Source organism: Lentzea sp. NPDC036949 (assembly GCF_055608075.1).
Map to the genome: position 1 here is coordinate 55,422 of NZ_JBVJRA010000003.1, position 56,395 is coordinate 111,816.

Sequence of the window (56,395 nt, forward strand, 5' to 3'; positions counted from 1 at the left end):
GGACGCCCTCGGTGAAGACCTCGAGGCCCTTGTGCGGCTCCTCGGCGATCTCCTCCACGAGCTCCAGCTCGCGGTGGGTGTCGAGGATGCCCGCGTACGGCCGCACGGCGTCGACCTCGACGCCCTCGACGGACTCGGCCGCGGTGATCAGCGTGTCCGGCAGGCGCCCCGACGGCAGCTCCACCACGAGGTCGTCGATCGCGAGACCGGAGCCGCGCTCCACGACGTCCACGCTGAGTATGTCCGCCCCGATCTCCCCCAGTGCCGTTGCGACCGCGCCGAGGGTGCCGGGACGGTCCGGGAGCTGGACCCGGATCAGGAACGACAAGGTGAACGCCTCCATAGCTCGTGCGCGGGACCCCGCGTCCCGCGCCGTTGCCGGTCGGTGATTCTCGCAGACGCATCCTCAACGCATGACCTGCTGTCCGCGTTGCGGAACGGTTAAGTTGAGCGGTCGCTCGGCAACCCGTTCGAAGACGCTGCTGACCAGCCCATAGACTCACGGGGTTCCCGATTCGAATCCCGACCCTACGGGGGTTGACAGGAGTGCCCAGCATCTCCCGCGACGAGGTCGCGCACCTGGCGAAGCTCGCCAGGCTGGCCGTCACCGACGAAGAGCTCGACCTCTTCGCAGGCCAGCTCGACGTGATCCTCCAGTCGGTGGCCACGGTGGGCGACATCGCCACGGCCGACATCCCGCCGACGTCGCACGCCGTTCCGCTGACCAACGTCTTCCGCGAGGACGTGGTCCGTCCGAGCCTCGGTCAGCAGCAGGCGCTTTCTGGCGCTCCTGACGCCGAGGACGGCCGGTTCCGCGTGCCCCGCATCCTGGGTGAGGAAGCATGACCAACGACCTGATCCACGCCACCGCGGCCGAGCTCGCCGCGAAGATCCACAGCGGCGAGGTCTCCTCGGTCGAGGTCACGCAGGCCCACCTGGACCGCATCGCCGAGACCGACGGGAAGGTCAACGCCTTCCTGCACGTCGACACCGAGGGCGCGCTCGCGCAGGCCCGCAAGGTCGACGAGGACGTCAAGGCGGGCAAGACCGTCTCGCCGCTCGCCGGTGTGCCGCTCGCGCTCAAGGACGTCATGACCACCGAGGGGATTCCGACCACGGTCGGCTCGAAGATCCTCGAAGGCTGGCTGCCGCCGTACGACGCGACGGTGACGCGCAAGCTCAAGGAAGCCGGCGTCGTCATCCTCGGCAAGACGAACATGGACGAGTTCGCCATGGGTTCGTCGACCGAGAACTCGGCGTACGGCCCCACGCACAACCCGTGGGACCTCGACCGCATCCCCGGTGGTTCCGGCGGTGGCTCCTCGGCGTCGCTCGCCGCGTTCCAGGCGCCGCTCGCGATCGGCACCGACACCGGTGGCTCGATCCGCCAGCCCGGCGCGGTCACCGGCACCGTGGGCGTGAAGCCGACCTACGGCGGCGTGTCCCGCTACGGCCTCGTCGCGTTCTCGTCGTCGCTGGACCAGGCCGGTCCGTGTGCGCGCACGGTGCTCGACGCCGCGCTGCTGCACGAGGTCATCGCCGGCTACGACCACATGGACTCCACGTCCATCAACGCGCCGGTGCCGCCGGTGGTCGCCGCGGCCCGCGAGGGCCTGTCCGGTGACCTGTCGGGCCTGCGCATCGGCGTCGTCACGCAGTTCAGCGGCGAGGGCTACCAGCAGGGCGTGCTGCGCAGCTTCGAGGCCGCCGTGTCGCAGCTCAAGGAGCTCGGCGCGGAGGTCTCGGACGTGTCGTGCCCGAGCTTCGACTACGCGCTGCCCGCCTACTACCTCATCGCGCCGAGCGAGTGCTCGTCGAACCTCGCCCGGTTCGACGCCATGCGCTACGGCCTGCGCGTCGGCGACGACGGCACGCGCAGCACCGAGGAGGTCATGTCGCTGACCCGCGAGGCCGGCTTCGGCCCCGAGGTCAAGCGCCGCATCATGATCGGCACGTACGCGCTGTCGTCGGGCTACTACGACGCCTACTACGGCTCGGCGCAGAAGGTCCGCACGCTGATCACGCAGGACTTCGCGAAGGCGTTCGAGAACTTCGACGTCCTGATCTCCCCGACCACGCCGACCACGGCGTTCAAGATCGGTGAGCGCGCGGACGACCCGATGGCCATGTACAAGGCCGACCTCTGCACCATCCCCGCGAACCTCGCGGGCACGCCGGCGATGAGCGTGCCGAGCGGTCTGTCCGATGAGGACGGTCTGCCGGTCGGTCTGCAGCTCATGGCGCCGGCGTTGCAGGACCACCGCATGTACCGCGTGGCCGCCGCGTACGAGCTGGCGCGCGGCGCGTTTGGAGGGCCGTCGCTGTGAACATCAAGAAGGCAAGGGGCCTGCTGGGTCTCGCCGGTGCCGTCGCGGGTGCGGTGGGAGCGTTCTCCGGCTTCCGCAACGCCCGTGCGAAGAACGACAAGCTGATGCTGGCCAACGCGGTCGCCAGCATCGTCGTGGCGGTCACCGGTGCGGCGCTCGCGGCACGCGCTCTGCGGAAGGACGAGCTGGCATGACCTCTCTCGTTGAGCTGATGGACTACGACGAGGTCGTCGAGAAGTACGACCCCGTCCTGGGCCTGGAAGTGCACGTCGAGCTGCACACCAACACGAAGATGTTCTGCGGCTGCGCCAACGTCTTCGGCGGCGAGCCGAACACCAACACCTGCCCGACGTGCCTCGGTCTGCCGGGCGCGCTGCCGGTGGTGAACGCCAAGGCGATCGAGTCGGCGATGCGCATCGGCCTCGCGCTGAACTGCGAGATCGCCGAGTGGTGCCGGTTCGCCCGGAAGAACTACTTCTACCCGGACATGCCGAAGAACTTCCAGACGTCGCAGTACGACGAGCCGATCGCCTTCAACGGCTGGCTCGACGTGACGCTCGACGACGGCGAGGTCATCCGCGTCGAGATCGAGCGCGCGCACATGGAGGAGGACACCGGCAAGTCGCTGCACGTCGGCGGCGCCACCGGTCGCATCCACGGCGCCGAGCACTCGCTGCTCGACTACAACCGCGCCGGCGTGCCGCTGATCGAGATCGTCACGAAGATGATCCCGGGCACCGGCCGCCGCGCCCCCGAGGTGGCCCGCGCGTACGTCACCGCGCTGCGCGACCTGCTCAAGGCGCTCGACGTGTCCGACGTCCGCATGGACCAGGGCTCGCTGCGCTGCGACGCGAACGTGTCCCTGTCGCCGAAGACCACCGGCGCGCTGGGCACCCGCACCGAGACCAAGAACGTCAACTCGCTGCGCAGCGTCGAGCGCGCCGTCCGCTTCGAGATGACGCGCCAGGCCGCGGTGCTCGCGTCCGGCGGTGAGGTGACCCAGGAGACCCGTCACTTCGACGAGTCCTCCGGCAGCACCTCGCCGGGCCGCAAGAAGGAGACGGCGGAGGACTACCGCTACTTCCCGGAGCCCGACCTGGTCCCGATCGCGCCGTCGCGCGAGTGGGTCGAGGAGCTCCGCGGCACCCTGCCGGAGCTGCCCTGGGAGCGCCGCGCGCGCATCCAGAAGGACTGGAACCTCACCGACGAGGTCCTCCGCGACCTGGTCAACGCCGGTGCGCTGGACCTCATCGAAGCCACCGTCGTCGCCGGCGCCAAGCCGGACGAGGCCCGCTCCTGGTGGGTGTCCTACCTCGCGCAGCAGGCCAACACCCGCGGCGTCGAGCTGTCCGGCCTGCCCATCACGCCCGCCGACGTGGCGCGCGTGATCGAGCTGGTCAACACGGGCGCGCTGACCAACAAGCTCGCCCGCGAGGCCGTCAACGGCGTGCTGGAGGGCGAAGGCTCCCCGGACGAGGTCGTCGAGAAGCGCGGCCTCAAGGTCGTCTCGGACGACTCGGCGCTGGAGAAGGCCGTCGACGAGGCCCTCGCGGCTCAGCCGGACGTGGCGCAGAAGATCCGCGACGGCAAGGTCCAGGCCGCCGGTGCGATCGTCGGCGCGGTCATGAAGGCCACCAAGGGCCAGGCCGACGCGGCACGCGTGCGCGAGATCATCATCGCCCGGTGCAGCTGAGGGTGTGACGCTGCGTTCAGAACGGCACGAGGGCGGCAGCGCTCGGTAGATACGCAATAGATGGACAGATCACAAAGGGTCACCTGTTCGTGCAGGTGACCCTTTGTGATCTTAGGCCGTCCGAGTGGCTGTTAGCTAAATGAGACGTATACCCGTAGCCGTGTGTGCCACTCTCTCCGTGCATCCATCTGGGGGGATGGAACGTAATAGTCCAAACGAGGGGGGAAACCTCATGACGACGCAGCGTGAAGGGTTCTTGGGCGACATCGTCGACAAGGTCAAGGACTTGCTCGACGGTTCGGACGAGCACAAGAACCCCACGAAGGTGGAAGACCCGCCGATGGTGCCGCAGTGCTGCGGCCCGCCGCCTCCGGGATGGCCCGTCATGGGTGGCCACAAGCTGGTGACCGAGGGCCCGGTGGAGCACGAGGCGAACTGCCCGAACCACCCGGACAACGCTCCGAAGGAAGAAGTGGCGAGCTAGTCACGCTCCGCGCTGTCCTTCAACCGGGCTCTGCGCCTGGTTGGAGGACAGCGCCATTCGGGCGAATGTGGTGTGATGATCACATGCCCGCTCGTGCCTTGGACACAGCGCGCGAGTTGTACATGCGGGGATGGGCGGAGCAGGCGAAGTTCCGGTTCCTGCCCGCCAGCCGACACCTCAAGCGTGCACTCGCGCACGCCGATCGCGCCCAGGACAGTCCGGAGCGGACGGACCTGCGCGCCCGCATCCTCTACAACCTCGGCCGGTGCCTCGGCGAGACGAGCGGCCTCGACACCGCCGTCGAGCTGTTCGACCAGGCCCGCCGCGAGATCGAACTGGTGGCCGACCCGTGGCTGCGCACCCTCCTCAAGGGGAACGCGGACTACAACCAGGGCATCCTGATCATGCGCCTGGGACAGCCGGAGCAGGCGGTCCAGTGGTACGAGCCGTTCATCGGCTTCGCCGAGAACGCCCTGCGGACCTCACCCGAGCGGATGACCGCGGAGTGGATGCACTGGCTCGCGACCAGTCTGACCAGCCGGGCGCTGGCGAACGCCGCCATCCGCCGGCGCGAGCTCGCCGTCGCCGACCTCGAACGGGTCGCCGTCCTCAGCCGTGAGCACAACCTGGACACGATCTACCCCTACACGGTGGTGGCACTGGCCAACACCTACAAGCAGAGCGGCGACCTGATCGAGGCGCTGCGGCGCTACGAGGAAGCCGAACGGATCTTCCGCGCGGCCGAACAGCCCTCGGTGCTCGCCGCTGTCCAGCTCCTGCACGCGGAAGCGATGCTGATGGTCGGGATGTCCGACGACGTCGGCCGGATGCTCGACGAGGCGTTGCCGGTGCTGCGCCAGGGAAAGGTCAGCCAGGACATCGCCGAGGTCGAGATGTACCGGGCGTCGGCGGCGTTGCTGGACGACCAGTTCGACCTCGCCCGCCGGATGGCCAAGGCGTCCATGCGCAAGCTGGAGAAGCGCGGCAGCACCTGGTCGATGATGGCCGCGCTGATCGAGCTGTGGGCGCACGCCATGCAGGTCAAGCGCGTGACGAACGCGTTGGTGCAGAAGGCGTTGTCGCTGTCGTCGCAGCTGGAGGCCAACCACCTGCTCGACGAGGCGTGGCTCGCGAAGGTGCTCGCCGTGCGGCTGGAGGTCCGCAGGGGCAGGCTCGCCGAGGGCGAGGAGCTGCTGCGGCAGCTGCCCCGGCCGAGGGCCGTCACACCGATCGACCACCGGATGCAGCGCCGGCTCGTGCTCGCCGAACTGGCGCTGGCCAAGGGCGACCGCCGGACCGCGTTGCTGCACGCGCGCAAGGGGCTCGACGAGCTCGGCCTGGTGCGTGACCAGCTGGGCGGGCTGGAGCTGGTGTCCGCCACCGCGGTCCACGGCCGTGAGCTGCGGGAGCTGGCGATCCGGCTCGCCCTGGAGAGCAACAACGCGCGCCAGGTGTTCCTGTGGATCGAACGCACCCGTGCGCAGACCTACCGCTACGAACCGCTGGAGCTCGTCGAGAACCCCGAGCTGGCCGACCGCATCGCCGAGGTGCGGGGGCTGGGCCGGGAGCTGATGCGCGCCGGTCTCGACGGGCGGCCGACCACCAGGCTGCGGGCGGAGATCGCGAAGGCGCAGCGGGAGGCGAACCGGCTCGGGTGGCACGCGCAGCGCTGGGGGCGCACGCGTCCGATGGCGACGGTCGGCGAGGTGTTCGCCGAGCTGGGCGAGCGGGCGATGGTCAGCTTCGTGGTGTCCAACGGTGAGATGGTCGCCGTTGTGCTCGTGGGCGGCCGGGTGCGGATGGTGCGCCTGGGGGTCGCCGAACCCGCCCTGGAAGGGGCGCAGAAGCTGCACTTCGACCTCAACGCGCTGGCGCCTGACCACCTGCCGCCATCGTTGGTGCAGGTCATCGGGGCGTCGGCGCGCAAGCAGGCGGATGCGCTGGACACGTTGCTGATCAAGCCGCTGGCCCACCTCATCGGTGAGCGCGAGCTGGTCATGGTGCCGACCGGGTCGCTCTACGCGGTGCCGTGGGGTGTGCTGCCGAGCCTGCACGGCAGACCGGTCACCACGGCACCGTCGGCCACGGCCTGGCTCGCCGCCACGCAGGCCGTCGAGCCGAGGTCCGACCGGGTGCTGCTGGTGCGGGGTCCGGGGTTGCAGTTCGCGGACGGCGAGCTGGATCGGCTGGGGGCGCAGCACGAGAAGGCGACCGTGCTCGCGGGGGACCGGGCGACCGCGGGGGAGGTGCTCGCGCACCTCGACGGCGCGGACCTGGTGCACGTCGCGGCGCACGGGGAGCACGAGAACGAGAACGCGTTGTTCTCCCGGCTGGAGCTGTTCGACGGGCCGTTGTTCGCGCACGAGCTGGGGCGGCTGCGCAGGCCGCCGGCGCAGGTGGTGCTGTCGGCGTGTTCGCTCGCGTTGAACCGGATCAGGCCCGGTGACGAGGCACTCGGGTTCGCCGGGGCGATGCTCGCGGGCGGCACCCGGACCGTGGTCGCGGCGGCCAGCAAGGTCGGGGACGAGGCGAGCGCGGCGGCGATGGCGGACTACCACCGGGCGCTGCTCGCCGGGGCGGCACCGGCCGTGGCGCTGGCGGAGGCGATGGCGAAGGATCCGTTCCGCCGGCCGTTCCTCTGCCTGGGGTCCGGCTAGGCCGATCGGGTGGTTGTCCCGGTCACGTGCTGTCGAACGCGCTGGTCAGCTGTGACTTGTACCCGGTTGGCGGCTGTGGTTGGTGAACTTTTCTCGCAGCTCCGGCGGGTTCTGTGCCACCCTTACCCCCTCGACCGAGGGGAACGGACCCGGTCGTCGCAGCCCCCCAGGGGGTGAGGCTGGGAGCCGGGGTCCGTGCCAACGGCCCGCCTGTCGGCTCTCGCCGATGCGCGGGCCGTTGTGTCACAAGGGCCACATGCGCCGGGACGCGGGAGAACAGCTTCCACCTCAACCGCGTGACCTGAGGAACAGGGGCGGCGCTCAGTCCTTCGTGCCGCCGGGCGGGCCCTGGCGCGTGATCAACGCGACCCGGTCGTCGGACGACACCGGCTGGCCACCGGCCTTGTTCACCGTGCCGACCAGTGCCGCGGAGTCGTTCAGCAGCTCCATCGGGCCGAGCAGGCCGTAGCCGTTCTCCTGCATGGCCGGCTCCGGCTTCCCGGTGATGGCTCCGGCGGCGTTCATCGGCAGGTTCTGGAAGCCCGCCACCTTCGACGTCGACACCCACAGCACGTCCGACAGCGACGCGCAGCCCAGGACGCCGGGCCGGTCGGTCCACCGCCACGCCGGGTCGCCCAGCGGCTTGCCCGCCGTGACGCGGTAGACCACGTCGCCGGTCGCGGCCCAGTCGGTCACCCAGATCTTCGATGTGTCGCCGGAGACGCACAGGCCGCCGGGCAGCCGCAGACCGGACGCGATCACCGCGGAGCCCGCCGCCGGGTTGCCCTGGGCGGCCTTGCCGGAACCGTCGATGCGCAGGACCTTGCCGGCCAGCGAGTTCGGGTCGGCGGCCAGTGCCGGGTTGCCCGCGTCGCCGGTCGCGACCAGCAGCGAGCCGGTGCGGTCGCTCGCGATGGCACCGCGGTTGCCGGTCGGGCCCTTCGGGATGCCGGTCAGGATCGGTTTGGGCGCGTCGCCCGGTGCGATCCGCAGCACCCGGTTGTCCGTGGCGGTCGTCACGTACACGTAGGCGAGCTGGTCCTCGGCGAACGTCGCCGAGATCGCGAGCCCGGACAGGCCGCCGTCGGAGGAGGCGTCCACGTCGACCTGTGCGACGAGGACGGGGTCGGCGTCCTTCGTGACCTTCAGCAGCCGGCCGCCGCGTTCGGTCGCGTAGGCCGCCACGCCACCGTTGGAGTCGCCGCCGATCGGCGCCACGCCGGTGACCGTGTTCAGGCAGGTGGCGATCACGCCGGGGTTGAAGTCCTTGCAGCCCTGCGGCGGCGGCACGCTCTGCGGCGTCGGGTTCTGGCCGTTCTGACCGGGTGCGGGCCGGAACTCGCCCGGCAGCTCCGGTCGCGGGCCCGCCTGCGGCGTCAGCTGCGGTTGCGCGCTCCAGCTCGTGGGCGGCGGCTCGTCGGGAAAGCTCGCACAGCCCCCTGCCAGCAGGCAGGCGGCGGCCAACAACGCAACGGAACGAACCACGGGACCAGGCTAGGTGCGCGACCGTGAGCCTGGGGTGAACACCTCGGAAGTGGCGAAGTCGACCGCCTCGACCCGTTCCAGCAGCAGGTCCAGCTCCTCGCTCACCACCTCGGGCGCCTCCAGCGGCAGGTAGTGGCTGCACGGCAGCACCCTCAGCCGCGCCTGCGGCAGCGCACCGGCCGGTGCCGCCATGCTCTCCGTGGTCGCCAGCACGTCGTCCCTGCCCGCCAGCAGTGTGACCGGGCACACGATCGAGCCGAGGTCCTGCCGCGGTGCCGCGCCCAGCGCGAGCGCCAGCGTGAAGTACCAGCGCCAGTCGTGCTGCAGGAACCGGCCGACGGCGTGCGTCACGGCCTTCGGGTCGCTGCTCGGCTTGACCACGCCGGTGTACCGCAGCAGGGACGTCGTCAGGTCCGTCACCGGCACCCGGTGCAGCACCTCGTCCAGCACCGGCCCCGCCTGCCGCAGCAGCCGCGTGCCGGTGAGACCGACCAGCCTGCGCACGGACTTCGGCACCATCGGCAGCATCGCGTCGAACGAGTCACCCGGCGCACCCGCCACGAGCAGCAGCCCCGCGACCCGCTCGGGGTGGCGCAGCGCGAGCTCGGCGGCGATCGTCACGCCCATCGACCAGCCCATGACCACGCACCGCTCGACACCCGCGTCGTCCAGCACCGCGAGCGCGTCCGACACGTGGTCGTCCAGCCCGATGTTGCGCTCGTCGACCGGGCGGTCAGAGCCCATCGTGCCGCGCATGTACCAGCTGGTGAGACCACCGCGACCGGCCAGCGACGGCCACGACTCCGGCCCCGAGCCGACGCCGGGGCACAGCAGCACCGGCGGTCCGTCGCCGCCCGGTCGCCAGGCCCGGATCTTCGTGCCGTCCCAGGAGAGGACGTCGTGCTCCCGCATGACCGACATTCTGACGTACTTTGCAGGGGTGACGCTCACTGTGCTGGTGCCAGATGACTTCGGAGTCCAGGCGCTGTCCCGGGTGGACGGTGTCCGGCCGGTCCGCTACACGCCGGGCGAGCCGTTGCCCGCCGAGGCCGCGACCGCCAGGGTCCTGGTGCCGAAGTTCCTCGCCGGCACCGACCCGCGCGAGGTGTTCGAGCAGCTGCCGGCCCTGGAGCTGGTGCAGCTGCTGAGCGCGGGAGCGGAGAACTTCGTCGGACGGATTCCGGACGGGGTGCTGCTCTCCACCTGCCGCGGCGCCCACGGCGGCAGCACGGCCGAGTGGGCGATCGGCGCGCTGCTCGCGATCTACCGGGACCTCCTCGTCTTCGACCGGGCCAGGGCCGAGGGCCGCTGGGACTTCCACCCCACGGACACGTTGCAGGACAAGAAGGTCCTGATCGTCGGCGCCGGGGACCTGGGCGAGCAGCTGCGCCGCAGGCTGGAACCGTTCGACGCGACCGCCACGATGGTCGGCCGCACGGCCCGCGAGGGCGTGCACGGCATCGACGAGCTGCCGGAGCTGCTGCCGGGGTTCGACGCCGTCGTGATCTTCACGCCGATGACCGAGGAGACCAGGCACCTGGTCGACGCGAAGTTCCTGGCCGCGATGAAGGACCACGCGATCCTGGTCAACGGCGCCCGCGGCCCGGTCGTGGACACCGGCGCGCTGCTCGCCGAGCTGAGCTCCGGGCGGCTGCGCGCGGCCCTGGACGTGACCGATCCCGAACCGCTGCCCGCCGATCATCCACTGTGGACCGCACCCGGCCTGCTGCTGACCCCGCACGTGGCCGGGAGCTGCACCGGGAGCATGCAGCGCGCCTACGCCGTGGTCGCCGCCGAACTCTCCCGGTTCGCCGCGGGGGAGCAACCGCGCAACCTCGTCCGGGGCAGCTACTAGCCCTTCCGCTACTCCATCGGGGTGAAGTTCGGCTGCCGTTCGGCTCTCGCGCGGGCTTGCCCGGTCTCCTAGCGTGCGGGCGTGGCTACTCACGACAAAGGCTCGGGCAGTCCGAGCGCTTTCTCCGACGACTCGTTCTACTCGGGCAGCGGAGGGGGAGTGCACCACTTCGACGACGGCACCACCGGGGTCGGCGAGGGCACTTCGCCGTACGACTCCACGACGAAGGCGTTCGACACCACGGCCTACACCCCGCTGGAAAGGTCCACTGTGGACAACGGCGGTGCCGGCGACGACCCGTTCGACGACCGGCGCAAGAAGTTCGGCTGGACCGCCGGTCCCGACCTCGGCCTGCTGGGCCTGCGCGCCGTGCTCGGCGGCATCTTCGTGCTGCACGGCCTGCAGAAGGTCTTCGGCCTCTTCGGCGGCCCCGGCATCACCGGCTTCGCGCAGTCGCTGGAGAAGATGGGCTACCGCGAGCCGGTCGTCCTCGCCTGGGTCACCGGCGTCACGGAACTGGCCGGCGGCGGCCTGCTGGTCCTCGGCCTCTTCACCCCGCTCGCGGCGGCGGGCCTGCTCGCGGTGATGGCCAACGTCATCGCGCTGAAGTACAAGGGCGGCTTCTTCGGCCCCAACGGCGTGGAGCTGGAGCTGGCGCTCGCGGGCATGGCGTTCGCGGCCCTGTTCGCCGGCCCCGGCCGGGCCGCGCTGGACTACAACCGCAGCTGGTTCCGCCACCCGCTGGCGGCCGGCTTCATCGCACTCCTGCTCGCGGCGGGCGGTGCGGCGCTGACGTTCTTCGTGTTCCGGTAGAAACGCGGCATGCGGAAGAACCTGACGGGAGCACTGCTCCAACTCGCCCTGCTGGTGGCCGGCATCCCGGTCGTCTACCTGGTGGCGTTCCCGTTCGGGCTCAGCGCGCGTTCCCTGCTGCCACCGCTCGGCCTGCTCGCGGGCCTGGTCGTGGCCGGTCTCATGGTCAAGAAGACGAACCAGCCCGTCAGCGGCCCGCTGACGGGCTGGCTCGTGTTCGGCGTCAGTCTGGCGCTCGCTCTCGCTCTTTAGCGGCTGGGGTCCCGGACGGCGCCCGTGGACGCGTCCGTTGCCATTCGTGCGTACGCGCGCAGCGCAGCGGTCACCGGGCGGATGCGGTCGACCGGCTGCCACGGGCGCTCCGACGCCTCCATCTTCGCGCGGCGCTCGGCCAGCACCTCGTCGTCGACCAGCAGCTCCAGCCGCCGCTCGTGCACGTCGATCAGGATGCGGTCGCCGTTCTCGACCAGGCCGATCGTGCCGCCGCCCGCCGCCTCCGGCGAGATGTGGCCGATCGACAGGCCCGACGAACCACCGGAGAACCGGCCGTCCGTGATCAGCGCGCACTTCTTGCCCAGACCGGAACCCTTGAGGAACGCCGTGGGGTGCAGCATCTCCTGCATACCGGGGCCACCGGAGGGGCCCTCGTAGCGCACGACCAGGACCTCGCCCGCCTGGATCTCCTTGTTCAGGATCGCCGAGACGGCCTGCTCCTGGGACTCGACGACCCGCGCGGGGCCCTCGAAGTGCCACAGCTCCTCGTCGATGCCCGCGGACTTGATGATCGCGCCGCGCTCGGCCAGGTTGCCGCGCAGCACGGCGAGGCCACCGTCCCTGGTGTAGGCGTGCTCGACGTCGCGGATGCAGCCGCCGGTCGCGTCGGTGTCCAGGGAGGACCAGCGGTTCGACGTGGAGAACGCCTGCGTGGTCCGGACACCGCCGGGCGCCGCGTGGAACAGCTCCAACGCTTCCGGTGACGGGTCCGAGGCGCGGATGTCCCACTTGCCGAGCCACTCCGCGAGCGTGGGCGTGTGCACCGACGTGACGTCGTCGTTCAGCAGACCACCGCGGTACAGCTCGCCCAGCAACGCCGGGATGCCACCGGCCCGGTGCACGTCCTCCATGTGGTAGTCGGAGTTCGGCGACACCTTCGACAGACACGGCACGCGGCGGGACAGGTCGTCGATGTCCTGCAGCGTGAAGTCGATCTCGCCCTCCTGCGCGGCGGCGAGGATGTGCAGCACGGTGTTCGTCGAACCGCCCATGGCCATGTCGAGCGCCATCGCGTTCTCGAACGCCTTGCGGTTCGCGATCGACCGCGGCAGCGCCGACTCGTCGTCCTCGCCGTACCAGCGCCTGCACAGCTCCACGACGACCCGGCCGGCCTCGGAGAACAGCTCGCGGCGCGCGGCGTGCGTGGCCAGCGTCGAGCCGTTGCCCGGCAGCGAGAGGCCCAGCGCCTCGGTGAGGCAGTTCATGGAGTTCGCGGTGAACATGCCGGAGCAGGAACCGCACGTCGGGCACGCGGAGCGCTCGACCTCGGAAAGCCCGTCCTCGCTCACCGCGGGGGACGCCGACGCGGAGATCGCGGTGATCAGGTCGGTCGGTGCGACGGCGACGCCCTCGACGACCACGGCCTTGCCGGCCTCCATCGGACCACCGGACACGAACACGACGGGGATGTTGAGCCGCATGGCCGCGTTCAGCATGCCGGGCGTGATCTTGTCGCAGTTCGAGATGCAGACGATCGCGTCGGCCTGGTGCGCGTTGACCATGTACTCGACCGAGTCGGCGATGATCTCGCGGCTGGGCAACGAGTACAGCATTCCGCTGTGGCCCATGGCGATGCCGTCGTCGACCGCGATGGTGTGGAACTCGCGCGGCACGCCACCCGCCTCGCGCACCGCCTCGGCCACGATGTCGCCGAGGTCACGCAGGTGCACGTGGCCCGGCACGAACTGCGTGTAGGAGTTGGCGATCGCGATGATCGGCTTGCCGAAGTCGCTGTCCGTCATGCCGGTCGCGCGCCAGAGGGCACGGGCTCCGGCGGCGTTGCGGCCGTGGGTGGTGGTGCGAGAGCGGAGCTGAGGCACTGCTCCTCCAGATTCAGTTCAAGAAGACATGCGCGCGGGACGGCCGGGTCAGGCGTCACCAGTCTGGGGGCGGTGCCTCAAAGGTTACTCGTGCCCGTGGGCTGCACCGCCACGCAGATCGGCCGCGACCAGCAGGTAGGCCAGCGCCAGCGTGATGACGTGCACAGCCGTGCACCACAGGCAGATCTTGCCGATGATCAGGAACTCGGCCGCCACCAGGTACACCACCATCAGCACACCGACGCCCGCCGCGCCCAGCCGCACCCACCTGAGCGGCTCGACCCGCCACGCGAACGGGAGGCAGATCACGGTGAGGAACGCGAAGAAGGCCAGCCCGAGGATCGCGACGGGGATGCCGAACAGCTCCGACTGGTCGCTGGAGGTCACCGTCTCGCAGTCCACGACCGCGTCGGCCGAGCAGACCAGCGCGTCCCGGTCGAAGTGCGCGTACGTCAGGTAAGCCGAGACCAGCAGACCCGCGACGGACAGCAGCAGGCTCAGCAGCGGAACTCGTTTGATCACTTCTCCGACTGTACGGAGTCCGGCGTTCCGGCCTCGTCAGACGCGACGGCCGGCTCGCCGGGTTCAGCCTTTCCGGCTTCCTCCTCGGCCTCGGCCGCCTGCCGCGCGGCCTTCGCCTCCTCCAGCGAGGCGCTCGGGTCCGGCACCAGGCCACCGCTGATCAACGACAGCGCCGGCAGGTGCACCATCCGCACCGCGGGCAGCGTCACCTCGGTGCCGTCGGCCCGCACCGCCTTCAGCCAGCCCTTGTCGGCGAGCCGGATGGACTTCAGCTCCGACCACTCGACCGTCGTCGAGCCGAACAGGCCGCGGGCGACGAGGCGCTCCTCGGTGGCGGTCGTGCGGTTGCGGAGCACCCAGTAGGCGTACCCGGCGGGGAACAGGTAGAGCGCTTGCAGTCCGGGAACGGTCCACGCGACGGGAGTCACGCAGATCGCGATCAAACACGCCGCGAGCAGCGCCGTTGACTGGATGCGAAAGACGAGCTTCTTCACCCGGAGGATTGTTCCACGTCCACCATCCGGGAAATGCGTCCCGCAGAGTTGACGCACTCTTGCGGGAGGGGATAACGTCCGCTTCATGCAGCGCACGCTCGTTCTCGTACTTCTCAGGCGCGTCGACGCCTGAGCCGAACAGCCTGCGTCGACGCGCGACCCTCGCACGACCCTTCTCCGGGTTGTCGAGGGTTTTTTCGTGTCCGGACCCCGATACCCACGAGGCAATGAGATGACCAGCGCACCATCGCGACAGGCTTCCGAGCCGACGTCGCCACGTCCAGGTCCGCGGCCCAAACCGGCTCCGCCCACCGGCGCGCCGATCCGGGTAACCGGTGCCCAGTCGCTCGTCCGCTCGCTTGAAGCGGTCGGCTGCGAGGTCGTCTTCGGCATCCCCGGCGGGACGATCCTGCCCGCCTACGACCCGCTGCTCGACTCCACGAAGGTCCGGCACATCCTGGTCCGCCACGAGCAGGGTGCCGGCCACGCCGCCACCGGGTACGCCCAGGCCACCGGCAAGGTCGGCGTCTGCATGGCGACCTCGGGACCGGGTGCCACGAACCTCGTCACGCCGCTCGCCGACGCGAACATGGACTCCGTGCCCGTCGTCGCGATCACCGGCCAGCAGTCGCGGCCGCTGATCGGCACGGACGCCTTCCAGGAGGCGGACATCTGCGGCATCACGATGCCGATCACCAAGCACAACGTCCTCGTGACCGACGCCGCGGAGATCCCGCGGGCGATCGCGGAGGCGTTCCACATCGCGGCGACCGGCCGACCCGGCCCGGTCCTCGTCGACATCCCCAAGGACGTGCTGCAGGAGACCACGAGCTTCTCCTGGCCGCCCGACCTGCGCCTGCCCGGTTACCGGCCGACGACCCGGCCGCACGGCAAGCAGGTGCGCGAAGCCGCCAAGCTGATCGTCAGCGCCCGCAAGCCGGTCCTGTACGTGGGCGGCGGCGTGATCAAGGCGGACGCCCACGCCGAGCTGCTGCGCCTGGCCGAGGACACCGGCATCCCGGTCGTCACGACGCTGATGGCGCGGGGCGCGTTCCCCGACTCGCACCACCAGCACCTGGGCATGCCCGGCATGCACGGCACCGTCGCGGCCGTCGCGGCGATGCAGAAGTCGGACCTGCTGGTCGCGCTGGGCGCCCGGTTCGACGACCGGGTCACCGGCCAGCTGGGCTCGTTCGCGCCGGACGCGCAGGTCGTGCACGCCGACATCGACCCGGCCGAGATCTCCAAGAACCGCCGCGCGGACGTCCCGATCGTGGGCGACTGCAAGGAGATCATCGCCGAGCTGATCGACGCGGTCCGCGCCGAGCGCGAGAACGCCAAGGCCGTCGACCTCACGCCGTGGTGGGACACGCTGAACGCGCTGCGCGAGACGTTCCCGCTCGGCTACGACTGGCCCGACGACGGCACGCTGTCGCCGCAGTACGTCATCGAGCGCATCGGCCAGCTGTCCCCGGCGGACACGATCTACACCGCGGGCGTCGGCCAGCACCAGATGTGGGCCGCGCAGTTCGTGAAGTACGAGCACCCGCGCACGTGGATCAACTCCGGCGGCCTGGGCACGATGGGCTTCGCCGTTCCCGCGGCCATGGGCATCAAGGCCGGTGAGCCGGGCCGCACGGTGTGGGCCATCGACGGCGACGGCTGCTTCCAGATGACCAACCAGGAGCTCGCCACCTGCGCCATCGAGGGCCTGCCCGTCAAGATCGCCGTCATCAACAACGGCAACCTGGGCATGGTCCGCCAGTGGCAGACGCTGTTCTACGGCGAGCGGTACTCCAACACGGATCTGGGCACGCACAAGCACCGCATCCCAGACTTCAAGCTCCTGGCGGAGGCCCTCGGGTGCGCGGGCCTGCGGGCCGAGTCGCGCGAGGAGGTGGACGACGTGATCGCGAAGGCGCTGGAGATCAACGACCGCCCGGTCGTCATCGACTTCGTCGTCGGCAAGGACGCGCAGGTGTGGCCGATGGTCGCGGCCGGCACCGGCAACTCCGAGATCATGGCCGCCCGCGGCATCCGCCCCCTGTTCGACGAGGATCTGTGATGACCAGGCACACGCTGAGCGTTTTGGTCGAGGACAAGCCCGGTGTGCTCGCGCGCGTCGCCGGCCTGTTCTCCCGCCGCGGCTTCAACATCGAGTCGCTCGCGGTCGGCCGCACCGAGTACCCCGAGATCTCCCGCATGACCATCGTCGTGTCGGTCGACGAGCTGCCGCTGGAGCAGGTCACCAAGCAGCTCAACAAGCTCATCAACGTCATCAAGATCGTGGAGCTGGAGCCGACCGCTTCCGTCCAGCGGCAGCTGGTGCTCATCAAGGTCCGCGCGGACGCGACGGTGCGGTCGCAGGTCCTCGAGACCGTGCAGCTCTTCCGCGCGAAGGTCGTCGACGTGTCGCCGGAGGCGGTCACGATCGAGGCCACCGGCACGTCTGAGAAGCTCGACGCGTTGTTGCGCATGCTGGAGCCCTACGGGCTTCGCGAGATCGTCCAGTCCGGCATGGTCGCCATCGGCCGTGGCGCTCGTTCCATCACCGCCACCGCGGTTCGTTAAATCCAGAAGGTAGGAAAATACTGTGAGCGTCGAGATCTTCTACGACGACGATGCCGACCTGAGCATCATCCAGGGCCGCAAGGTGGCCGTGATCGGCTACGGCAGCCAGGGCCACGCCCACGCGCTGTCCCTGCGCGACTCGGGCGTCGAGGTCCGCATCGGCCTGCAGGAGGGCTCCAAGTCCCGCGCCAAGGCCGAGGAGGAGGGCCTGGAGGTCGGTACCCCGGCCGAGGTCTCCGCGTGGGCCGACGTGATCATGATCCTGGCGCCGGACACCGCGCAGCGCCACATCTACGCCAACGAGATCGCCGCGAACCTCAACGAGGGTGACGCGATCTTCTTCGGCCACGGCTTCAACATCCGCTACGGCCTCATCACGGCACCGTCCGGTGTGGACGTCGCCATGGTCGCCCCCAAGGGCCCCGGCCACCTCGTGCGCCGCCAGTTCGTCGACGGCAAGGGCGTCCCGGCGCTCATCGCGGTCGAGCAGGACGCGTCGGGCACCGCGCAGGCGCTCGCCCTGTCCTACGCCAAGGGCATCGGCGGCACCCGTGCCGGCGTCATCAAGACGACGTTCAAGGAAGAGACCGAGACGGACCTCTTCGGCGAGCAGGCCGTCCTCTGCGGTGGCGCGTCCGCGCTGGTCCAGGCGGGCTTCGAGGTGCTGACCGAGGCGGGCTACGCCCCCGAGGTCGCCTACTTCGAGTGCCTGCACGAGCTGAAGCTGATCGTCGACCTCATGTACGAGGGCGGCATCGCCCGCATGCGCTACTCGATCTCCGACACCGCCGAGTTCGGTGACCTGACCCGCGGCCCGCGCGTCATCACCCCCGCGGTGAAGGAGGAGATGAAGAAGATCCTGGGCGAGATCCAGGACGGCACCTTCGCGAACGAGTGGGTGGCCGAGGACGACAACGGCCGCGCCAACTACAAGAAGCTGCAGCAGGAGGGTGAGAACCACCCGATCGAGGCGACCGGCAAGAAGCTGCGCGACATGATGTCGTGGGTCGACCGCCCGATCACCGAGACCGCCTGATTGGTCTGTTGGACTGATTTTCCGAACGGCCCGCGGCCCAGAGCCGCGGGCCGTTCGTCCGCATCCGCTAGCTTCTGGGCCATGACCGACAGCGCGCCGATCTACGACAACAAAGCCCACGTGCGCGGCAAACTGGACCTGCGCAACGCCGTCTGGCAGCGCCCGCCCGGCCCGCCGTCCGAGGGCGGTGACGCCGAGATCGCCCAGGTGGAGCACACCGACGGCGCCACGTACGTGGCCATGCGCAACTCGCTGCACCCCGAGTCGGTCCTGGTGTTCACCATGTCCGAGTGGGACGCGTTCGTGGCCGGCGCGCGCGACGGGGAGTTCGACGAGCCCTGGTGACCCGTGCGGTAACCAGCGCAAACCCCGTCCCATCCCACAGGACGCCCGCAGTGACCTGAGCCACCCGCCAGAAGCCCGCGGCAGGCCCGGTGTCTATGCTCGTTAACAGTCCGGACACATTGCGGTGCCCGGTCGGCGCGGGCCTGCCGCCCCCGACCACGCCCGCGCCCCACGATCCGACCCTTCCTGGGAGCGATGTCCGTGACCAACACCAGCCGACCTGTTGTCCTCATCGCCGAGAAGCTCGCACCGTCCGTTCTGGACGCGCTCGGTGACGGCGTGGAAGTGCGCCACGTCGACGGCACCGACCGCGCGGCCCTCCTCGAGGCCGTCCAGGACGCGGACGCCCTCCTCGTCAGGTCCGCCACCCAGGTCAACGCCGAGGTGTTCGCCGCTACCCGCAAGCTGAAGGTCGTGGCCCGCGCGGGCGTCGGCCTGGACAACGTCGAGGTGCCCGCCGCCACGCAGAACGGCGTGATGGTGGTCAACGCGCCGACGTCCAACATCGTGTCGGCGGCCGAGCACGCCGTCGCGCTGCTGCTGTCGGTCGCGCGCCAGATCCCGGCCGCGCACGAGACGCTGCAGAACCACGAGTGGAAGCGCTCCAAGTTCAACGGCGTCGAGATCAACGGCAAGACCGTCGGCGTGGTGGGCCTGGGCAAGATCGGCCAGCTGTTCGCGCAGCGCATCGCCGCGTTCGGCGTCGAGCTGATCGCCTACGACCCGTACGTCTCGGCCGCGCGGGCCGCGCAGCTCGGCATCGAGCTGGTGAGCCTCGAAGAGCTGCTGGAGCGCGCCGACGCGATCTCCATCCACCTGCCGAAGACGCCGGAGACCAAGGGCCTCATCGGCGCCGAGCAGCTGGCGAAGGCCAAGCGCGGCGTCATCATCGTCAACGCCGCCCGCGGTGGCCTCGTCGACGAGGAAGCCCTCGCGGAGGCCGTGAAGGAGGGCCAGGTCGGCGGCGCCGGCATCGACGTGTTCTCCACCGAGCCCACGACCGAGAGCCCGCTGTTCAACGTGCCGGGCATCGTCGTCACCCCGCACCTCGGCGCGTCCACGGCCGAGGCGCAGGACCGCGCGGGCACCGACGTCGCGAAGAGCGTGATCCTCGCGCTCGCCGGCGAGTTCGTGCCGGACGCCGTCAACGTCCAGGGCGGCGCGGTCGGCGAGGAGGTCCGCCCGTACCTGCCGCTGGTGCAGAAGCTCGGCACCGTCCTCAGCGCGCTCTCGCCCAAGGCGCCGACCAGCGTCACCGTCGAGGTGCGCGGCGAACTGTCCAATGAGGACGTCGAGATCCTGCCGCTGGCCGCGCTGCGCGGTGTCTTCTCGAAGGTCGTCGAGTCGCAGGTGACGTTCGTGAACGCGCCGAGCCTCGCCGCGGACCTGGGTGTGAGCGTCGAGCTCACCAAGGAGACGGAGAGCCCGAACCACCGCAGCCTCGTCACGGTCAGGGCCGTGCAGGCCGACGGCACGACGAACAGCGTCTCCGGCACCGTCAGCGGCATCGCCCAGGTCGAGAAGCTGGTCAACATCAACGGCCGCAACTTCGACCTGCGCGCCGAGGGCACCGTGCTCCTGCTGGAGTACCCGGACCGCCCCGGTGTCATGGGCACGGTCGGCACGCTGCTCGGCGAGGCCGGCGTGAACATCGAGGCCGCGCAGATCAGCCAGACCGGCAGCGACGCGGTGATGGTGCTGCGGGTGGACCGCCCGGTCGACACCGCCGTGCTCGACCCGATCGGTGCCGCCGTGGGTGCGCGCACGGTCCGCTCGGTCGACTTCGGATAGTCACGACAAACCGGGAGGGGGACCGCAAAGTCCCCTTCCCGGTTCTGTCGTCCTTCACAACGAAGTCGTAACAGGCAACTACCCGTAGACAACATTCATACTTTCGGGGCAATCGCAGACACACGATCAGCGATTAGCGTCCCAGCGAGGTTGACCCGGTGCCGTCGAGGGCGCGGCACTGCGTGTTCGGGTCGAAGGCACACACCTCGGTTGGGGCAACGTTGTGAAAAGACGATCAAGCCTGGTGGTGTTCTCCGCCATCACCACACTGCTGATCGCACCCGCCACCGCACCGGCGCAGGCGCAGGGCGAACCGCTCGCGCAGCCGGTCAAGGGTGCTCAGGGGCTCGACGCGAAGGCGTTGCAGCTCAAGGTTTCTCCCAGGCTGAACCAGGCCGGCCAGGTCACCGCGTTCGTCGCGCTGGACCGCAAGCCCGCCGTCGACGCGTTCGCGGAGAAGCAGGGCCAGGGCAAAGAGGCGCAGAAGCAGGCCGCCAAGCAGGCGAAGAACGACACGTCGGCCGCTGTCGACGGGGTCGTCCGCGAGCTCACGGCCAAGGACGGCGCCACCAGGGAGGTGTTCCGCACCTCCAACGGCGTTCCCGGTGTCGTCGTGACGGCGGACGCGGCGAAGGTGCGCGAGCTGGCCCAGCGCTCCGACGTCGTCGCGGTCTACCCGGTCGTGCCGAAGAAGCGCGACAACTCGAACGCGGTGCAGCTCACCAGGGTCGTCAACACCTGGCAGCAGTACGGCAAGCTCGGCGACGACGTCCGGGTCGGCATCATCGACACCGGCGTCGACTACACGCACGCCAACTTCGGCGGCCCCGGCACGGTCGAGGCGTTCAAGGCCGTCGACCCGCGCAAGGCCGACCCGAACTTCCCGACCGCGAAGGTCGTCGGCGGCTACGACTTCGTCGGCGAGGACTACGACGGGGAGAGCAAGGACCCGGCGATCAACACGCCGAAGCCCGACCCCAACCCGATCGACTGCAACGGCCACGGCTCGCACGTCGCGGGCACCACGGCCGGCTTCGGTGAGAACGCCGACGGCAGCACGTTCAAGGGCGACTACACCAAGCTGACCGCCGACAGCCTGAACGCGATGAGGATCGGCCCCGGCACCGCGCCGAAGGCCCTGGTCTACGCGCTCAAGGTCTTCGGCTGCGACGGCTCGACCAACGTCACCTCGCAGGCGCTCGACTGGTCGCTCGACCCCGACGGCGACGGCGACTTCTCCGACCACCTCGACGTGGTCAACCTGTCGCTCGGCTCCGACTACGGCGCCCCGGACGACCCCGACAGCCTCTTCGTGAAGAAGCTGTTCAAGGTCGGCGTCATGCCGGTCTTCTCCGCGGGCAACGGCGGCGACCTCTACGACATCGGCGGCTCGCCGGGCAACACGCCCGAGGCGCTGACGGTGGCGTCGGTGCGCGACTCCTACGTGCTGCGCGACGGCGCCGAGGTGCCCGGTCAGGGCCTCAAGGCCGGTCAGTACAGCCAGAACTTCACCGGCTACCCCGGCTACGACAAGACGCTGCCCGCGGTGAAGCTCACGCAGGCGGGCAACCTCGACGGCTGCCAGCCGATCACCGACGCGGTCGCAGGCAAGTTCGTGTGGCTGGAGTGGGACGACAACGACGCGACGCGCCGCTGCGGTTCCGCCGCCCGCGCGAACAACGTGCAGGCCGCCGGTGGTGCCGGTGTGCTGCTGTCGTCCACGCTCAACAACTTCGCGGCCGGCATCGCGGGCAACACCGCCATCCCGATGTTCCAGTTCACCGGTGACGCCACCGCCCAGGTGCGCCCGGCGCTGAACGCGGGCACGCTGACCGTCCGCCTCGCGGGCGAGCTGCGCACCTCGACGCCGACCTACGACCAGTCCATCTCGGACACCCCGAGCTCGTTCACCAGCCGCGGCACCCGCGGTCAGTCGATCAAGCCGGACGTCGCGGCGCCCGGTGACACGATCTCCTCGACCGCCGTGGGCTCCGGCAACGACCGCTCGGTCATCTCCGGCACCTCGATGGCGTCCCCGCACGTCGCGGGCATCGCGGCCCTGGTGCGTCAGACGCACCCGGACTGGACGCTGGAGGAGGTCAAGGCCTCGATCATGAACACCGCCGGTGCGGACGTGAAGGAGAACGGCAAGACCTTCGCGCCCAACCGGGTCGGCACCGGCCGCGTGGACGCCAAGTCCGCGCTGGACAACCAGGTGCTGGCGTTCGTCGAGGACGACCACGGCTACGTGAGCGCCAACTTCGGCACCGTCGAGGTCTCGAAGCCGGTCTCCAGGAGCAAGACCATCAAGATCGTCAACAAGTCCACGAAGCCGGTGGAGTACAAGGTCGGCTACACCGCGGCCACGACGATCCCCGGCGTGAGCTACGTGCTCTCGCAGGACAAGGTCAAGCTGAGCCCGCGCGGCGTCGCCCGCGTCAAGGTGACGCTGAAGATCGACGACCCGAAGGCGCTGCGCAAGACGATCGACCCGACCGTCGCGACGACGCAGCTCGACACGCCGCGCCAGTTCCTCGCGGACGCCTCCGGTCGCGTGACCCTCACGCCGACCGCCGGTGCCGTGGTGCCGCTGCGCGTGTCCGTCTACGCCGCGCCCAAGCCGGTGGCCGACATCAGCACCTTCCCGTTGCTGCGGTTCCGCGGCGGCGACAAGCAGGCCGTGCTCAACCTGAACGGCCGCGGCGTCGACCAGGGCACCGGCTCGCAGGCGTACCGCTCGCTGGTCAGCGTCCTGGAGCTGCAGGCGTCCTCGCCGAAGCTGCGCGACTGCCGCCGCAACGTCACCGAGAACTGCGCGCTCAACGAGACCGCCAAGGGCGGCGACCTGCGCTACGTCGGCGCGGCCTCCACGGCCCCGCTCGCCAAGGCCCAGGGCAGGCCGGAGGAGGCGCTGCTCGCGTTCGGTGTCGCGACGTGGGGCAACTGGTACAACCTCGGCGTCAACACCGTCCCGTTCATCGACATCGACACCACCGGTGACGGGGTCGCGGACTTCGAGACGTTCGCGACGCGCCTGACCGACACCGACCTGCTGGTCGCGACCACCGTCGACCTCAAGACGGGCCTGGAGGTCGACATCCAGGCGGTCAACAACCAGTGGGGCGACGTCGACACGAACACCGCCGACACCAACGTCGCGGTCCTGCCGGTGCTGCTCACCGCACTCGGCATCGACCCGGCGAAGGACACCTCGCGGATCTCGTACACCGCCGGCACCACGGGCTACTACGTGGCGCCGGGCAACGCGAACGGCCTGATCGACGTCATCGACCGCCCGCTGTCCTTCGACCCGCTCAAGCCGGGTCTGTGGGTGCAGGGCGGCGGTGACGCGGCGCTGTCGTACCTCGCGAAGCCGGGCACCGCGCTCGTGGTGAACCGGGACGCGAAGGCCCTGGAGCTCGACAAGTCCGAGGGCCTGCTGGTGCTCAACCACCACAACGCCACCGGCGACCGCGCCTCTGTCGTCACCGTGCGGGCCAGCGGCCGCTCCTAGCCCCTTCTCCTCCGACGTTTGCTGAAGTCCACGCGGGGACCTTTCGTACTCTCAGAGAGTACGAAAGGTCCCCGCGTGCGTTCCGGGGAAAGCGGGGTTACTGCGTGGAACTGCCGGGCGTCACCCCTTGACGCGACCCTGTTCCTGCGATCGAGTGACACTCGAAAGTGCGGAATGGGCCGTGTGGGTGTCCCGCAGTACGGGAGATAACACCCCGATGGGGTGTCCGGCATGCGGCGAGCGGCCGTGGTGCCGGTAACCTTTCGCGGAGGAAAGTAGTCCCACCAATTGGGGACTGACACCTGGGAGGTGTGTGGATGCGGCTCGCAGTGATCCCAGGAGACGGGATCGGGCCCGAGGTCATCGCTGAGGCCCTGAAGGTCCTCAACGAGGTCGTTCCGGCGGCCGAGATCACTCGCTACGACCTCGGCGCGGCGCGCTGGCACGCCACGGGAGAGTTGTTGCCCGAGTCGGTGCTCGGTGAGCTCCGCCAGCACGACGCGATCCTGCTCGGAGCGGTAGGCGATCCGTCGGTGCCGAGCGGAATCCTGGAGCGCGGCCTGCTGCTGCGCCTCAGGTTCGAGCTCGACCACCACGTGAACCTCCGCCCCGCCCGTCTCTACCCCGGCGTCCGCAGCCCGCTCGCGGACCCGCCGGAGATCGACATGGTGGTGGTCCGCGAGGGCACCGAGGGCCCGTACGCGGGCAACGGTGGCCTGCTGCGCAAGGACACCCCGCACGAGATCGCCACGGAGGTGTCGCTCAACACGTCGTTCGGCGTGGAGCGCGTGGTCAGGGACGCCTTCGCGCGCGCCTCGGCCCGTCCGCGGCGGCACCTGACGCTGGTGCACAAGACGAACGTCCTCACGCACGCCGGCTCGCTGTGGTCGCGCGTGGTCGAGGAGGTCTCGTTGCAGCACCCGGACGTGACGGTGGCGTACCAGCACGTGGACGCGGCCACGATCCACCTGGTCACCGACCCCGCCCGGTACGACGTGATCGTGACGGACAACCTGTTCGGCGACATCCTGACCGACCTCGCCGCCGCCGTCACGGGCGGCATCGGCCTGGCCGCGTCGGGCAACATGGACGTGACGCGGCGCAACCCGTCGATGTTCGAGCCGGTCCACGGTTCGGCACCGGACATCGCGGGCCAGGGCATCGCCGACCCGACGGCCGCCGTGCTGTCGGTCGCGCTGCTGCTCGACCACCTCGGCGAGCACGAGGCGTCGCGCCGGATCGAGGCGTCCGTGGCGTTCGACCTGGCGACCCGCGACCACCAGTCGCCGGGCGCGACGTACGCGATCGGCGACCGCCTGGCCGCCCTCGTGTCCTCGAACGTCCGCACGGGCTGACCGTTGTAGTGCACGCGGGGAGCTTTCGTACTCTTGTAGAGCACGAAAGGTCCCCGCGTGACTTTCACAGCTGGGCGGTGGACTCGCGCCAGGCGCGCTCCTTCTGGATCCACTCGTTGTCCTGCGGGAACTCGTCGATCGTCGGCACGCGGCGGATCTCGGTCTTGAACCCGGGCCCGGCCATCGGCATCCGCTTCGCCCACTCGACCGCCTCCTGCAGCGAGGACACGTTGAGCAGGTAGAAGCCGCCGAACAGCTCCTTGGTCTCGCCGTACGGGCCGTCCGTCACGATCGCCGGTTCGGCGGAGAAGTCGACGACGACGCCCTCGGACGGGTCGGCGAGGCCCTCGGCGGCGAGCAGCACCCCGGCCCGGATCAGCTCGTCGTTGAACGCGCCCACGACCTCCAGCATCTTGTCGAAGTCGAGCTCGCCCATGTTCGCGTAGGCCTCGTCGGTGGCGCGCATGATCAGCATGTACTTCACGGTGGTCTCCCTGCGTTGTGCCCTGCTCGCTGACGTCCACAGGTCGAACGGGCACCCCGCCGGATCGACATCACAGCGGAGAAATTTTCGAACTTCCTGTTTGCGCAGGTAGGGTCACCCGAAGTCGTGCGTGGGGGAAGACCGGTCGAAGTCCGGCGCTGACCCGCAACGGTAGGTCCCCGGCCAGGGGACGAGCCCGAATGCCCGCACACGGCAGACATAGGACTCCAACTCCTGCCGTGGACTGCGGGAAGGGCACATGTGATCGGGAAGATCAGCGCGCTCGTCGGCGTGCTCGTCATCAGCATCGTGGCGGGCGTCGCGCTCGGCCCCGTCTCCGTCCCCTTCGGCGTCACCGCCGACCTGCTGTGGCAGGCGGTCACCGGCGGCACCGTGCCCGCCCACCTCGCCGGGCAGTACCACATCGTCTGGAACATCCGGCTGCCGCGCGTGCTGCTCGCCGCCGTCGTGGGCGCGGGGCTGAGCGCGGTCGGCGTCGCGATCCAGGCGATGGTCCGCAACGCGCTGGCCGACCCGTACGTGCTCGGCATCTCCTCGGGGGCGAGCGTGGGTGCCACGGCGGTCGCGACGATGGGGGTGCTGTCCGGGCTCGGCGTGTACGCGCTGTCGACGGGGGCGTTCCTCACCGGGCTCGGTGCCACCGCGCTCGTCTACCTCACCGCGCGGTCGAGCGGGGCGCTCACGCCGTTGCGGCTCGTGCTGACCGGCACCGCGCTCGCCTACGGGTTCTCGGCCGTGGCGATGCTGCTGGTGTTCCAGGCACCGCACGGGGAGGCGGCGCGGGCGGCGATGTTCTGGCTGCTCGGCAGCCTCGGCGGGGCGGACTGGAGGTCGTTGCCGGTCGCCACGGTCGTGACCGCGCTGGGCATCGCCTACCTGATGGCCAAGGCGCGGCCGTTGAACGCGCTGGCGATGGGCGATGAGACCGCCACCACGCTCGGGGTGAGGGTGAACCGGTTCCGCACGCACCTCTTCGTCGTCACCGCGGCCATGACCGGGGTGCTGGTGGCGGTCAGCGGGGCCGTCGGGTTCGTCGGGCTGATGCTGCCGCACCTCACGCGCATGGTCGTGGGCGCCGACCACCGCAAGGTGCTGGCCCTCGCACCGCTGGCCGGTGCCAGCTTCCTGGTGTGGGTGGACGTCGCCGCGCGGATGCTCGCCGCACCCGAGGAGCTGCCGCTCGGCGTCATCACGGCCGCGCTGGGCGTGCCGTGCTTCATCTTCCTGATGCGCCGCAGGGCGTACGTCTTCGGAGGCCGCTGATGCGCGTCGAGGTGCACGACGTCACCGTGCGGAACATCATCTCCGGCATCACGCTGCACGCCTGCGACGAGGTGGTCGGCATCGTCGGGCCGAACGGCAGCGGCAAGTCGACGACGTTGCGCTGCGTCTACCGGGCGCTGCGACCGGACGCCGGCGCGGTCCTGCTCGACGGCGAGAACGTCCACAGGCGACAGGGCCTCGCCCGCGACCTCTCCGCGCTGACCCAGGAGTCGCAGGTCGAGTTCGACTTCACCGTCACCGAGGTCGTGGAGATGGGCCGGCTGCCGCACGACCGCGACCCCGTGCGCGACGCCGCTGTCGTCGCCGATGCTCTGGCCACAGTGGACGTCGGACACCTCGCCGCCCGCAGCTTCCTCAGCCTTTCCGGCGGGGAGCGCCAGCGGGTGCTGATCGCCCGCGCCATCGCCCAGCAACCCCGCGTGCTCGTGCTCGACGAGCCGACCAACCACCTCGACATCCGCCACCAGCTCGACGTCCTCGCGCTCGCGCGGGGACTCGGCGTCACCGTCCTGACCGTGCTGCACGACCTCAACCTCGCCGCGTCGTACTGCGACCGCCTCTACGTCCTCGACGAGGGCCGGGTGGTCGCCTCCGGCACCCCGGCGGAGGTCCTCGTGCCCGAGCTCGTCGCCAAGGTCTTCCACGTCACCGCACACGTGGTCGCCCACCCCACGACAGGAGCCCCCCAGCTCCTGTTCGACCAGGAGGTCACCCCGTGAGAACCGCACTCGTCACCGCCGCCCTGCTGCTCGTCTCCGGGTGCGGCGCCACGGTCGCGCAGGACACCTCCGCGACCGAACCCGTCACCGTCACCAACTGCGGGCAGCAGGTGACCTACGACGAGGTCCCGTCCAAAGTGGTCACCAACGACACCGGCATCACCGAGCTGATGTTCGCGCTGGGCCTCAAGGACCGCATGGCCGGCTACGTCGTCAACGGCATCGACACCGTCGACGTGCGGACCTCGCCGTGGAAGGCCGACTTCGACAGCGCGAAGCACCTGTCCGACAAGATCTCCAAGGAGGTCGTGCAGGGCGCCAACGCCGACCTCGTGTTCGCCGGCTGGAACTACGGCTTCAGCGAGAGCACCGGCTTCACCCCGGACGCGTTGCGGCAGCTCGGGATCGCCACCTACCAGCTCACCGAGGCGTGCCGCAACGGCGTGGGCAAGCAGCGCGGCATCATGCCCGCCCTCGACGCGCTCTACACGGACCTGCGCAACCTCGGGAAGATCTTCCGGGTCGAGGCCAGGGCCGAGGAGCTGGTCAAGGGCTACCAGCAGCAGATCGAGAACGCCGGCAGGCTGATGGCCGGCAAGCCGCGGCCCAAGGTGTTCCTCTACGACAGCGGCCAGGACCAGCCGTTCACCTCCGGCAGGAACGCGGCCCCGCAGGACGTCATCTCCAAGGCCGGCGGCGACAACGTCTTCGGCGACCTCAACGACAGCTGGACCACGGTCAACTGGGAGGCCGTCGTGCAGCGCGACCCCGACGTCGTGCTCATCGTGGACTACGCCGACGGCGAGGCGAACACCCCGCAGGAGAAGCAGCGGTTCCTGGAGGGCTACGCACCGCTGCAGAACTCGCCGGCCGTGCGGAACAAGCGGTTCTACGCGCTGCCGTACGCCGCACTGGTCGAGTCGCCGCGCAACCCGGCCTCCATCGAGGCCTTCGCGCGGTACCTGTCCCAGGCGTGAACCCGTGACCAGATAGTGGGAGATTTCCTCCCGTCACTTGGTACGTCGTGCTGAGCTGTGGCAGCATCCCGGTCATGGCTCAGCACACCGCCATCATTATCGACGAGCGCGTCGGGTAGTCGCCGCCCCTGGCACCCGACGCGCAGACCTCTCGCATCCGCGGGGGGTCTTTTTGTTTGTCCTGGACAGGAGATGACCCGCGATGGCCGGCCCCGCCGACGAGTTCCACGTCTACGACACGACGTTGCGCGACGGCGCACAACGCGAGGGCATTTCGTACTCCGTCACGGACAAGCTCGCGGTCGCGCGGCTGCTGGACGGGCTCGGCGTCGGGTTCATCGAGGGCGGCTGGCCCGGCGCTCTGCCCAAGGACACGGAGTTCTTCGCCCGCGCGGCGGCGGGGGACCTGGAGCTCAAGCACGCCGAGCTGGTCGCGTTCGGCGCGACCCGCAGGGCCGGTGTGCGTGTGGAGGAAGACCCGCAGGTCAAGGCGTTGCTCGACTCCCAGGCACCGGTCGTCACGCTCGTGGCGAAGTCGGACCTGCGGCACATCGAGCGCGCGCTGCGCACCGACGCCGAGGAGAACCTGCGGATGGTGCGCGACACCGTCCGGTTCCTCAAGGACAACGGCCGGCGCGTCTTCCTCGACGCCGAGCACTTCTTCGACGGCTACGCCTTCTCCCCGGACACCGCGCTGCGCGTGCTGGAGTCCGCTGTGGAGGGTGGCGCCGACGTCGTCGTGCTGTGCGACACGAACGGCGGCCAGCTGCCGCTCGGCCTCGCCGAGACGGTCGCCGACGTCATCGCGAAGACCGGCTTCCGGGTGGGGATCCACTGCCAGGACGACACGTCCTGCGCCGTGGCGAACACCCTCGCCGCCGTCCAGGCAGGCGCGACGCACGTCCAGTGCACCGCCAACGGTTATGGCGAGCGAGCAGGCAACGCGGACCTGTTCGCCGTCGTGGGAAACCTCGTGACCAAGCTCGGCCTGGAGGTGCTCCCGACCGGGGCGCTGGCCGAGCTCACCCGTGTCTCCCATGCGTTGGCCGAGATCGCGAACATCGCACCCGACACCCACCAGGCCTACGTCGGGTCGTCAGCATTCGCCCACAAGGCGGGTCTGCACGCGAGCGCGATCAAGGTGGACCCGGAGCTGTACAACCACATCGATCCGGACACCGTCGGCAACGACATGCGGGTGCTGGTCACCGAGATGGCCGGTCGGGCGAGCCTCGAACTCAAGGGACGTGAGTTCGGGCTCGACCTGGCCGGCCGGGGGACCGAGGTCGGGACCGCGCTGAAGCGCGTGAAGGACCTGGAGGCGAAGGGCTGGTCGTTCGAGGCCGCCGACGCCTCCCTGGAGCTGCTGCTGCGCGGCGAGCTGTCCGAACTGGACACCCCGCCGTTCACCCTGGAGTCCTACCGGGTCGTGCTCGACCACCGCTCGGACGGCGAGATCGTGTCCGAGGCCACGGTCAAGGTGCACGTGGCGGGGGAGCGGGTCATCGCGACCGCCGAGGGCAACGGACCCGTGCACGCACTGGACGCGGCCCTGCGCAAGGCGTTGCTGCCGCACCTGTCCTGGTTGGACGCCGTCGAGCTGGCCGACTACAAGGTGCGCATCCTCACCGAACACCCCGGCACGGACGCGGTGACGCGCGTGCTGGTGGAGTCGACGGACGGCGAGCGCGAGTGGACGACCGTGGGGGTGCACGGGAACATCGTCGAGGCCTCCTGGCTTGCACTGTGCGACGCGTTGGTGCACAAGTCGATGCGTTCCGGCTCACACATCTAAGGTGTAGTACGTGCGTATTGCCAGGATCGCTCACCCGCAAGGCGTAGCTTTCGTCGCCGTTCACGGCGAGGAAGCCGCAGAGATCGCCGAACACCCCTTCGGCGAACCGACTTTCACCGGACGCAAGTGGCCCTTGGCCGACGTCAGGCTGCTCGCGCCCATCCTACCCACCAAGATCATCGGGGTCGGCCGGAACTACGCGGACCACGCGGCGGAGCTCGGCAACGAGGTCCCCGCGGAGCCGTTGATCTTCTTCAAGCCCAACACCTCGGTGGTCGGGCCGAACGTGGAGATCAAGCTTCCGGCCGCGTCCGAACGAGTGGACTTCGAAGGCGAGCTGGCCGTCATCATCGGCCAGCCGTGCCGGGACGTGTCCAGGGCCAAGGCCATGGGCGTGGTGATGGGCTACACCATCGCCAACGACGTCACGGCGCGCGACCTGCAGAAGAAGGACGTGCAGTTCACCCGTGCCAAGGGCTTTGACACCTTTTGCCCGATGGGTCCGTTCATCGAGACCGAGTTCGACCCGTCGGACGTCCGCGTCGTCACCGAGGTCGACGGGGAGGTCAAGCAAGACGGACGTACTTCCTCGATGGTGCACGACATCCCGTCGCTCATCGAGTACGTCTCTGCGGTCATGACGCTGCTGCCCGGCGACGTGATCCTCACCGGCACGCCCGCCGGCGTGGGACCGCTGAGGGCCGGACAGACGGTCTCCGTGACTGTGGACGGCCTTGGCACGCTCACCAATCCGGTGGCAAATAGGTAGCCGTACGGAGCAATCCGGCGTTCGGCAGGTTACGCACCGGGGTACCCGCTAGTAACTTCCCGGTGTCATGACGGACCCCGCGTCCACCCGCGTGCTGCTCGTCGACGGTTCACAGCTCCTCACCGAGGGGCTGCGGATCTCGCTGCACCGCACGCACTCCTTCCGCGTTGTGGGCATCGCCCACACCGTGGCCGATGCCGCGCGCTGCCTGCGCGGCGTGCCGGTGGACCTGGTCGTCACGGACTTCGACGTGCCGGGCGCCGGACCGCTGCGCACCGTGCGGGACACGGCGCAGTACCGGCCGGACGCCCGCGTCGTCGTGCTGTCCAATGCGGACAGTCCGAGCTGGGCCCGCGCCGCGCTGGACGCCGGCGCGGTCGCCTACCTGCTGAAGACCTCACCCGTGGCCGAGCTGCTGCCGCTGATCGCGGCCGCGGTGCGGGGTGCGCCCGCCACGATCGACGCACGGGTGGGGTCCTTCGCCCGGTTGCCCGCGCGGATGCCGCCGCCCGCCTCGCTCGGCCGGCTGTCGGCGCGGGAGTTCGACGTGCTGGCCGAGATGGCGAAGGGCATGGACAACGCCCGCATCGCCCAGCGGCTCTTCATCAGCAACGACACCGTGAAGACGCACGTGAAGGCGATCCTGCGCAAGCTCGGCGCCCGCGACCGGGCCCACGCCGTGGCGATGGTGCTCGGGGAGAGCTCCGAGGCGTTCGTCACGACCTGACGATGGTCTGCGGTGCCCTGCGCGCGAAGTCCGGCGCGTGCTCCGGACGTGGGCCGATGGCCACCAGGTAGGCCGGCACGGCCTGCAGGAACGGGAACCGCCGCGCCACCCGGAGCATGAACGGCGTGCCGGTGCTCGACACCGTCTCGGTGCTGTTGAGCTTGCGCCCGAGGAACAGCCGGTGGACGGCCCGCTGCATCGTCTGGACGACCACGGTGGGGAAGAGTCTGCGGCTCCGCACCTTCGCGAGCACGGCACCCGTGACCCCGCCCTGCCGCAACGGCTTCGCGAGCAGCGCGGCCGCCGCGACCGCGTCCTGGACGGCGAGGTTGATGCCGACGCCACCGACCGGCGACATCGCGTGCGCGGCGTCACCGATGCACAGCAGGCCGTCGACGTGCCAGCGCCGCAACCGGTCCAGCTTCACGTCGAGCAGCTTGACGTCGTCGAGGGTGGTCAGGTGCCCCACCCGGTCGGAGAGCCACGGCACGAGCGTGACGAGGCGGTCGCGGAACTTCTCCACGCCCTCCGCGCGCACCTGCTCATCGGTGCCCTTGCGGATCAGGAACGCGCACTGGAAGTACTCACCGCGCGGGATCAGCACCATGCCGCTGCCCGCGCTGAACCGGCCGGCACCGCCGCGGACCGGGTCGTCCTCGGTGCGCGGCAGCCGGAACCACCACACGTCCATCGGCGCGCCGAAGCGGTACACCGGCAGCTCCACGGCGTCGCGCAGGATCGAGCCGCGCCCGTCCGCCGCGACGACCAGGTCCGCGGCGATCTCGCCCTCGTGCCCGCCGGCCCGGTCCCGGTAGGTGACGCCGGTGACCCGGCCGCCGCTCCTGGTGATCCCGGTGACCTCGGTGCTCATCCGCAGGTGGAACCGCGGCTCCAGCCGGCCCGCGTCCGCGAGCAGGTCGAGGAAGTCCCACTGCGGCACCATCGCGATGTGCCGGTGGGCACCGGGAAGCCGGTTCAGGTCGGCGATCGTGGCCTTGCGGCCGCCGTCCAGCAGCACCTCGACCTCGTCGACCAGCTGGTGCGGCACCTGCTCGAAGGCAGGCCCCAGGCCCAGCTCGTCGAGCAGCGTCAGCGTCGACGCGTGCACGGTGTCACCGCGGAAGTCCCGCAGGAAGTCGGCGTGCTTCTCCAGCACCGTCACCTCGACGCCCCCGCGCGCCAGCAGCAACCCCAGCACCATTCCCGCGGGTCCGCCTCCGACGACGAGGCAGGTGGTCCTCTCCATGTCGATCCCCTCTTTTCAACCCTCGTTGAATAAATTCAGCATGCTCCTGATCGCCATGGCCGTCAAGCCGGTCGTGCTGTGGCGGGTGTCGCGCGGTCGCACCGCAGCTCGACAGTCCTCTGTGGACTGTCTGGTACCCCAGGCCCCGAAACCGTTGCGGCTGGTGCGATCCAGTGCGACTGGAGCTAAGGTGTCGCGCCGCTGGAACAACCGCCTTCCGAGTGGTGCCAGGGGTAGTCGAACAACACTCGTCCGGGCGATTGCATTCGGCGGCCGGACGAGTCTCACTGGTTCGTTCGGGGCCTCAAGGTCGGCTGGATCGAGCAAGGACCCACGGGAATCACCTCGTTAGCCGAATCGGGCGAGGGGCCCACGCACCTAACCTTCCTGGGTGACAACTGCGTCCCCGACTTTCACGCGTAAGAGAACCGGCGAGATCCGCGCTGTGTGCCTGGACGTCGACGACACACTTGTCGACTACAGCACCTCTTCGCGCGCCGCGTTGGCCTCGATGGTCGGTAACGCCGACGCCTGGTCGTTGTGGCAGCGGATCACCGACGACCACGTCTCCCGCCAGCTCGCCGGCGAGCTCCAGTACGAGCAGATGCGCAACATCCGCACCCAGGCCTTCTTCTCCGCCCTCGGCGAGGAGCTGTCGATCGAGGAGGCCACCCGCCGCGAGCTCGGCCGCCAGGCGGTCCTCTCGGCGGGCTGGTGCCTGTTCCCGGACGTCATCCCCATGCTCGACTGGCTGCGGGCCACCGGCCTGCCGATCGCCGCGATCAGCAACGCCTCCGGACGCCACCAGCGCGTGAAGATCGCCCAGCTCGGCCTTTCGCCGTACTTCGACGCCGTGCTCATCGCCGGCGAGGTCGGCTGCGCCAAGCCCGACCGCGTGATCTTCCACACCGCGTGCCTCGCACTGGGCGTCCCGCCCGGCGACACCGTGCACGTCGGCGACCGGCTGCACGCCGACGCCATCGGCGCCAGGGACGCCGGGATGCACGGCGTCTGGATCAACCGCACCGGCCCCACCGGCGGCACCCTGCCCACGGGCCTGTCGTCCATCACGACGCTGGCGGAACTGCCGGAGCTGCTCGTCTGCGAGCTCTCCGCCGCCACCGCCTGAGCGCTCCCCGAGACCGGCTCCCACCTGGGCTTTTGCCGTTAGGTGGGGGCCGATTTCACTTCTGGCGGGGACGTGGTCTAGTATTTCTCCCGGCAGCAACGAGGGCCTTCGGAACTCAGTGAGAACCGAAGACGATCGTGAGAGCCAATGGGGTATGGTGTAATTGGCAGCACGACTGATTCTGGTTCAGTTAGTCTAGGTTCGAGTCCTGGTACCCCAGCTGCTGAGAAGAAAATCGAGAGTGGTAAGCTCCCGATCGAGAATCTCGGCAAAGCAAGAAAACGAACTGAATAGCCCGGATTTGGAACCGGCAGAGCGATCTGATAAGGTTCCTCCAGGCAAGAAGTTCTAGGGCCCCGTCGTCTAGCGGCCTAGGACGCCGCCCTCTCAAGGCGGTAGCGAGGGTTCGAATCCCTTCGGGGCTACAGAGGTGGGAGAGGCCTGTCAGCGGAAAGCGCTGACAGGCCTCTTTCGCTTTGTCCTCTGGGGGCCGAGCCCCCAGACCCCCAGCCGGCGGGCTTCGCCCCCGGACCCCCCGTTGGGGTTCCCGTCGAGGAATGTGCGGGCTTCGCTTCGCTCGCCCCTTGGGTGACAAACAACGAAGGCAGACAGGGCATCGCTTCGCTCGCCCCCGATTAATGGGAGCGGTGGCGGGGTCTTATTAGTTTGGTGTGCAACAAAGCCCCCGCCTTGAGTAGCGGGGGCTTTGTGTGTGAGAGGGGTTACAGGCGGCTTTGGAGAGCTTCTGCGGCGGCCAGGAGGTCTGCTGCCCAGCGGGCGCCGGGGCGGCGGCCCATGCGGTCGATGGGGCCTGAGACGGAGACTGCGGCCACTACGGCGCCGGAGGAGTCTCTGACTGGAGCGGAGACTGAGGCGACGCCTGGTTCGCGTTCTGCGACGCTTTGCGCCCAGCCGCGGCGGCGGACCTCCAAGAGCGTGCGTTCGCCGTAGACGGCGTCCGCGAGGACCGCGCGCTGGGTACCGGGATCCGACCAGGCCGCCAGGACCTTCGCGCCCGAACCCGCCGTCATCGGCAGGCGGGCACCGATCGGCACGGTGTCGCGGAGACCCGACGGCGGCTCCGCCGACGAGACGCAGACGCGCTGCATGCCGTCACGGCGGTACAGCTGCACGCTCTCACCGGTGATGTCACGCAGCCGCGGCAACACCGAGGACGCCGCGTCCAGGAGCGGGTCCGTCGCACCACCCGCCAACTCCGCCAGCGCCGCACCCGGACGCCAACGGCCGTCAGAGCCCCGGCGCAGCAGGCGGTGCACCTCCAGGCCCACGGCCAAGCGGTGCGCTGTTGCTCGCGGAAGGCCGGTGCGATTGCACAACTCAGCCAGGCCGCACGGATCTTTTGCCACGGCGTTCAACACGGCCACTGCCTTGTCCAGCACGCCGATCCCGCTATGCTGTCCCACAAGCCGATACTAACTTCCCAGACAGTGAGAAGTCCAGATCTGTCGGCACGTCCAGACTGTGGGAGATGTCGCGATGAGCCGCACGCTCGCGGAGAAGGTGTGGGAGGCACACGTTGTGCGCCACGGCAGTGGCGCGGAGCCGGACCTGCTCTACATCGACCTCCACCTGCTGCACGAAGTAACCAGCCCCCAGGCGTTCGACGGGCTGCGCCTCGCCGACAGGAAGCTGCGCAGGCCCGACCTCACGATCGCCACCGAGGACCACAACGTCCCGACCGTCGACATCGACAAGCCGATCGCGGACCCCGTGTCGCGCCTGCAGGTCGAGACGCTTCGCCGCAACTGCGCGGAGTTCGGCGTGCGGCTGCACCCGATGGGCGACCTGGAGCAGGGCATCGTGCACGTGGTCGGCCCGCAGCTCGGCCTCACGCAGCCCGGCATGACGGTCGTGTGCGGTGACAGCCACACGTCCACGCACGGCGCGTTCGGCGCGCTGGCGTTCGGCATCGGCACGTCCGAGGTCGAGCACGTGATGGCGACGCAGACGTTGCCCCTTCGTCCGTTCAAGACGATGGCGATCAACGTCGAGGGAGCGCTCAAGCCGGGCGTCACGGCGAAGGACGTCATCCTCGCCGTCATCGCGAAGATCGGTACCGGTGGCGGGCAGGGCTACGTCCTGGAGTACCGCGGCGCCGCCATCGAGGACCTGTCGATGGAAGCGCGCATGACGGTCTGCAACATGTCGATCGAGGCGGGCGCCCGCGCCGGCATGATCGCGCCGGACGACACGACCTTCGACTACCTGGAGGGCCGCCCGCACGCACCGTCCGGCGCGGACTGGGACAAGGCCGTCGAGTACTGGCGGACGCTGCGCACCGACGACGACGCCACCTTCGACGCCGAGGTGACGATCGACGCCGACGAGCTCACGCCGTTCGTGACGTGGGGGACCAACCCCGGTCAGGGCCTGCCGCTCGGCGCGAGCGTTCCCGACCCGGAGGCCATCGCCGACGAGAACGAGCGCGTGGCCGCCGAGAAGGCGCTGTCGTACATGGGCCTGGAGCCCGGCATGCCGCTGCGCGACATCCGGGTGGACACCGTCTTCCTCGGCTCGTGCACGAACGGGCGCATCGAGGACCTGCGGGCCGCCGCGGACGTCATCAAGGGCAAGCGCGTCGCCTCCGGGGTGCGGATGCTCGTCGTGCCCGGTTCGATGCGGGTGCGCAGGCAGGCCGAGGACGAGGGCCTGGACAAGGTGTTCCTGGACGCGGGCGCCGAGTGGCGGCAGGCCGGCTGCTCGATGTGCCTTGGCATGAACCCGGATCAGCTCGCCCCCGGCGAGCGCAGCGCCTCGACCTCCAACCGCAACTTCGAGGGCAGGCAGGGCAAGGGCGGCCGCACGCACCTCGTGTCCCCGCTCGTGGCGGCTGCGACGGCCGTGCGCGGCACCCTGTCGGCCCCCGCAGACCTGGAGAACTGACCATGGACGCCTTCACCACCCACACCGGCGTCGGTGTGCCGCTGCGCAGGTCCAACGTGGACACCGACCAGATCATCCCGGCCGTCTACCTCAAGCGCGTGACCCGCAGCGGGTTCGAGGACGGCCTCTTCGCCGCCTGGCGCGGTGACGAGCACTTCATCCTCAACCAGGAGCCGTTCCGGGCCGGCAGCGTGCTCGTGGCCGGCCCCGACTTCGGCACCGGCTCCTCCCGCGAGCACGCCGTCTGGGCGTTGATGGACTACGGCTTCCGGGTGGTCGTCTCGTCCCGGTTCGCCGACATCTTCCGGGGCAACGCGGGCAAGCAGGGCCTCGTCGCCGCCCAGTGCTCCCAGTCCGATGTCGAGCTGCTGTGGAAGCTGCTCGAGTCGGAACCCGGCACCCCGGTCACCGTCGACCTCACCGACAAGACCGTCCGCGCCAAGGACTTGGTGGCGCCCTTCGAGATCGACGACTACACCCGCTGGCGGCTTCTGGAAGGCCTCGACGACATCGCTTTGACACTGCGCCACGAGGCCGAGATCAGCGATTTCGAGGGCAATCGCCAGACTTGGTTGCCCACAACGGATCCGCTTCCGGCGGTCTGAGAGGGGGCCGGATTCTCCCCTTGAGAGGGGCGAATCCGGCGCCCGGAGTCCCTCGAAGGGGCGCAATTAGCCACGCCACAACGAAAATTTTGGCGTGGCGATTGGTATTTCCCGCGATTTGGGCCTACCGTTGCGTTCTAGTCGGCCCGAGCTAGGGCCGTGAGCGTCCTGGGAGGGACTGAAGGTGAACAAGGCCCAGCTCATCGAGGCGCTCGCCGAGCGCCTCGGAGACAAGAAGACTGCCGGTGCTGCTGTTGACGGTCTCGTCGATGTGATCGTGCGAAGCGTCAACAAGGGCGAGAAGGTCAACATCACGGGCTTCGGCGTCTTCGAGAAGCGTGCCCGCGCGGCTCGCACTGCGCGCAACCCGCGCACCGGCGAGACCGTGAAGGTCAAGAAGACCAACGTGCCCGCGTTCCGGCCCGGCTCGACGTTCAAGGACGTCATCAGCGGTGCGAAGAAGCTGCCGAAGGCCGTTGCGGCCAAGGCCGCCGCGAAGCCCGCCGCCGCCGCTGCCACCGCGAAGCCCGCGGCCACCAAGGCTCCGGCGACCAAGGCCGCGACGACCCGCGCGACCACGACGCGCACGCGCACGGCCGCGGCCGCCACCAAGGCGCCCGCGACCCGTCGCACCACCACCACGGCCGCCGCGGCGAAGACCACGGCTGCCAAGGCGCCCGCGAAGGCACCCGCCACCAAGGCCGCCGCCGCCACGAAGACGACGGCTGCGAAGACGACGGCTGCCAAGGCCACCCCGGCCAAGAAGGCACCCGCCGCCAAGACGACGGCCGCGGCGAAGCCCGCTGCCAAGACGACGGCCGCGGCCAAGCCGGCTGCTCGCAAGACGGCTGCCAAGAAGAAGTGAGACGGGCCTCCCGGAGAGGAGGCTGCGTCACTTCAGCATCATGCGAAAGGCCCCGGTGTGCGCACACCGGGGCCTTCGTGTTCGCCGGTGCGGGCCGGAACCGGCGCTGAGTTCGCAGGCGTGAGCTCGCGGCGCGGATGGCGCCGCCAATCTCCATTCCGCCAATACAAATAACGCTCGGCCCTTCCGAACGCACCCCCGCACAAGCGAAACCGCCGCCTTCCCGGCCCACTCAGTTGCCGGAGGCGAACTTTCGTCGGGCGAGAAGACGGCGGCGGTGCGAGCGCGGCCGGAACGGTCTCAGGGACGGGGCAGCGGCGAGGCCAGGTAATGCGCCGACACCAGCGTTGGCCAGCGCGAAGGCGCGTCCGAAGTGGACCAGGAGCCGAACGGGCGGGTGAAGGCGAGCACCCAGGTGCTGCCCTTCTTGCACGGGACCTCCGGCAGCCGCAGACCCCCGAGCTCGGCCAGCGTCTGCACCAGGGACGGGATCACCCCGCCCTGCGACGACACCACGGCCCTGCCTTCGTCAGCCGCGACCTCCAGCAGCCGCACCAGCCCCGCCTCCGGGTCGGGCCAGTAGCCCTCCTCGGACAGCCGCGGCTCCTCGACCACCTCCACGTCCAGGTCCGCGGCCACACCCCGCACGGTGTCCGCACAGCGCACCCGAGGGGCCGTGTGCACGCGCGTGGGCGCCCACAGGGGCAGCAGCGCTCGCAACGCCTTGGCCTGCCGCCACCCGGCGTCGGAGAGCGGCCTGAGGTCGTCGTCGCCCTCCCACTCGGACCGCTTGCCGGCCTTCGCGTGCCGCACCAGCAGCACCAGCAGCAGGTCCGCGGGCAGCCGCGCGAACTCGGCCAGCACCAGCCGGTCCGGTTCGTAGGTCAGCAGCGCGGTGGCCTCGGCGACCGGCAGCCAGCGCAGCTCGTCGACCTCGTCGTTGACCGCGAAGGACCCCGACACGGCCTCGGCCGCGTAGTAGTCGACCGTCTTCGGCACGCCCTTGACGTCGTAGGAGACCTGCTTCAGGTGCCGGCCGAGCACGCACGCGTACCCGGTCTCCTCGGCGATCTCCCGCACGGCGCACTGCGGGATGGTCTCCCCGTCGTCGAGCTTCCCCTTGGGCAACGACCAGTCGTCATAACGCGTGCGGTGGACCAGCGCGACCTCGACGTCCCCGTCGGCGTCGCGCCAGAGCACCGCACCGGCAGCTCTGATCACCCAAGGGCTCCGTGCTCGTGCAGCAGTTCCATTTGGTGGTCGCGCACGGACGTGCCGTCCGAGGGCGATGGTTCCCATTCTCCGTCGGCGCGCAGCACCCAGCAGCGGGTGTGCGGGTCCAATGCCGAGACGAAGATGTTCGAAAGCTGGTTCGTGAGCCGCGGATCGGTCACGCGAACGGCGACCTCGACGCGCCGGTCGAGATTCCGGTGCATCATGTCCGCGCTGCCGATCCAGAACTCGTCGCAGCCGACGAACTGGAAGATGCGCGAGTGCTCCAGGAACCGGCCGAGGATCGACCGCACGTTGATGTTCTCGGACAACCCCTTGATGCCGGGTTTGAGGCCGCAGATCCCGCGCACCACCACGTCGACCGGCACACCGGCCTGCGACGCGCGGTACAGGGCGTCGATGACCTGCTCGTCCACGAGCGAGTTCACCTTGATGCGCACACCGGACGGACGGCCCGCCTGCGCGTGCTCGATCTCCAGGTTGATGCGCTCCACGATGCCCTTGCGCACGCCGTAGGGCGCGACCAGCAGCGAGCGGTACTCGTCCTGGCGCGCGTACCCGGTCAGCACGTTGAACAGGTCCGTGAGGTCCGCGCCGATCGTCGGCTCCGCGGTGAGGATGCCGACGTCCTCGTACAGCCGCGCCGTCTTCGGGTTGTAGTTGCCGGTGCCGATGTGGCAGTAGCGGCGGATCGTCGAGCCCTCCTGGCGCACCACCAGCGAGGTCTTGCAGTGCGTCTTCAGGCCCACCAGGCCGTACACCACGTGCACGCCCGCCTTCTCCAGCGTGCGGGCCCACTTGATGTTCGCCTGCTCGTCGAAGCGCGCCTTGATCTCCACCAGCGCCACGACCTGCTTGCCCGCCTCGGCCGCGTCGATCAGCGCGTCCACGATGGGCGAGTCGCCGGAGGTGCGGTACAGCGTCTGCTTGATGGCGAGCACGTACGGGTCGGCCGCCGCCTGCTCGATGAAGCGCTGCACGGACGTGGAGAACGAGTCGTACGGGTGGTGCACGAGGACGTCGCCCTCGCGCAGCGTCGCGAACACGCTCTTCGGCGTCTCCCGCTCACCGAACGCCGGGTGCGTCGCCGGCACGAACGCCGGGTCCTTCAACGTCTTGCGGTCGATGCCGTAGAGCTGCCACAGGCACGACAGGTCGAGCAGCCCCGGCACGGTCACGACGTCGTGCGGGTCGACCTCCATCTCCCGCAGCAGCAGTTCGAGCATGTGCTCGGTCATGTCGTCGGCCACCTCGAGGCGCACCGGCGGGCCGAAGCGGCGCCGCGCGAGCTCGCGTTCCAGCGCCTGCAACAGGTCCTCGTCGCGGTCCTCCTCGACCTCCAGGTCCGCGTTGCGGGTCACCCGGAAGGCGTGGCACTCGATGACCTGCATGCCGGCGAACAGCTCGCCCAGGTGCGCGGCGATCAGCTCCTCCAGCGGCAGGAACGTCGCCGACGACGAGGACCGGTCCGACTCGACCCGCACCAGGCGCGGCACGTTGTCCGGCACCTTCACGCGGGCGAAGCGCTCGCCGCCGCCCTGCGGGTCGCGCACGGTCACGGCGAGGTTCAGCGACAGCCCCGAGATGTACGGGAACGGGTGAGCGGGGTCGACGGCCAGCGGCGTGAGCACCGGGAAGACCTGTTCGCTGAAGTAGTTCGAGAGCCGCAGCCGGTCGTAGTCCGTGAGGTCGCCCCACGTCACGATGCTGATCCGGTGCTCCTCCAGACCGGGCCTGATGTGGTCGAGGAACGCGCGGGCGTGCTGCTCCACCAGTTCCTGCGAGCGCTTTGAGATGGCCACCAGCTGCTCGAGCGGCGTGAGCCCGTCCGCGCTGCGCACCGTGAGACCGGTCTCCGCCCGCCGCTTCAGCCCGGCGACCCTGACCATGTAGAACTCGTCGAGGTTCGAGGCGAAGATGGCGAGGAACTTCGCCCGCTCCAGCAGCGGCTGCGAGGAGTCCTCCGCCAGCGCGAGCACCCGCGAGTTGAAGTCCAACCAGGACAGTTCCCGGTTGAGGTAGCGGTCGTCGGGCAGGTCGGTCGGCAGCGCGCTCGACGTCACGGCGGGCGGTGCGGAGGGAACACCCCGCACCGGCGTCGCCACCGGCTGCGCGGGCTGGGTCTTGCGCCGCGGTGGGTTGGACGCCCGCCTCGTGGCCGCGCGCGGCTGCTTGCGCGTGGTCGCCTCGGGCGGGGTCTCCGCCGCCTTGCTCCGCGTGGCTCGACGCCGGGGAGGTGTCGGCTTGCCGTCAGTGTTCTCCGTGCTCACGCCCCGCATTGTTCCGCACTATCGGCGTGAGCGCCCCCGCCGAGAACGTCCGACCGGTGAACTCCTCGTCACAGAACAGGCGGCCGGACGGCCGTCACGACGCCGCCGGCATCGCGTTCGAGCGTCACCCGCTGACCAGGGCGCAGCATCCGCCAGCCACCCGCCGCGACCGCTTCCGCGCTCACGTCGAGCAGAACGCCGTCGTCCCGCAGCACCACCGCGGAACCATCACCGTCAAACGTGGACACCGTCGCCTGCACGGAGCAGAACGATAGACGTCCGGACCCGACCGGCCGAACCGGTGCGCCGCCGGGCCGGCGTGGAGACCGGCCTCGCGACGTCCGACGTCACCGAACCGGACCAGCCGGAACGCCTGTTGATGTTGAGTTGGTGGTACTTGCAGATGCCGGCAGAGCCAGGGGGGAACTTGGGGCGTCGAAGGCACAACATCGTGTCTGCTGTGGACCCGGCCGGACTCGGGGTGCTGCCCACCGGCACGTCCGCGTGCATCAACGGGTGCTCGTTCCTGTGGACGGCGGGGTTGGGCAGGTCGGACGCCAAGACCGGCCCGCGAGCACCCGCCGGGTTCGCCGCCCTGCGGGGCACGAGCCGGATCGGCCGGGGAGAGCGACCGGGAACCCGTGCCGCTCGCCCCGAACCCGTTCTACGGCTGAGCCTGCCCGATGGTCGCCAACCGCGCCGACTCCGGCGACTGCGGAGCGGGGGCCTGCGGAGCGCCCTGCTGAGGCACGTCCGCCTCCTGGACGCGCCGGCGGGCGATCACCCGGCGGCCGAGGTTGATCATCGGGATCTCGACCGCGCGGTACAGGACGCTCGCCAGCGCCAGCCCCAGCGCGGTGACCGCCACGGCCTGCCCGGTGCCGGACAGCTCGGGCCAGAAGAACCAGATGACCGTCGCCGCGACCGTCTGCACGAGGTAGAGCGAGTACGACCGCTCACCCACGAACTGCATGGGCCGGGTGGACAGCAGGGTCGTGACCGGTCCCGGCGAGACCAGCGCGGCGAGCAGGACCGCGGTCGCCACCGCGTAGACGGGGATGACCAGGACGTGACCGGGGATGCCCGCCAGCCCGTCGAGGAACGCGGCCATCGGCTTCACGGCCAGGTGCACGCCGGCGAATCCGATCGGGACGACGAGCTGCGCCGCGCGGTTCGTCAGCGGCCGCAGCACCGCGAAGCCGAGCGGGCTGTGCAGCGCGACGGCCAGCAGCACGCCGGTGAGGATCGAGAAGTAGTGCAGCGGCCAGCCGGGGTTGCCGTGGCCCACCGTGAAGTTGACCGCGACGAGCGCGAGCAGCATGCCCAGCAGCGCGGCACCGGCGCGGCGGCGCAGCACGACGGTGCCCAGCGCGATCGCCACCAACGGCCAGACCAGGTAGAACTTCTGCTCGATGCCCAACGACCACGACTGGCCGTACGGGCTGTTGTCGGCGAACTCGTTGGTGAACGTGAGGAAGTACTTGAGCGACGGGCCGATCCCGTTGCTCGTGAACGTGCCGTAGAGCGCCGAGCTGACCGCGGCGACCGCCAGCACCACCAGGTACACCGGCATGATCCGGAAGGCCCGGCGCAGGTAGAACTCCTTGAGCGAGATCCGGCCGGTCCTGCGTTCCTCGCGCAGCATCAGCGTGGTGATGAGGAAACCGCTGAGGACGAAGAACATCTGGACACCGGCCCAGCCCTGCAACCAGTCGGGGCCGCCGTAGTGGAAGAACACGACGAGCACGGCGGCGATGGCGCGCAGGCCGTCGAGAGCGGGAAAGCGGCGCAACGCCAGGTAGTCGGCGTGCGTCAACGAAGACAACTCAGAACACCTCGGGAACGCGTCGGGGAACACGACGTCGGGGGCACGTCGCCAGGGGGGTTACTTCGGGGGATACGGATGTAAAGGTGCTGAGGGTTCCCGTTGCGTTGCTCGGAGTAACTGATTCGTGGCGTTCGTCACGGTGTCAGCAGGCGGGCAGTGCGGACAGCGCCGACAGGGGAGCGGCGGCCGCCACGTCGCGGCCGCGCCGGGTGAGCGCGCCGCCGTGGACCTCCAGCCAGTAGTCGTCCTCGGTCGTGTGCACGGTGGTGCCGCTGCGGACGTCCGTGACGTACGAGGACTCCGAGCGCCACGACACGAAGTCGCCGCTGACGCGCGGGAGCACGATGCCCTCCGTCTTCGGCACCGCCTCGATCTCGGCGATCCTGCGCGGCCGCGGCCAGTCCGCCCGCCAGGCGAACAGCTCGTCCTCCTGCGCCCACGCGAGGGTCCGGCCGTCCGAGGCCACGTCACCGCGGGGTGCCGCCGTCGCCAGCGGCTCCGGGACCACCGCCTCGCCGCGGTCGGTCCGCACCGCGCGGAACCTCCCGTCCTGCGTCCAGACGAGCATGTCGCCGAAGAACGCCGGCGACGTGCCCTTGCCGACGACGGTGTCCTTCTTCTTCGCGAGGTCGTGCAGGTGGACCTCGCCGGCGTCCGACCACGCGGCCTTGCCGTTGTGCAGCACGGGAGCGCTGCGGCCCGCGAGCTCGACGGGTGCGCCGTCCCTCTGGGAGTCCCAGGCGTAGATCGTGAGGTCGCGGCTCTCCTGGCCGGGCGCGGTCGCGAACGTGACCCAGCGGCCGTCGAACTCGACGTCCGAGATCTGCGCGTCGTCCTGCGCCGCCATGACCTGCTGGCGCTTGCTCCGGTCGCGCAGCACGAGCTCGGTGGTGCGGTTGCGCTTGGTCTTCACCAGCGTCGTGCCCGCGGTGCCGTCGGCGGCGACGACGCTCACGTGTTCGTGCGAACCCACCTCGGTCCCGTTGCGGGACAGCTGGTCCTTCCAGTCCGCGGGCAGCTCCGCGCGGCACGACAGCAGCTTGCTCGGTGCGGTGTACCCGTCCGGCCGGTCCAGGTGCAGTGCCGTGGCGCAGCCGGCGACGGCGGTGAGCACCGCCAGTCCGATCAGAGTTCGCATTGGTCCCCAAGGTCGTGGATCACCTCCGAGGACGCGTGTGAGCCGCTCAGGTTGTCCAGGCGGGCAAGGCGTTCGCGGTGTGCCGGCCCAGCCCGAGGGTCCGCGCCAGCCGCAGGTCCTCCTCCGTGTCCACGTCGCAGCGCAGCGACGGCCACGGTCCGGCCAGCGCGACCGCGCCGGACCGCTCGTGCAGCCCGGCGGAGCCGGCGCCGAAGCGCGGGTCGAGCTCACCACCGGGTGCGGCGAGCAGCAGCGTCGTGCCGGTGCCCTGGCGGTCGGGGACGAACGCGCGCCTGCCGTCGGCGGCGACCAGCGCCGCTTGCAGCTCGCCGGACCGCAACGCGGGCAGGTCGGCCTGCAGCGCCCCGATCCGGTGCGACCGCAGCGACCGGGCGCCGTGCAGCAGCGCCTCGTTGAGACCGGGCTCGGGCGGCTCCGGCAGCGCCGCGACGCCGAGCGCGGCCATCTCCGCGGCCACCGCCGGGTCGGATGTGACGGTGACCACGCGCCGGACACCGGGGGTGGCCAGAGCGGCGCTCACGGTGTCGAGGGCGAGCGCCAGCGCCAGCGCCGCGTGCGACACCGGATCGCCGCCGGTGGCACTGCTCAGCCTGGTCTTGGCCCTGTCCAGCGTCTTGACCGGAACCACGAGGTCGACTTCATCCCGCACCTCGTCATAGTCCACGATCTGGCGACTAATGTGCGCATGGGCGCAGATCTACGCAGGTGAGGAGAGGCCACGTGGCCAAACGGGAGAAGGGCGGCTTCTGGGTCGGTGTCGCCGCGGCGATCGTCTACCCGATGTCGTTCGTGCTGGGCAGGCACCGGATCCTGCACAAGGACCGCATCCCGCGCCAAGGTGCGGCCCTGCTCGTGATGAACCACATCTCGCACCTCGACCCGTGCTACGACGCCGTGTTCGTGCACCGCAGCTACCGGGTGCCGCACTTCCTCGCCAAGCACAGCCTGTGGAACGTGCCGGTCATGGGCTCGATCCTCAAGGGCGCGAAGCAGATCCCGGTCTACCGCGGCACCTCCGACGCCCAGCAGAGCCTGCGGGCGGCGCACGAGGCGCTGGAGAACGGCCAGGTGGTGGTGATCTACCCGGAGGGCACGATCACCAGGGACCCCGACGGCTGGCCCGCGAACTCGCGCACCGGCGTGGCGCGGCTGGCGCTGCAGCACGACGGCCCGGTCATCCCGGTCGCCCGCTGGGGCACCCTCGACCTCTACAACCACTACCAGCGCAAGTTCCGGCCGTTCCCGCGCAAGACGATCACCCACCTCGTCGGTGAGCCGGTCGACCTGTCCGCCTACCGCGGCAAGGAGGAGACGCTGCCGTTGCTGCGGGAGGTCACCGACCTGCTGATGGGCAGCGTCAAGGACCGCCTCGCCGAGATCCGCCAGGAGCAGGCGCCGGCGGGCTTCTACGGACCGAGGAAGGCCTGACATGGCAATCGAACGTGTCGCGGTGCTCGGCGCCGGTTCGTGGGGCACGACCTTCGCGAAGGTCGTCGCCGACTCCGGTCCCGAGGTCGTGCTGTGGGCGCGCCGGCAGCAGGTGGCCGACGAGATCACCGAGACCCGCGTGAACTCCGGGTACCTGCCGGGCATCTCGCTGCCCGCGAACCTGGCGGCGACCGCGGACCCGGCCAAGGCGCTCGACGGTGCCGACGCGGTGGTGCTGGCCACGCCGTCGCAGACGCTGCGGGTGAACCTGTCGGCGTGGAAGGAGCTGCTGCCGCCGGACGCGACGCTCGTGTCGCTGTCCAAGGGCGTGGAGCTGGGCACGCTCAAGCGGATGAGCGAGGTGATCAGCGAGGTCGCCGGTGCCGACCCCGCGCAGGTCGCCGTCGTGTCCGGACCGAACCTGGCCAAGGAGATCGCCGTCGGGCAGCCGACCGCGACCGTCATCGCGTGCACCGACCACGACCGCGCGGTCGACCTGCAGCACGCGTGCTCGAACTCGTACTTCCGCCCGTACACCAACACCGACGTGATCGGCTGCGAGCTCGGCGGGGCGTGCAAGAACGTCATCGCGCTGGCGTGCGGCATGGCGGCGGGCCTGGGCTACGGCGACAACACGATGGCGTCGATCATCACCCGCGGGCTCGCCGAGACCGCGCGGCTCGGTGCGGCGCTGGGCGCGGACCCGCTGACCTTCGCCGGGCTGGCCGGGCTGGGCGACCTGGTGGCGACCTGCGCGTCGCCGTTGTCGCGCAACCGGACCTTCGGCGAGCGGCTGGGCAAGGGCGAGACGCTGGAGCAGGCCCAGGAGGCCGCGCACGGCCAGGTCGCCGAGGGCGTGAAGTCGTGCTCGTCGATCCGCGAGCTGGCCCGCGCCAACGGCGTCGACATGCCGATCACCGAAGGCGTGCACATGGTGTGCCACGACGGGCTGAGCGCGCGTGACCTCGGTGCCGCACTGCTGGGACGAGACAGGAAGCACGAGCGCCAGTGAACGAGACCTTCGGTGACGGCACGCGCGTCGTGCACGCGGTGCAGGGTTCCCCCGGCGAACCGTTCGGCGCGCAGCCGGTGTTCGCGTCGGCGTACCACCTCGGTGGCGACGACTTCTACGGTCGCGTCAGCAACCCGACCTGGCGGGCGCTGGAGAACGCGCTCGGGTCGCTGGAGGGCGGGGAGTGCGTCATCTTCCCGTCCGGCATGGCCGCGATCATGACGTTGCTGCGCACGGTGCTGTCCGCGGGGGACACGCTGGCGGTGCCGTCGGACGGCTACTTCCTCACCAGGCGCGTGGTGTCCGAAATGGACGTCAACGTCGTCGAGGTGCCCACGGCCGGGCCGTACCCGTCGTTCGAGGGCGTCACGCTCGTGCTGCTGGAGACGCCGTCGAACCCCGGTCTCGACGTGTGCGACATCGCGGAGCTGGCCGCCGCGGCGCACGCGGCGGGCGCGCTGCTGGCCGTGGACAACACGACGGCGACCCCGCTGGGGCAGCGGCCGCTGGAGCTGGGCGCGGACGTCGTGGTGGCGTCGGACTCCAAGGCGGTGTCCGGGCACAGCGACGTCCTCTTCGGACACGTGACGCTCGCCTCCGCCGAGCTGGCCGAGAGGGTGCGGACCGCGCGGACGTCGAACGGTGCCATCCCCGGACCGTTCGAGACGTGGCTCGCGCTGCGCGGCCTGGCGACGCTCGACCTGCGGCTCGCGCGGCAGGCGGAGAACGCGGCGGCGCTCCACGAACTGCTGAAGGGCCGTGTGAGGGGACTGCGGTGGCCGGGTGCGCCGGAGGACCCCGCGCACCCGGTGGCGGCGCGGCAGATGCGGCGGTTCAACGGCGTGCTCACGTTCGAGCTGGAGTCGGCGGAGGCGGTGGACGAGTTCCTGTCACGCCTTCGGGTGGTGTCGGCGGCGACGTCGTTCGGCGGCCTGCACTCCACGGCCGACCGGCGCGCCCAGTTCGGCGACCCCGTTTCCCCAGGTCTCGTGCGTTTCTCGGCCGGCTGTGAGGACACGCGGGACCTGGTCGCGGACGTGTCCCACGCGCTGGGACTGGATTGACGGAGGGTCCCGGCTCCGGGACCCTCTCCCACATGTCCTCCCGCGTTCTGTGTTGTACCTGGCGATAGTCCCGCGTCCTCTTTTCGCGCATTCGCCATGGTTAGGACAGTTCTTCCCATGTTCGCCGTTCCCGAGAACACCGTCGTGCTCCCCGAGAGCTCCGCGCTGCTGCACCCCGTCCGGGTGGCGCTGGCGGTCGCCGCCGACCGCTCCCGGTGGGCCCACCTGCTGCGCTACGACCCGGAGGAGCGCTTCTCGACGCTGGTGGAGAAGACCGCCGACCAGGAGATCTGGCTCATGAGCTGGCTCCCCGGTCAGACGGCCTCCCTGCACGACCACGCCGTGACCACCGGTGCGTTCACCGTGGTCAGCGGCGTGCTCACCGAGGTCGTGACGACGAAGATCCAGGTCGTGCACACGCTGCACACCGGTCAGTCGCGCGTGTGGGGCCCCGGCTACGTGCACCACGTGCGCAACGACGGCGTCGACCCGGCCGTGTCGGTCCACGTGTACCGGCACGGTTCGCGCGCCATGACCCCGTACCGCTACGACCCGGTCAACGGCCCCGTGCGCTGACGTGCGGCGGGACGGGCTTGTCCGTCTCGTGCGGCACCGGCGCGCCCCACGTCGTGACGAGCGGCATGTGCCCGCCCCACACCAGGTTCGCCGCCAGGTCCTCCGGGTCCTCGCCGGGTCCGCCGTCGCGCACCTTCACGCTGGCCTCGGTCAGGTCGAGTTCCAGCGCGACCGTCGCGGCCAGCTCCTTCCGGTTGGGCCGGCGCGCGTAGTCCCAGCTGCCAGGGGTGACGTGCTCGACGATGACCTTGAGCGCGTGCTCGGGGTCCTCGGCGACCCGCGCGGTGCCGTGGATGATCGCCGACCGGTAGTTCATCGAGTGGTGGAACACCGAGCGCGAGTAGACGACGCCGTCGACGAGCGTGACCGACACGCACACCGGCTTGCCCTCCAGCATGCTCCTGATGGACCGTGAGCCCGTCGAGCCGTGCAGGAAGATCCGGTTGCCGTCCCGCCCGTACGCGGTGGGGATGAGGAACGGGGCGCCGTCGACCTCCACGGCGAGGTGGCACACCAGTCCGGCGTCGAGGATGTCGTAGAGCACCCGGCGGTCTTCGACCGCTCTCTTCTTGCCGCGGACGACGGTGCTGCGCGGGGTGGGGGAGAGCTGCACGTCAGTGGTCATGCGCACCACTCTGACGGTCCAAGTGGCATCATTGAAGCGCCATTTTCAATCGATCTGAGAAGGCCACTTTGGTGGAGACCGCACTGCCCGTCGCCCTCGACCGCGAGTCGCCGGAGCCGCTCGCCGTGCAGCTGGCCGACGCCCTGCGCGCCGCGGCGTCCGAAGGCCGGTTGCGCGCGGGCGACCGCTTGCCGTCCACACGCGCGCTCGCCGAACGCCTCGGAGTGTCCCGCACGGTGACCGCCGCCGCCTACGACCAGCTGCACGCCGAGGGCTGGATCGCCGGCCGGCACGGTTCCGGCACCTACGTGACGACGACGCCGCCCGGCCCCATGCGCAAACGTTCGCGCAAGGCCGTCGTGCCCGCCATCACCGACTTCGTCGACCTCGGCACCGGCGCCCCCTGGGCCGGTGGCCTCGACCGCGCGGCCTGGCGCCGCGCCTGGCGGGCCGCCGCGGACGCACCCCCGCTGTCCCGCCCGGAACGCGCGGGCCTGCCCGAGTACCGCGAGGCCATCGCCGAGCACCTGCTGCGCCACCGCGGCCTGGCCGTGAACGCCGAACCCGTGCTCGCCACCGGCGGCACCACGGCCGTGCTCACCGAGATCGCGGTGGCGGTGCTGCACCGGGGCGACGCCGTGGCCGTGGAGGAACCCGGCTACCAGCGCGCGGTCGGCGTGTTCCGCGCGGCGGGCCTGAAGGTCGTCCCGGCCGCGGTCGACGCCGAGGGCCTGCTGCCCGGCGCCGTGCCCGCGGGCGTCCGCGCCGTCTACTGCTCGCCCGCCCACCAGTACCCGCTCGGCGGCCGCATGTCCGCCGGCCGCCGCGTGGCACTGGTCGAGCGCGCGCGCCGGGACGGATGGCTGGTCATCGAAGACGACTACGACGGCGAGCTCCGCTACGACGTGGCGCCGCTCCCGTCACTCGCGGCGCTGGCCCCGGACGTCGTCGTCCACCTCGGCACCACCAGCAAGATCCTCACCCCGACCCTGGGCGCCGGCTGGATGGTCGCCCCCGAGCACATCGCCACCGCGGTCCTCGAACACCGCGACCTCACCGGCACCAGCCCCGCCGCCGCGGGCCAGCGCGTGGTGGTCGAGCTCGCCCGCACCGGCGACCTCGGCCGCCACCTCCGCAAGCTCCGCCGCGAGCTCGCCGAACGCCGCGCCCTGATCGTCGACACCTTCGCCGGCGCGGGGATCGCGGTCCTCGGCGACGACGCGGGCGCGCACGTCGTGGTCCTGCTGCCGAACGCGGACGCGGAGCGCGAGGTGATGAAGCGGGCACTGGAACGCGGCCTGCGCGTGGACGGCCTGGCCCGCCACTTCGTGAACCGCGCCCGGTGGCACGGGCTGGCCATCGGGTACAGCGCCTGCTCGCGGGAACAGCTGATCAGCGCCCTGCCGGTGCTCACCGAACTGCTCAGCAGGGCCGGCTGACCGTCACGACCTCCCGGGCGTCGACGAACCCGAGCCGGTGGTTCACCCGGATCATGTGGACGTTGTCCGCGTTGGTCTGCGTCTCGACGAGCTCCAGTCCCGGCCGGTCCGCGAGCAGCCACCGCAGCATGTGCGCCTTGACCACCCGGCCGAGCCCGCGGCCGCGGTGCGCGGGCACCACCACCGTGTCCTCCTGGTACACCGAGGTCAGGTTCGACGGGTAGAGCGACATCTCGGTCAGCGCGACGACCTCGTCACCGTGCACGGCGACGACGATGCGCTGCTCGACACCCGCCGCCCTCGACAGCGCCTCCTTGGCGCGCACCTGCTCGGGCGTCCAGGCGGGAGCGACGAGCACGATGCCCTCCGCCGGGGCGTCCGCGATCGACTGCCTGGTCGTGGCGACCGACGCCAGCAGGTGCTCCGGCGTCGCGTTGGTCCACTGCTGCACGCGGTACCCGTCCGGCACCGGCACGTCCCACAGCGCGGGGTCGACGTCCGCGATCCTCAGCTCCTGCCACAGCCGGTGCGCACCCACCGTGAACCCGCGTGCGACCGCCCACTTCTCGCCCGCGCTGCCCCTGGGCACCCACAGGTTCTCGAACGTCTCCCTGTCCCTGGCGCACAGCTCGGCCAGCAACGCCTCCAGCACCTCGGTGCCGACGCCCTGCCCGCGGTGACGGGGGTGCACCTCGATCCCACCGGCGGCGATCTTGGCGTTCTCGTCCGGCGGCAACGCCACCGACGCCGCGGCCACCACCACCCCGTCCCGGACGGCGATGCGGTGGACGACCTCGCCGTGCTCCACGCGCGGGTTCTGCAGCCCGCGCGCGATCCGCTCCCCGTCCGGCACCGGCCCAGCGGGGTCGTCCACGGTCTGGGCCGCGATCCGCAGTGCGACGCAACCGTCCAGATCGTCGAGGTCGAGCGGTCTGATCTCCAGCACGGACGCCACGCTGACGGCCACCAACGTGTCATCAGGGGCAATCGCCCAAACGGGTAGGGTCGCCCGCATGACGCAGCGCAAGACGAGGGTGGCCGTGGTGTTCGGCGGCCGCAGCTCCGAGCACGAGGTCTCCTGCCAGTCCGCCAAGAGCGTGCTGCCGCACCTGGACCCCGACCGCTTCGAGGTGGTGCCGATCGGCATCACGCCGCAGGGGCAGTGGGCGCTCGGCACGGACCCGAGCGCGCTGGAGGCGGGCGCCGGCAACCTCCCGACGCTGCGCAACCGGACCGTCGTCGCGGTCGAGCCGGGGCAGGCGCTCGAAGGCGTCGACGTCGTGTTCCCGCTGCTGCACGGCGCGTGGGGCGAGGACGGCACGATCCAGGGCCTGCTGGAGCTGGGCGGCCTGCCGTACGTGGGGCCGGGCGTGTTCGCCAGCGCCGCCGCCATGGACAAGGTCTTCGCGAAGAAGCTGCTGCAGGCCGAGGGGCTGCCGGTCGGCACGTTCGTCGCGCTCGACCGCGCCGCCACCACGCTCACCCTCGACGAGCGCGAGCTGCTGGGACTGCCGGTGTTCGTGAAGCCGTCGCGCGCCGGCTCGTCGGTGGGCATCACGAAGATCAGCGACTGGGCCGACCTCGACGCCGCCGTCTTCGAGGCCCGTCAGCACGACCCGAAGGTCATCGTCGAGTCGGCCGTGCCGAACGCGCGGGAGATCGAGTGCGCGGTGCTCGAGTTCCCCGACGGCCGGGTCGAGGCGTCGCTGCCCGCCGAGCTGCGGCCGGTGGGCGAGGGCGTCGAGTGGTACGACTTCAACGCCAAGTACGTCGACGACTCCTACGAGTCCGACATCCCGGCGAAGCTCGACGACGACATCACCGCGCGGCTGCGCGAGATGGCCGTCACCGCGTTCAAGGCGCTCGACTGCCAGGGCCTGTCCAGGGTGGACTTCTTCCTCACCGAGGACGACCAGCTGATCATCAACGAGCTGAACACCATGCCCGGCTTCACGCCGATCTCCATGTACCCCAAGGCGTGGGCGGCGACCGGTGTGGACTTCGCCACGCTGTTGACCACGCTCGTGGAGACGGCGGTCGCGCGCGGGTCCGGCCTGCGCTAGGGCGAGGTCCTGACCGGCTGCTTCGGCAGCAGGTCGCGCACCGTCGTGGAGATGTCCTGCAACGGTCCGGTGCCCGCGTCGTCGGGCACCGTCAGCGCCACGTGCACGCCGCGGTCGACGACCACCCACGTCGAGGTGCCCGAGCCGGGCAGTTGCAGCCACTGCACGTCGGAGATCACCCGCAGCTGGGCCGACGGGGTCAGCTCGGCCGGCCGCGGCAGGCCGCAGCGCAGCACCACCGGGTCGTGCCGGGCGTCACCCCACGCGACGGCGCCGGCGGGTGCGGGCGTGGCGATCTCCCGGCGCGGCAGCATGTCCTTGCCGGACGGCAGGCCCACCGGCAGCTTCTCGACCAGCGAGGTGCACTGCGGTGAACCGGCGTCCGGCGCGTCGATCGAGACCAGCGCGAGCGGGCCCGACCGGCCGGGGACGTCCTCGACCTGGTTCCCCGTGCCCAGCACGAGGCCGAGCCCGGCGACACCGATGGCGAGGAGCACGGCGAGCCCGACCGCCACGCCGAGCGGCCGGGACAGCGCCGACGTGGATTCCTGCTGAGTCACCCGGCTATGACAACACGGGCTGGCTAGAGGTGGACCACCGGGCAGGTGAGCGTCCTGGTGATCCCCTCGACGTTCTGGATGCGCGCCACCACGAGCTGGCCGAGCTGGTCGACGGTGTCGGCCTCGGCGCGGACGATGACGTCGTACGGACCGGTGACGTCCTCGGCGGTGGCGACGCCGGTGATGCCGGAGATCTCGGAGGCGACTGCAGCGGCCTTGCCGACCTCGGTCTGGATGAGGATGTATGCATGCACCACGGCGTGCCCCTTCGTCGCGACAGGTTGGGTCGAGGTAGGAACGTGTCACGCAACGTACCCCAGTTGGGGTTCCGAATGCTCAGATTGGGAGGCAACTTTGCGTCCGGAGCCGCCGCACGACGCGGAGACGGTCGCCGACGTGGGTGAGTTCGATCTCATCCACCGGGTGACGACCGGTCGGGCGCAGCCTGAGACGACCGTCCTCGGTCCCGGTGACGACGCGGCCGTGGTGGCCGTGCCGGACGGGCGTGTCGTCGCGTCGATGGACGTGCTGGTCGAGGGTGTCCACTTCAGACTCGACTGGTCCAGTCCTGAGCAGGTGGGCCGAAAAGCAGCCGCGGTGAACCTCGCGGACGTCGTCGCGATGGGGGCGTTGCCGTCCGGTCTGCTCGTCGGCGTGGCGTGCCCGCCGGACACCCCCGCGGCGACGATCACCGGGATCATGGCGGGCCTGTGGGAGGAGGCGGCCAAGGCCGGCGCGGGCGTCGTCGGCGGCGACATGGTCAGCTCCGCCACGCTGGTGATCTCCATCACGGCCATGGGTGACATGAACGGGCTTGAGCCGGTCACGAGGTCGGGAGCGCTCGTCGGGGACGTCGTGGCGGTCACCGGACGGCTCGGCTGGGCGGCAGCGGGACTGGCCGTGCTGGGGCGCGGTTTCCGCTCCCCGGTCGGCATCGTCAACGCCCAGCGCACCCCGGAACCGCCCTACGAGGAGGGTCCCAGGGCCGCGGAGGCCGGCGCGACAGCGATGATCGACGTCTCCGACGGCCTGCTGCAGGACCTCGGCCACATCGCCGACTCGTCGGGCGTGGCGATCGACATCCGCACCGAGCTGCTGCCGCTGCACCCGCGCCTGCTGGACGTGGCGTCCGCGCTCGGCGGCGACGCGCGGCACTGGGCGCTGACCGGCGGGGAGGACCACGCGCTGGCCGCGACCTTCCCCGGTCCCAAGTCCGTGCCGGAGGGCTGGACCACGATCGGCACGGTCCGCGCGGGCAGCGGTGTCACGGTCGACGGCAGGGCGTACGAGAAACCCCCTGGCTGGGAGCACTGGCGCGCGTAGACTGCAGGTCGTGGAACTATGCACGCGCACGTATGACCATCCAGACTCGGTCAAGCTGATCGAGGACCTCCAGCAGGTCTTCGTCGAGCGCTACGGCGAGGAGGACGTGACGCCGGTCGACCCGGCCCAGTTCGCCGCTCCGCTCGGCTACTTCGTGGTCGGCTACCTCGACGGCACGCCCGTGGCGTGCGGCGGCTGGCGCGTGCACCAGGAGCTCGACGGCGCCGCCGAGATCAAGCGCATGTACGTCGCCGAGGCGCTGCGCGGCCGTGGCCTCTCCCGCCTCGTCCTCACGAACCTGGAGGACACCGCGCGCAAGGCCGGCCACAAGCAGATGGTGCTGGAAACCGGTACCCGCCAGCCCGAGGCCATCGGCCTGTACCTGGCCACCGGCTACGAGCGCATCGCGAACTTCGGCGTCTACCGCGACCACCCGGACAGCCGCTGCTACGGCAAGCCGTTGTAGGTTCGCCTCCATGGCCATCTACGCGCTCGGGGACTACACGCCGCAGATCCACCCGGACGCGTACGTGCACCCCGATGCCACGGTGATCGGTGACGTCCGGATCGGCGCGCATTCGTCGGTGTGGCCCCAGGCCGTTCTTCGCGGCGATTACGGCCGAATCGTGATCGACGAACGCACTTCGGTCCAGGACGGCACGGTGATCCATTGCACCGAGGTGCACCCCGTGCACATCGGCTCGGGGTGCGTCATCGGGCACAACGTCCACATCGAGGGCGCGACCGTCGCCGACGACTGCCTGATCGCGTCGGGATCGGTGGTGCTCAACGGTTCCATCGTGGAAAAGGGCGCGATCGTCGGCGCCGGTGCCGTGGTCTCGTTCGACGGCCACGTCCGCGAACGCACGATGGTGCTCGGAGTTCCCGCACGAGAACGGGCCGGTTATGTGGTGCCCGAACAGGCGTGGGCATTCATCGTCGACAAATACGTGCAGAACATCGCGGTGTACCGGGAGAACCTCCGGCGCCTGGATTGAGTGGGATAGGGTTCACAGTCGTGGCTCGTCCCCTCAACGAAGTTGTCGAAGCCGGTTGGGCTGAAGCTCTCGCCCCCGTCGCTGACCAGATCGCCGCCATGGGTGAGTTCCTGCGCGCGGAGGTCGCCGCCGGCCGCACCTACCTGCCCGCGGGCGAGAACGTGCTGCGCGCGTTCCAGCAGCCGTTCCACCAGGTGAAGGTGCTCATCGTCGGCCAAGACCCGTACCCGACACCCGGCCACGCGGTCGGCCTGTCG

The 56,395-nt window shown here is 70.3% G+C and carries 55 protein-coding genes, 2 tRNA genes and 1 riboswitch (2 of these 58 only partly in view); of the genes, 38 read left to right on the forward strand and 19 right to left on the reverse strand.

Annotation, left to right across the window (positions count from 1 at the left end; all coding sequences use genetic code 11):
* Positions 1-328: the 5' portion of an ACT domain-containing protein gene (locus ACZ7CD_RS09745; RefSeq protein WP_360391517.1), read on the reverse strand. It extends 326 nt beyond the left edge of the window; 328 of the gene's 654 nt are visible here — the first part of the coding sequence; its start codon is at positions 326-328; its stop codon lies off the left edge, out of view.
* A 218-nt stretch (positions 329-546) separates the two neighbouring features.
* Between ACZ7CD_RS09745 and gatC the strand changes: the two genes are divergently transcribed.
* The 6 genes from gatC (at position 547) to ACZ7CD_RS09775 (ending at position 7,161) form a co-directional block, all read left to right on the forward strand.
* The gene (gatC, locus tag ACZ7CD_RS09750) at positions 547-846 is read left to right on the forward strand and encodes an Asp-tRNA(Asn)/Glu-tRNA(Gln) amidotransferase subunit GatC (protein ID WP_360391282.1); all 300 of its coding nucleotides are present in this window, start codon (positions 547-549) and stop codon (positions 844-846) included.
* Positions 843-2,327, forward strand: a complete 1,485-nt coding sequence (gene gatA, locus ACZ7CD_RS09755) for an Asp-tRNA(Asn)/Glu-tRNA(Gln) amidotransferase subunit GatA (protein WP_360391279.1) — start codon at positions 843-845, stop codon at positions 2,325-2,327. The genes gatC and gatA overlap by 4 nt, the downstream gene beginning before the upstream one ends.
* Positions 2,324-2,521: a hypothetical protein gene (locus ACZ7CD_RS09760; protein ID WP_245733102.1), complete on the forward strand. Its 198-nt coding sequence runs from the start codon at positions 2,324-2,326 to the stop codon at positions 2,519-2,521. The genes gatA and ACZ7CD_RS09760 overlap by 4 nt, the downstream gene beginning before the upstream one ends.
* Positions 2,518-4,020: an Asp-tRNA(Asn)/Glu-tRNA(Gln) amidotransferase subunit GatB gene (gene gatB / locus ACZ7CD_RS09765; RefSeq protein ID WP_360391276.1), complete on the forward strand. Its 1,503-nt coding sequence runs from the start codon at positions 2,518-2,520 to the stop codon at positions 4,018-4,020. Before ACZ7CD_RS09760 ends, gatB begins: the two co-directional genes overlap by 4 nt.
* Before the next feature lie 232 nt (positions 4,021-4,252).
* Positions 4,253-4,504: a hypothetical protein gene (locus ACZ7CD_RS09770; RefSeq protein ID WP_360391274.1), complete on the forward strand. Its 252-nt coding sequence runs from the start codon at positions 4,253-4,255 to the stop codon at positions 4,502-4,504.
* A gap of 122 nt (positions 4,505-4,626) precedes the next feature.
* Positions 4,627-7,161, forward strand: coding sequence for a CHAT domain-containing protein (locus ACZ7CD_RS09775; protein ID WP_470378749.1), 2,535 nt, complete (start codon positions 4,627-4,629; stop codon positions 7,159-7,161).
* A 321-nt stretch (positions 7,162-7,482) separates the two neighbouring features.
* On the opposite strand, the gene ACZ7CD_RS09780 is transcribed toward ACZ7CD_RS09775, so the two are convergent.
* Both ACZ7CD_RS09780 and ACZ7CD_RS09785 read right to left on the reverse strand, forming a co-directional pair.
* Positions 7,483-8,646, reverse strand: a complete 1,164-nt coding sequence (locus tag ACZ7CD_RS09780) for a PQQ-dependent sugar dehydrogenase (protein ID WP_360391268.1) — start codon at positions 8,644-8,646, stop codon at positions 7,483-7,485.
* A 9-nt stretch (positions 8,647-8,655) separates the two neighbouring features.
* Positions 8,656-9,558 (reverse strand): alpha/beta fold hydrolase, encoded by a 903-nt coding sequence (locus tag ACZ7CD_RS09785; RefSeq protein ID WP_360391265.1) that lies wholly within the window; start codon positions 9,556-9,558, stop codon positions 8,656-8,658.
* Here ACZ7CD_RS09785 and ACZ7CD_RS09790 point away from each other — a divergent pair.
* The 3 genes from ACZ7CD_RS09790 to ACZ7CD_RS09800 all read left to right on the forward strand — a co-directional run bounded on the left by ACZ7CD_RS09790 (position 9,557) and on the right by ACZ7CD_RS09800 (position 11,566).
* Positions 9,557-10,501, forward strand: coding sequence for a 2-hydroxyacid dehydrogenase (locus tag ACZ7CD_RS09790; RefSeq protein ID WP_470378750.1), 945 nt, complete (start codon positions 9,557-9,559; stop codon positions 10,499-10,501). The genes ACZ7CD_RS09785 and ACZ7CD_RS09790 overlap by 2 nt on opposite strands.
* Positions 10,502-10,582: 81 nt before the next feature.
* On the forward strand, positions 10,583-11,314 hold the full coding sequence (locus ACZ7CD_RS09795; protein ID WP_470378751.1) for a DoxX family protein: 732 nt from the start codon (positions 10,583-10,585) through the stop codon (positions 11,312-11,314).
* A gap of 9 nt (positions 11,315-11,323) precedes the next feature.
* Positions 11,324-11,566, forward strand: coding sequence for a hypothetical protein (locus ACZ7CD_RS09800; protein ID WP_360391256.1), 243 nt, complete (start codon positions 11,324-11,326; stop codon positions 11,564-11,566).
* Here ACZ7CD_RS09800 and ilvD read toward each other — a convergent pair.
* The 3 genes from ilvD to ACZ7CD_RS09815 form a co-directional block, all read right to left on the reverse strand.
* Complete coding sequence (gene ilvD, locus ACZ7CD_RS09805; RefSeq protein ID WP_360391253.1) at positions 11,563-13,407, reverse strand: dihydroxy-acid dehydratase; 1,845 nt, start codon at positions 13,405-13,407, stop codon at positions 11,563-11,565. The genes ACZ7CD_RS09800 and ilvD overlap by 4 nt on opposite strands.
* Positions 13,408-13,491: 84 nt before the next feature.
* Positions 13,492-13,929, reverse strand: a complete 438-nt coding sequence (locus ACZ7CD_RS09810) for a vitamin K epoxide reductase family protein (protein ID WP_360391251.1) — start codon at positions 13,927-13,929, stop codon at positions 13,492-13,494.
* Positions 13,926-14,423: a PH domain-containing protein gene (locus tag ACZ7CD_RS09815; RefSeq protein WP_360391248.1), complete on the reverse strand. Its 498-nt coding sequence runs from the start codon at positions 14,421-14,423 to the stop codon at positions 13,926-13,928. The genes ACZ7CD_RS09810 and ACZ7CD_RS09815 overlap by 4 nt, the downstream gene beginning before the upstream one ends.
* 232 nt (positions 14,424-14,655) lie before the next feature.
* Between ACZ7CD_RS09815 and ACZ7CD_RS09820 the strand changes: the two genes are divergently transcribed.
* The 7 genes from ACZ7CD_RS09820 (at position 14,656) to ACZ7CD_RS09850 (ending at position 25,035) form a co-directional block, all read left to right on the forward strand.
* Complete coding sequence (locus ACZ7CD_RS09820) at positions 14,656-16,488, forward strand: acetolactate synthase large subunit (RefSeq protein ID WP_458430567.1); 1,833 nt, start codon at positions 14,656-14,658, stop codon at positions 16,486-16,488.
* Positions 16,488-16,994 (forward strand): acetolactate synthase small subunit, encoded by a 507-nt coding sequence (ilvN, locus tag ACZ7CD_RS09825; RefSeq protein ID WP_360391242.1) that lies wholly within the window; start codon positions 16,488-16,490, stop codon positions 16,992-16,994. Before ACZ7CD_RS09820 ends, ilvN begins: the two co-directional genes overlap by 1 nt.
* A 22-nt stretch (positions 16,995-17,016) precedes the next feature.
* Positions 17,017-18,030, forward strand: coding sequence for a ketol-acid reductoisomerase (ilvC, locus tag ACZ7CD_RS09830; protein WP_360391239.1), 1,014 nt, complete (start codon positions 17,017-17,019; stop codon positions 18,028-18,030).
* A gap of 81 nt (positions 18,031-18,111) precedes the next feature.
* Positions 18,112-18,375: a DUF397 domain-containing protein gene (locus ACZ7CD_RS09835; protein ID WP_470370812.1), complete on the forward strand. Its 264-nt coding sequence runs from the start codon at positions 18,112-18,114 to the stop codon at positions 18,373-18,375.
* Positions 18,376-18,570: 195 nt separating this feature from the next.
* Positions 18,571-20,166, forward strand: coding sequence for a phosphoglycerate dehydrogenase (gene serA, locus ACZ7CD_RS09840; RefSeq protein WP_470375394.1), 1,596 nt, complete (start codon positions 18,571-18,573; stop codon positions 20,164-20,166).
* Between the two features lie 244 nt (positions 20,167-20,410).
* Positions 20,411-23,680 carry a S8 family serine peptidase gene (locus tag ACZ7CD_RS09845; protein ID WP_470378752.1) on the forward strand — a complete coding sequence of 1,090 codons (3,270 nt, stop codon included), beginning with the start codon at positions 20,411-20,413 and terminating at the stop codon, positions 23,678-23,680.
* Between the two features lie 317 nt (positions 23,681-23,997).
* Positions 23,998-25,035, forward strand: a complete 1,038-nt coding sequence (locus ACZ7CD_RS09850) for a 3-isopropylmalate dehydrogenase (RefSeq protein WP_360391230.1) — start codon at positions 23,998-24,000, stop codon at positions 25,033-25,035.
* A 64-nt stretch (positions 25,036-25,099) separates the two neighbouring features.
* Here ACZ7CD_RS09850 and ACZ7CD_RS09855 read toward each other — a convergent pair whose 3' ends face one another.
* Complete coding sequence (locus tag ACZ7CD_RS09855; protein ID WP_360391227.1) at positions 25,100-25,519, reverse strand: YciI family protein; 420 nt, start codon at positions 25,517-25,519, stop codon at positions 25,100-25,102.
* Between the two features lie 83 nt (positions 25,520-25,602).
* Positions 25,603-25,745: riboswitch (cobalamin riboswitch) on the forward strand.
* A gap of 35 nt (positions 25,746-25,780) precedes the next feature.
* On the opposite strand from ACZ7CD_RS09855, the gene ACZ7CD_RS09860 reads away from it, so the two are divergent.
* From ACZ7CD_RS09860 to ACZ7CD_RS09885, 6 genes are all read left to right on the forward strand, one after another.
* A complete protein-coding gene (locus ACZ7CD_RS09860; protein WP_470378753.1) occupies positions 25,781-26,803 on the forward strand; it encodes a FecCD family ABC transporter permease in 1,023 nt (340 codons plus the stop codon).
* Positions 26,803-27,543 carry an ABC transporter ATP-binding protein gene (locus ACZ7CD_RS09865; RefSeq protein ID WP_470378754.1) on the forward strand — a complete coding sequence of 247 codons (741 nt, stop codon included), beginning with the start codon at positions 26,803-26,805 and terminating at the stop codon, positions 27,541-27,543. The genes ACZ7CD_RS09860 and ACZ7CD_RS09865 overlap by 1 nt, the downstream gene beginning before the upstream one ends.
* The gene (locus ACZ7CD_RS09870) at positions 27,540-28,520 is read left to right on the forward strand and encodes an ABC transporter substrate-binding protein (RefSeq protein ID WP_470378755.1); all 981 of its coding nucleotides are present in this window, start codon (positions 27,540-27,542) and stop codon (positions 28,518-28,520) included. The genes ACZ7CD_RS09865 and ACZ7CD_RS09870 overlap by 4 nt, the downstream gene beginning before the upstream one ends.
* 202 nt (positions 28,521-28,722) lie before the next feature.
* Complete coding sequence (cimA, locus tag ACZ7CD_RS09875) at positions 28,723-30,315, forward strand: citramalate synthase (RefSeq protein ID WP_360391215.1); 1,593 nt, start codon at positions 28,723-28,725, stop codon at positions 30,313-30,315.
* A gap of 10 nt (positions 30,316-30,325) precedes the next feature.
* A complete protein-coding gene (locus tag ACZ7CD_RS09880; RefSeq protein ID WP_360391212.1) occupies positions 30,326-31,084 on the forward strand; it encodes a fumarylacetoacetate hydrolase family protein in 759 nt (252 codons plus the stop codon).
* 67 nt (positions 31,085-31,151) lie between these two features.
* The gene (locus tag ACZ7CD_RS09885) at positions 31,152-31,811 is read left to right on the forward strand and encodes a response regulator transcription factor (RefSeq protein WP_360391209.1); all 660 of its coding nucleotides are present in this window, start codon (positions 31,152-31,154) and stop codon (positions 31,809-31,811) included.
* On the opposite strand, the gene ACZ7CD_RS09890 is transcribed toward ACZ7CD_RS09885, so the two are convergent.
* Positions 31,801-33,057: an FAD-dependent oxidoreductase gene (locus tag ACZ7CD_RS09890; protein WP_360391206.1), complete on the reverse strand. Its 1,257-nt coding sequence runs from the start codon at positions 33,055-33,057 to the stop codon at positions 31,801-31,803. The two genes, ACZ7CD_RS09885 and ACZ7CD_RS09890, sit on opposite strands and share 11 nt — an antisense overlap.
* A gap of 391 nt (positions 33,058-33,448) precedes the next feature.
* On the opposite strand from ACZ7CD_RS09890, the gene ACZ7CD_RS09895 reads away from it, so the two are divergent.
* From ACZ7CD_RS09895 to ACZ7CD_RS09905, 3 genes are all read left to right on the forward strand, one after another.
* Complete coding sequence (locus ACZ7CD_RS09895) at positions 33,449-34,186, forward strand: HAD family hydrolase (RefSeq protein ID WP_360391203.1); 738 nt, start codon at positions 33,449-33,451, stop codon at positions 34,184-34,186.
* Positions 34,187-34,334: 148 nt separating this feature from the next.
* Positions 34,335-34,406 (forward strand) — tRNA-Gln (locus ACZ7CD_RS09900).
* A 132-nt stretch (positions 34,407-34,538) separates the two neighbouring features.
* Positions 34,539-34,611 (forward strand) — tRNA-Glu (locus ACZ7CD_RS09905).
* Between the two features lie 297 nt (positions 34,612-34,908).
* Here ACZ7CD_RS09905 and ACZ7CD_RS09910 read toward each other — a convergent pair.
* Positions 34,909-35,610 (reverse strand): IclR family transcriptional regulator, encoded by a 702-nt coding sequence (locus ACZ7CD_RS09910; protein ID WP_053736944.1) that lies wholly within the window; start codon positions 35,608-35,610, stop codon positions 34,909-34,911.
* Positions 35,611-35,683: 73 nt separating this feature from the next.
* On the opposite strand from ACZ7CD_RS09910, the gene leuC reads away from it, so the two are divergent.
* The 3 genes from leuC (at position 35,684) to ACZ7CD_RS09925 (ending at position 38,560) form a co-directional block, all read left to right on the forward strand.
* Positions 35,684-37,090, forward strand: coding sequence for a 3-isopropylmalate dehydratase large subunit (gene leuC, locus ACZ7CD_RS09915; RefSeq protein WP_360391200.1), 1,407 nt, complete (start codon positions 35,684-35,686; stop codon positions 37,088-37,090).
* A gap of 2 nt (positions 37,091-37,092) precedes the next feature.
* Positions 37,093-37,695: a 3-isopropylmalate dehydratase small subunit gene (leuD, locus tag ACZ7CD_RS09920; protein ID WP_360391197.1), complete on the forward strand. Its 603-nt coding sequence runs from the start codon at positions 37,093-37,095 to the stop codon at positions 37,693-37,695.
* 184 nt (positions 37,696-37,879) lie between these two features.
* On the forward strand, positions 37,880-38,560 hold the full coding sequence (locus ACZ7CD_RS09925; protein ID WP_360391194.1) for an HU family DNA-binding protein: 681 nt from the start codon (positions 37,880-37,882) through the stop codon (positions 38,558-38,560).
* Between the two features lie 300 nt (positions 38,561-38,860).
* Here ACZ7CD_RS09925 and ACZ7CD_RS09930 read toward each other — a convergent pair whose 3' ends face one another.
* The 6 genes from ACZ7CD_RS09930 to cofC form a co-directional block, all read right to left on the reverse strand.
* Entirely contained in the window at positions 38,861-39,778 is a 918-nt protein-coding gene (locus ACZ7CD_RS09930) for an NUDIX hydrolase (RefSeq protein ID WP_360391512.1), read from the reverse strand.
* On the reverse strand, positions 39,778-42,072 hold the full coding sequence (locus ACZ7CD_RS09935) for an RNA degradosome polyphosphate kinase (protein WP_360391191.1): 2,295 nt from the start codon (positions 42,070-42,072) through the stop codon (positions 39,778-39,780). The genes ACZ7CD_RS09930 and ACZ7CD_RS09935 overlap by 1 nt, the downstream gene beginning before the upstream one ends.
* A 59-nt stretch (positions 42,073-42,131) precedes the next feature.
* The gene (locus ACZ7CD_RS09940) at positions 42,132-42,311 is read right to left on the reverse strand and encodes a hypothetical protein (protein ID WP_360391188.1); all 180 of its coding nucleotides are present in this window, start codon (positions 42,309-42,311) and stop codon (positions 42,132-42,134) included.
* A gap of 416 nt (positions 42,312-42,727) precedes the next feature.
* Positions 42,728-43,888 carry an acyltransferase family protein gene (locus tag ACZ7CD_RS09945; RefSeq protein ID WP_470370808.1) on the reverse strand — a complete coding sequence of 387 codons (1,161 nt, stop codon included), beginning with the start codon at positions 43,886-43,888 and terminating at the stop codon, positions 42,728-42,730.
* Between the two features lie 145 nt (positions 43,889-44,033).
* A complete protein-coding gene (locus ACZ7CD_RS09950; protein ID WP_470378756.1) occupies positions 44,034-45,029 on the reverse strand; it encodes a hypothetical protein in 996 nt (331 codons plus the stop codon).
* Between the two features lie 46 nt (positions 45,030-45,075).
* Positions 45,076-45,699: a 2-phospho-L-lactate guanylyltransferase gene (gene cofC, locus ACZ7CD_RS09955; RefSeq protein WP_470370807.1), complete on the reverse strand. Its 624-nt coding sequence runs from the start codon at positions 45,697-45,699 to the stop codon at positions 45,076-45,078.
* A 71-nt stretch (positions 45,700-45,770) separates the two neighbouring features.
* On the opposite strand from cofC, the gene ACZ7CD_RS09960 reads away from it, so the two are divergent.
* The 4 genes from ACZ7CD_RS09960 (at position 45,771) to ACZ7CD_RS09975 (ending at position 49,130) form a co-directional block, all read left to right on the forward strand.
* The gene (locus tag ACZ7CD_RS09960) at positions 45,771-46,478 is read left to right on the forward strand and encodes a lysophospholipid acyltransferase family protein (RefSeq protein ID WP_360391176.1); all 708 of its coding nucleotides are present in this window, start codon (positions 45,771-45,773) and stop codon (positions 46,476-46,478) included.
* Position 46,479: 1 nt separating this feature from the next.
* A complete protein-coding gene (locus tag ACZ7CD_RS09965) occupies positions 46,480-47,490 on the forward strand; it encodes an NAD(P)H-dependent glycerol-3-phosphate dehydrogenase (protein WP_360391173.1) in 1,011 nt (336 codons plus the stop codon).
* Positions 47,487-48,554 (forward strand): cystathionine gamma-lyase, encoded by a 1,068-nt coding sequence (locus ACZ7CD_RS09970; RefSeq protein WP_360391170.1) that lies wholly within the window; start codon positions 47,487-47,489, stop codon positions 48,552-48,554. Before ACZ7CD_RS09965 ends, ACZ7CD_RS09970 begins: the two co-directional genes overlap by 4 nt.
* 117 nt (positions 48,555-48,671) lie before the next feature.
* A complete protein-coding gene (locus ACZ7CD_RS09975) occupies positions 48,672-49,130 on the forward strand; it encodes a cysteine dioxygenase (protein ID WP_360391168.1) in 459 nt (152 codons plus the stop codon).
* Here the strand turns inward: ACZ7CD_RS09975 and ACZ7CD_RS09980 are convergent.
* Entirely contained in the window at positions 49,111-49,755 is a 645-nt protein-coding gene (locus tag ACZ7CD_RS09980) for a pyridoxamine 5'-phosphate oxidase family protein (protein WP_470378757.1), read from the reverse strand. The two genes, ACZ7CD_RS09975 and ACZ7CD_RS09980, sit on opposite strands and share 20 nt — an antisense overlap.
* A 71-nt stretch (positions 49,756-49,826) precedes the next feature.
* Between ACZ7CD_RS09980 and pdxR the strand changes: the two genes are divergently transcribed.
* Positions 49,827-51,194 (forward strand): MocR-like pyridoxine biosynthesis transcription factor PdxR, encoded by a 1,368-nt coding sequence (pdxR, locus tag ACZ7CD_RS09985; protein ID WP_470378758.1) that lies wholly within the window; start codon positions 49,827-49,829, stop codon positions 51,192-51,194.
* Here the strand turns inward: pdxR and ACZ7CD_RS09990 are convergent.
* Positions 51,178-52,140 (reverse strand): GNAT family N-acetyltransferase, encoded by a 963-nt coding sequence (locus ACZ7CD_RS09990; protein WP_470378759.1) that lies wholly within the window; start codon positions 52,138-52,140, stop codon positions 51,178-51,180. The genes pdxR and ACZ7CD_RS09990 overlap by 17 nt on opposite strands.
* A 67-nt stretch (positions 52,141-52,207) precedes the next feature.
* On the opposite strand from ACZ7CD_RS09990, the gene ACZ7CD_RS09995 reads away from it, so the two are divergent.
* Entirely contained in the window at positions 52,208-53,257 is a 1,050-nt protein-coding gene (locus tag ACZ7CD_RS09995; RefSeq protein ID WP_458430583.1) for a D-alanine--D-alanine ligase family protein, read from the forward strand.
* Here ACZ7CD_RS09995 and ACZ7CD_RS10000 read toward each other — a convergent pair.
* Both ACZ7CD_RS10000 and ACZ7CD_RS10005 read right to left on the reverse strand, forming a co-directional pair.
* Positions 53,254-53,817, reverse strand: coding sequence for a DUF3515 domain-containing protein (locus ACZ7CD_RS10000; RefSeq protein ID WP_470378760.1), 564 nt, complete (start codon positions 53,815-53,817; stop codon positions 53,254-53,256). The two genes, ACZ7CD_RS09995 and ACZ7CD_RS10000, sit on opposite strands and share 4 nt — an antisense overlap.
* Before the next feature lie 23 nt (positions 53,818-53,840).
* The gene (locus tag ACZ7CD_RS10005; protein WP_053736927.1) at positions 53,841-54,074 is read right to left on the reverse strand and encodes an Lrp/AsnC ligand binding domain-containing protein; all 234 of its coding nucleotides are present in this window, start codon (positions 54,072-54,074) and stop codon (positions 53,841-53,843) included.
* Positions 54,075-54,171: 97 nt separating this feature from the next.
* Here ACZ7CD_RS10005 and ACZ7CD_RS10010 point away from each other — a divergent pair, with 97 nt between their 5' ends.
* The 4 genes in view from ACZ7CD_RS10010 to ACZ7CD_RS10025 are tightly spaced (at most 10 nt apart) and all read left to right on the forward strand, a layout consistent with a single transcriptional unit that may run on beyond the window.
* Positions 54,172-55,140, forward strand: coding sequence for a thiamine-phosphate kinase (locus ACZ7CD_RS10010; protein ID WP_360391152.1), 969 nt, complete (start codon positions 54,172-54,174; stop codon positions 55,138-55,140).
* A 10-nt stretch (positions 55,141-55,150) separates the two neighbouring features.
* Positions 55,151-55,606, forward strand: coding sequence for a GNAT family N-acetyltransferase (locus ACZ7CD_RS10015; RefSeq protein WP_360391149.1), 456 nt, complete (start codon positions 55,151-55,153; stop codon positions 55,604-55,606).
* Positions 55,607-55,616: 10 nt separating this feature from the next.
* A complete protein-coding gene (locus ACZ7CD_RS10020; protein WP_360391146.1) occupies positions 55,617-56,138 on the forward strand; it encodes a gamma carbonic anhydrase family protein in 522 nt (173 codons plus the stop codon).
* Between the two features lie 5 nt (positions 56,139-56,143).
* Positions 56,144-56,395, forward strand: partial view of a uracil-DNA glycosylase gene (locus tag ACZ7CD_RS10025; RefSeq protein WP_360391509.1) — the start only. It continues 438 nt past the right edge of the window; 252 of the gene's 690 nt are visible here — the first part of the coding sequence; it begins with the start codon at positions 56,144-56,146; its stop codon lies off the right edge, out of view.

Bases quoted from the DNA above. Each gene is read 5' to 3' on its own strand.
- gatA (WP_360391279.1), top strand. From the start codon at position 843: ATGACCAACGACCTGATCCACGCCACCGCGGCCGAGCTCGCCGCGAAG.
- gatB (WP_360391276.1), top strand. From the start codon at position 2,518: ATGACCTCTCTCGTTGAGCTGATGGACTACGACGAGGTCGTCGAGAAG.
- ACZ7CD_RS09770 (WP_360391274.1), top strand. From the start codon at position 4,253: ATGACGACGCAGCGTGAAGGGTTCTTGGGCGACATCGTCGACAAGGTC.
- ACZ7CD_RS09775 (WP_470378749.1), top strand. From the start codon at position 4,627: ATGCGGGGATGGGCGGAGCAGGCGAAGTTCCGGTTCCTGCCCGCCAGC.
- ACZ7CD_RS09790 (WP_470378750.1), top strand. From the start codon at position 9,557: ATGACCGACATTCTGACGTACTTTGCAGGGGTGACGCTCACTGTGCTG.
- ACZ7CD_RS09785 (WP_360391265.1), bottom strand. From the start codon at position 9,558: ATGCGGGAGCACGACGTCCTCTCCTGGGACGGCACGAAGATCCGGGCC.
- ACZ7CD_RS09800 (WP_360391256.1), top strand. From the start codon at position 11,324: ATGCGGAAGAACCTGACGGGAGCACTGCTCCAACTCGCCCTGCTGGTG.
- ACZ7CD_RS09820 (WP_458430567.1), top strand. From the start codon at position 14,656: ATGACCAGCGCACCATCGCGACAGGCTTCCGAGCCGACGTCGCCACGT.
- ilvN (WP_360391242.1), top strand. From the start codon at position 16,488: ATGACCAGGCACACGCTGAGCGTTTTGGTCGAGGACAAGCCCGGTGTG.
- ACZ7CD_RS09835 (WP_470370812.1), top strand. From the start codon at position 18,112: ATGACCGACAGCGCGCCGATCTACGACAACAAAGCCCACGTGCGCGGC.
- serA (WP_470375394.1), top strand. From the start codon at position 18,571: ATGTCCGTGACCAACACCAGCCGACCTGTTGTCCTCATCGCCGAGAAG.
- ACZ7CD_RS09850 (WP_360391230.1), top strand. From the start codon at position 23,998: ATGCGGCTCGCAGTGATCCCAGGAGACGGGATCGGGCCCGAGGTCATC.
- ACZ7CD_RS09865 (WP_470378754.1), top strand. From the start codon at position 26,803: ATGCGCGTCGAGGTGCACGACGTCACCGTGCGGAACATCATCTCCGGC.
- cimA (WP_360391215.1), top strand. From the start codon at position 28,723: ATGGCCGGCCCCGCCGACGAGTTCCACGTCTACGACACGACGTTGCGC.
- ACZ7CD_RS09885 (WP_360391209.1), top strand. From the start codon at position 31,152: ATGACGGACCCCGCGTCCACCCGCGTGCTGCTCGTCGACGGTTCACAG.
- ACZ7CD_RS09890 (WP_360391206.1), bottom strand. From the start codon at position 33,057: ATGGAGAGGACCACCTGCCTCGTCGTCGGAGGCGGACCCGCGGGAATG.
- leuC (WP_360391200.1), top strand. From the start codon at position 35,684: ATGAGCCGCACGCTCGCGGAGAAGGTGTGGGAGGCACACGTTGTGCGC.
- leuD (WP_360391197.1), top strand. From the start codon at position 37,093: ATGGACGCCTTCACCACCCACACCGGCGTCGGTGTGCCGCTGCGCAGG.
- ACZ7CD_RS09935 (WP_360391191.1), bottom strand. From the start codon at position 42,072: ATGCGGGGCGTGAGCACGGAGAACACTGACGGCAAGCCGACACCTCCC.
- ACZ7CD_RS09950 (WP_470378756.1), bottom strand. From the start codon at position 45,029: ATGCGAACTCTGATCGGACTGGCGGTGCTCACCGCCGTCGCCGGCTGC.
- ACZ7CD_RS09965 (WP_360391173.1), top strand. From the start codon at position 46,480: ATGGCAATCGAACGTGTCGCGGTGCTCGGCGCCGGTTCGTGGGGCACG.
- ACZ7CD_RS09975 (WP_360391168.1), top strand. From the start codon at position 48,672: ATGTTCGCCGTTCCCGAGAACACCGTCGTGCTCCCCGAGAGCTCCGCG.
- ACZ7CD_RS09980 (WP_470378757.1), bottom strand. From the start codon at position 49,755: ATGACCACTGACGTGCAGCTCTCCCCCACCCCGCGCAGCACCGTCGTC.
- ACZ7CD_RS09995 (WP_458430583.1), top strand. From the start codon at position 52,208: ATGACGCAGCGCAAGACGAGGGTGGCCGTGGTGTTCGGCGGCCGCAGC.
- ACZ7CD_RS10020 (WP_360391146.1), top strand. From the start codon at position 55,617: ATGGCCATCTACGCGCTCGGGGACTACACGCCGCAGATCCACCCGGAC.